At 46.2% G+C, this 57,671-nt stretch carries 55 protein-coding genes, 2 tRNA genes and 1 pseudogene (2 of these 58 cut by a window edge); 16 read left to right on the top strand and 42 right to left on the bottom strand.

All coding sequences use genetic code 11. The annotated features are described in order from the left end of the window. The 3 genes and pseudogenes from pfkB to ACM1ND_RS08795 all read right to left on the bottom strand — a co-directional run. Nucleotides 1-319, bottom strand: partial view of a 1-phosphofructokinase gene (gene pfkB, locus ACM1ND_RS08805; protein WP_023987942.1) — the beginning only. It extends 593 nt beyond the left edge of the window; 319 of the gene's 912 nt are visible here — the first part of the coding sequence; it begins with the start codon at nt 317-319; the stop codon falls past the left edge of the window. Nucleotides 320-321: 2 nt separating this feature from the next. After that, nucleotides 322-1,068 (bottom strand): DeoR/GlpR family DNA-binding transcription regulator, encoded by a 747-nt coding sequence (locus tag ACM1ND_RS08800; protein ID WP_023987941.1) that lies wholly within the window; start codon nt 1,066-1,068, stop codon nt 322-324. Nucleotides 1,069-1,418: 350 nt separating this feature from the next. Beyond that, nucleotides 1,419-1,950 (bottom strand): annotated as a pseudogene (locus ACM1ND_RS08795) (O-methyltransferase). 32 nt (nt 1,951-1,982) lie between these two features. On the opposite strand from ACM1ND_RS08795, the gene ACM1ND_RS08790 reads away from it, so the two are divergent. Continuing rightward, nucleotides 1,983-2,453 carry a LysR family transcriptional regulator gene (locus tag ACM1ND_RS08790; protein WP_071558953.1) on the top strand — a complete coding sequence of 157 codons (471 nt, stop codon included), beginning with the start codon at nt 1,983-1,985 and terminating at the stop codon, nt 2,451-2,453. An 89-nt stretch (nt 2,454-2,542) separates the two neighbouring features. Here ACM1ND_RS08790 and ACM1ND_RS08785 read toward each other — a convergent pair whose 3' ends face one another. Then, nucleotides 2,543-3,625 carry an ankyrin repeat domain-containing protein gene (locus ACM1ND_RS08785; RefSeq protein WP_418027596.1) on the bottom strand — a complete coding sequence of 361 codons (1,083 nt, stop codon included), beginning with the start codon at nt 3,623-3,625 and terminating at the stop codon, nt 2,543-2,545. Between the two features lie 205 nt (nt 3,626-3,830). On the opposite strand from ACM1ND_RS08785, the gene ACM1ND_RS08780 reads away from it, so the two are divergent. The 3 genes from ACM1ND_RS08780 (at nt 3,831) to ACM1ND_RS08770 (ending at nt 5,895) form a co-directional block, all read left to right on the top strand. After that, complete coding sequence (locus ACM1ND_RS08780; protein ID WP_023987939.1) at nt 3,831-4,505, top strand: Crp/Fnr family transcriptional regulator; 675 nt, start codon at nt 3,831-3,833, stop codon at nt 4,503-4,505. Nucleotides 4,506-4,581: 76 nt separating this feature from the next. Then, nucleotides 4,582-5,394, top strand: a complete 813-nt coding sequence (locus tag ACM1ND_RS08775) for a DNA alkylation repair protein (protein WP_254347943.1) — start codon at nt 4,582-4,584, stop codon at nt 5,392-5,394. A 90-nt stretch (nt 5,395-5,484) separates the two neighbouring features. Beyond that, nucleotides 5,485-5,895: a DUF4183 domain-containing protein gene (locus tag ACM1ND_RS08770; protein WP_254347942.1), complete on the top strand. Its 411-nt coding sequence runs from the start codon at nt 5,485-5,487 to the stop codon at nt 5,893-5,895. A 92-nt stretch (nt 5,896-5,987) separates the two neighbouring features. Here ACM1ND_RS08770 and ACM1ND_RS08765 read toward each other — a convergent pair whose 3' ends face one another. The 3 genes from ACM1ND_RS08765 to lpdA all read right to left on the bottom strand — a co-directional run bounded on the left by ACM1ND_RS08765 (nt 5,988) and on the right by lpdA (nt 11,518). Further along, nucleotides 5,988-7,682: a methyl-accepting chemotaxis protein gene (locus ACM1ND_RS08765; RefSeq protein ID WP_418027595.1), complete on the bottom strand. Its 1,695-nt coding sequence runs from the start codon at nt 7,680-7,682 to the stop codon at nt 5,988-5,990. 346 nt (nt 7,683-8,028) lie between these two features. After that, the gene (locus tag ACM1ND_RS08760; RefSeq protein ID WP_418027594.1) at nt 8,029-10,011 is read right to left on the bottom strand and encodes an ABC transporter substrate-binding protein; all 1,983 of its coding nucleotides are present in this window, start codon (nt 10,009-10,011) and stop codon (nt 8,029-8,031) included. A gap of 121 nt (nt 10,012-10,132) precedes the next feature. Then, the gene (gene lpdA, locus ACM1ND_RS08755) at nt 10,133-11,518 is read right to left on the bottom strand and encodes a dihydrolipoyl dehydrogenase (RefSeq protein ID WP_418027593.1); all 1,386 of its coding nucleotides are present in this window, start codon (nt 11,516-11,518) and stop codon (nt 10,133-10,135) included. A 196-nt stretch (nt 11,519-11,714) separates the two neighbouring features. Here lpdA and ACM1ND_RS08750 point away from each other — a divergent pair, with 196 nt between their 5' ends. After that, nucleotides 11,715-12,281 carry a TetR/AcrR family transcriptional regulator gene (locus ACM1ND_RS08750; RefSeq protein WP_023987933.1) on the top strand — a complete coding sequence of 189 codons (567 nt, stop codon included), beginning with the start codon at nt 11,715-11,717 and terminating at the stop codon, nt 12,279-12,281. A gap of 143 nt (nt 12,282-12,424) precedes the next feature. Here the strand turns inward: ACM1ND_RS08750 and ACM1ND_RS08745 are convergent, their stop codons facing one another. Beyond that, on the bottom strand, nt 12,425-13,303 hold the full coding sequence (locus ACM1ND_RS08745; protein ID WP_025719701.1) for a radical SAM/SPASM domain-containing protein: 879 nt from the start codon (nt 13,301-13,303) through the stop codon (nt 12,425-12,427). Between the two features lie 229 nt (nt 13,304-13,532). On the opposite strand from ACM1ND_RS08745, the gene ACM1ND_RS08740 reads away from it, so the two are divergent. Genes ACM1ND_RS08740 through ACM1ND_RS08730 form a run of 3 tightly spaced genes read left to right on the top strand, consistent with a single transcriptional unit; the run spans nt 13,533 to nt 15,957 of the window. Beyond that, nucleotides 13,533-14,288: a MerR family transcriptional regulator gene (locus tag ACM1ND_RS08740; protein WP_023987931.1), complete on the top strand. Its 756-nt coding sequence runs from the start codon at nt 13,533-13,535 to the stop codon at nt 14,286-14,288. Nucleotides 14,289-14,305: 17 nt separating this feature from the next. Continuing rightward, nucleotides 14,306-14,956: a GNAT family N-acetyltransferase gene (locus ACM1ND_RS08735; protein WP_104411499.1), complete on the top strand. Its 651-nt coding sequence runs from the start codon at nt 14,306-14,308 to the stop codon at nt 14,954-14,956. Beyond that, entirely contained in the window at nt 14,953-15,957 is a 1,005-nt protein-coding gene (locus tag ACM1ND_RS08730; RefSeq protein WP_076264321.1) for an alpha/beta hydrolase family protein, read from the top strand. The genes ACM1ND_RS08735 and ACM1ND_RS08730 overlap by 4 nt, the downstream gene beginning before the upstream one ends. A gap of 144 nt (nt 15,958-16,101) precedes the next feature. Here ACM1ND_RS08730 and ACM1ND_RS08725 read toward each other — a convergent pair. From ACM1ND_RS08725 to nrdR, 3 genes are all read right to left on the bottom strand, one after another. Next, nucleotides 16,102-16,174, bottom strand: a tRNA-Lys gene (locus ACM1ND_RS08725). Nucleotides 16,175-16,186: 12 nt separating this feature from the next. Further along, nucleotides 16,187-16,262: transfer RNA gene (locus ACM1ND_RS08720), tRNA-Ala, on the bottom strand. A 130-nt stretch (nt 16,263-16,392) separates the two neighbouring features. Further along, nucleotides 16,393-16,860 carry a transcriptional regulator NrdR gene (nrdR, locus tag ACM1ND_RS08715; protein ID WP_013309614.1) on the bottom strand — a complete coding sequence of 156 codons (468 nt, stop codon included), beginning with the start codon at nt 16,858-16,860 and terminating at the stop codon, nt 16,393-16,395. A gap of 105 nt (nt 16,861-16,965) precedes the next feature. On the opposite strand from nrdR, the gene ACM1ND_RS08710 reads away from it, so the two are divergent. Beyond that, nucleotides 16,966-17,190: an alpha/beta-type small acid-soluble spore protein gene (locus tag ACM1ND_RS08710; protein ID WP_013309613.1), complete on the top strand. Its 225-nt coding sequence runs from the start codon at nt 16,966-16,968 to the stop codon at nt 17,188-17,190. A gap of 119 nt (nt 17,191-17,309) precedes the next feature. On the opposite strand, the gene ACM1ND_RS08705 is transcribed toward ACM1ND_RS08710, so the two are convergent. From ACM1ND_RS08705 to citZ, 15 genes are all read right to left on the bottom strand, one after another. After that, entirely contained in the window at nt 17,310-17,873 is a 564-nt protein-coding gene (locus ACM1ND_RS08705; protein ID WP_023987928.1) for a lytic transglycosylase domain-containing protein, read from the bottom strand. Next, nucleotides 17,870-18,466, bottom strand: a complete 597-nt coding sequence (gene coaE / locus ACM1ND_RS08700) for a dephospho-CoA kinase (protein WP_023987927.1) — start codon at nt 18,464-18,466, stop codon at nt 17,870-17,872. The genes ACM1ND_RS08705 and coaE overlap by 4 nt, the downstream gene beginning before the upstream one ends. Nucleotides 18,467-18,477: 11 nt before the next feature. Continuing rightward, nucleotides 18,478-19,269 carry an MntP/YtaF family protein gene (locus ACM1ND_RS08695; protein ID WP_075154009.1) on the bottom strand — a complete coding sequence of 264 codons (792 nt, stop codon included), beginning with the start codon at nt 19,267-19,269 and terminating at the stop codon, nt 18,478-18,480. 111 nt (nt 19,270-19,380) lie between these two features. Next, the gene (gene mutM, locus ACM1ND_RS08690) at nt 19,381-20,211 is read right to left on the bottom strand and encodes a DNA-formamidopyrimidine glycosylase (RefSeq protein ID WP_023987925.1); all 831 of its coding nucleotides are present in this window, start codon (nt 20,209-20,211) and stop codon (nt 19,381-19,383) included. A gap of 71 nt (nt 20,212-20,282) precedes the next feature. Further along, nucleotides 20,283-22,937 (bottom strand): DNA polymerase I, encoded by a 2,655-nt coding sequence (gene polA, locus ACM1ND_RS08685; protein WP_053325101.1) that lies wholly within the window; start codon nt 22,935-22,937, stop codon nt 20,283-20,285. Nucleotides 22,938-23,114: 177 nt separating this feature from the next. Then, nucleotides 23,115-23,774 (bottom strand): phosphate signaling complex protein PhoU, encoded by a 660-nt coding sequence (phoU, locus tag ACM1ND_RS08680; protein ID WP_023987923.1) that lies wholly within the window; start codon nt 23,772-23,774, stop codon nt 23,115-23,117. A 39-nt stretch (nt 23,775-23,813) separates the two neighbouring features. Beyond that, nucleotides 23,814-24,572 carry a phosphate ABC transporter ATP-binding protein PstB gene (gene pstB, locus ACM1ND_RS08675; RefSeq protein ID WP_023987922.1) on the bottom strand — a complete coding sequence of 253 codons (759 nt, stop codon included), beginning with the start codon at nt 24,570-24,572 and terminating at the stop codon, nt 23,814-23,816. A gap of 127 nt (nt 24,573-24,699) precedes the next feature. Then, a complete protein-coding gene (locus ACM1ND_RS08670) occupies nt 24,700-25,824 on the bottom strand; it encodes a methyl-accepting chemotaxis protein (RefSeq protein ID WP_023987921.1) in 1,125 nt (374 codons plus the stop codon). Nucleotides 25,825-25,982: 158 nt separating this feature from the next. Next, on the bottom strand, nt 25,983-26,714 hold the full coding sequence (locus ACM1ND_RS08665) for a response regulator transcription factor (RefSeq protein WP_013309604.1): 732 nt from the start codon (nt 26,712-26,714) through the stop codon (nt 25,983-25,985). A 128-nt stretch (nt 26,715-26,842) separates the two neighbouring features. Continuing rightward, nucleotides 26,843-28,645, bottom strand: a complete 1,803-nt coding sequence (pnpS, locus tag ACM1ND_RS08660; RefSeq protein WP_279831360.1) for a two-component system histidine kinase PnpS — start codon at nt 28,643-28,645, stop codon at nt 26,843-26,845. A 120-nt stretch (nt 28,646-28,765) separates the two neighbouring features. Then, entirely contained in the window at nt 28,766-29,635 is an 870-nt protein-coding gene (locus ACM1ND_RS08655) for an SDR family oxidoreductase (protein WP_023987919.1), read from the bottom strand. 208 nt (nt 29,636-29,843) lie between these two features. Next, nucleotides 29,844-30,260, bottom strand: coding sequence for a hypothetical protein (locus ACM1ND_RS08650; protein WP_023987918.1), 417 nt, complete (start codon nt 30,258-30,260; stop codon nt 29,844-29,846). A 306-nt stretch (nt 30,261-30,566) separates the two neighbouring features. Beyond that, nucleotides 30,567-31,508 (bottom strand): malate dehydrogenase, encoded by a 942-nt coding sequence (gene mdh, locus ACM1ND_RS08645; protein WP_028542892.1) that lies wholly within the window; start codon nt 31,506-31,508, stop codon nt 30,567-30,569. 16 nt (nt 31,509-31,524) lie between these two features. Beyond that, the gene (gene icd / locus ACM1ND_RS08640) at nt 31,525-32,820 is read right to left on the bottom strand and encodes an NADP-dependent isocitrate dehydrogenase (protein ID WP_023987916.1); all 1,296 of its coding nucleotides are present in this window, start codon (nt 32,818-32,820) and stop codon (nt 31,525-31,527) included. A gap of 151 nt (nt 32,821-32,971) precedes the next feature. Further along, entirely contained in the window at nt 32,972-34,084 is a 1,113-nt protein-coding gene (citZ, locus tag ACM1ND_RS08635) for a citrate synthase (protein WP_028542893.1), read from the bottom strand. A 345-nt stretch (nt 34,085-34,429) separates the two neighbouring features. Between citZ and ytvI the strand changes: the two genes are divergently transcribed. Then, the gene (gene ytvI / locus ACM1ND_RS08630; RefSeq protein WP_023987915.1) at nt 34,430-35,548 is read left to right on the top strand and encodes a sporulation integral membrane protein YtvI; all 1,119 of its coding nucleotides are present in this window, start codon (nt 34,430-34,432) and stop codon (nt 35,546-35,548) included. A gap of 29 nt (nt 35,549-35,577) precedes the next feature. Here ytvI and ACM1ND_RS08625 read toward each other — a convergent pair whose 3' ends face one another. The 7 genes from ACM1ND_RS08625 to ACM1ND_RS08595 all read right to left on the bottom strand — a co-directional run bounded on the left by ACM1ND_RS08625 (nt 35,578) and on the right by ACM1ND_RS08595 (nt 41,922). Beyond that, nucleotides 35,578-35,976, bottom strand: a complete 399-nt coding sequence (locus ACM1ND_RS08625; RefSeq protein WP_013309596.1) for an FxsA family protein — start codon at nt 35,974-35,976, stop codon at nt 35,578-35,580. Then, nucleotides 35,973-36,491 (bottom strand): acyl-CoA thioesterase, encoded by a 519-nt coding sequence (locus tag ACM1ND_RS08620; RefSeq protein ID WP_023987913.1) that lies wholly within the window; start codon nt 36,489-36,491, stop codon nt 35,973-35,975. Before ACM1ND_RS08620 ends, ACM1ND_RS08625 begins: the two co-directional genes overlap by 4 nt. A 134-nt stretch (nt 36,492-36,625) precedes the next feature. Next, nucleotides 36,626-37,915 (bottom strand): pectate lyase, encoded by a 1,290-nt coding sequence (gene pelA / locus ACM1ND_RS08615; protein ID WP_254347926.1) that lies wholly within the window; start codon nt 37,913-37,915, stop codon nt 36,626-36,628. Between the two features lie 288 nt (nt 37,916-38,203). Next, nucleotides 38,204-39,046 carry a phosphate ABC transporter ATP-binding protein PstB gene (gene pstB, locus ACM1ND_RS08610; RefSeq protein WP_023987911.1) on the bottom strand — a complete coding sequence of 281 codons (843 nt, stop codon included), beginning with the start codon at nt 39,044-39,046 and terminating at the stop codon, nt 38,204-38,206. A 17-nt stretch (nt 39,047-39,063) separates the two neighbouring features. Beyond that, nucleotides 39,064-39,960, bottom strand: a complete 897-nt coding sequence (gene pstA, locus ACM1ND_RS08605; RefSeq protein ID WP_023987910.1) for a phosphate ABC transporter permease PstA — start codon at nt 39,958-39,960, stop codon at nt 39,064-39,066. Next, a complete protein-coding gene (pstC, locus tag ACM1ND_RS08600) occupies nt 39,960-40,892 on the bottom strand; it encodes a phosphate ABC transporter permease subunit PstC (protein WP_254347924.1) in 933 nt (310 codons plus the stop codon). Before pstC ends, pstA begins: the two co-directional genes overlap by 1 nt. A gap of 106 nt (nt 40,893-40,998) precedes the next feature. Further along, nucleotides 40,999-41,922, bottom strand: a complete 924-nt coding sequence (locus tag ACM1ND_RS08595) for a phosphate ABC transporter substrate-binding protein PstS family protein (RefSeq protein ID WP_025722004.1) — start codon at nt 41,920-41,922, stop codon at nt 40,999-41,001. Nucleotides 41,923-42,129: 207 nt separating this feature from the next. On the opposite strand from ACM1ND_RS08595, the gene ACM1ND_RS08590 reads away from it, so the two are divergent. Next, nucleotides 42,130-43,026 carry a LysR family transcriptional regulator gene (locus tag ACM1ND_RS08590; RefSeq protein ID WP_068940189.1) on the top strand — a complete coding sequence of 299 codons (897 nt, stop codon included), beginning with the start codon at nt 42,130-42,132 and terminating at the stop codon, nt 43,024-43,026. 98 nt (nt 43,027-43,124) lie between these two features. Here ACM1ND_RS08590 and pyk read toward each other — a convergent pair whose 3' ends face one another. From pyk to ACM1ND_RS08560, 6 genes are all read right to left on the bottom strand, one after another. Then, nucleotides 43,125-44,555, bottom strand: a complete 1,431-nt coding sequence (gene pyk / locus ACM1ND_RS08585) for a pyruvate kinase (protein ID WP_023987907.1) — start codon at nt 44,553-44,555, stop codon at nt 43,125-43,127. 125 nt (nt 44,556-44,680) lie between these two features. Next, nucleotides 44,681-45,664, bottom strand: a complete 984-nt coding sequence (locus ACM1ND_RS08580) for an acetyl-CoA carboxylase carboxyltransferase subunit alpha (protein ID WP_023987906.1) — start codon at nt 45,662-45,664, stop codon at nt 44,681-44,683. After that, on the bottom strand, nt 45,665-46,558 hold the full coding sequence (gene accD, locus ACM1ND_RS08575) for an acetyl-CoA carboxylase, carboxyltransferase subunit beta (protein WP_013309586.1): 894 nt from the start codon (nt 46,556-46,558) through the stop codon (nt 45,665-45,667). A gap of 180 nt (nt 46,559-46,738) precedes the next feature. Beyond that, nucleotides 46,739-46,927, bottom strand: coding sequence for a hypothetical protein (locus tag ACM1ND_RS08570; RefSeq protein WP_013309585.1), 189 nt, complete (start codon nt 46,925-46,927; stop codon nt 46,739-46,741). Between the two features lie 153 nt (nt 46,928-47,080). Then, entirely contained in the window at nt 47,081-47,578 is a 498-nt protein-coding gene (locus ACM1ND_RS08565) for a phosphatidylglycerophosphatase A (protein WP_023987905.1), read from the bottom strand. Nucleotides 47,579-47,745: 167 nt separating this feature from the next. After that, complete coding sequence (locus ACM1ND_RS08560; protein WP_418027592.1) at nt 47,746-51,423, bottom strand: DNA polymerase III subunit alpha; 3,678 nt, start codon at nt 51,421-51,423, stop codon at nt 47,746-47,748. A gap of 137 nt (nt 51,424-51,560) precedes the next feature. Here ACM1ND_RS08560 and ACM1ND_RS08555 point away from each other — a divergent pair, with 137 nt between their 5' ends. Both ACM1ND_RS08555 and ACM1ND_RS08550 read left to right on the top strand, forming a co-directional pair. Further along, nucleotides 51,561-51,890 (top strand): YtrH family sporulation protein, encoded by a 330-nt coding sequence (locus ACM1ND_RS08555; RefSeq protein WP_013309582.1) that lies wholly within the window; start codon nt 51,561-51,563, stop codon nt 51,888-51,890. Between the two features lie 12 nt (nt 51,891-51,902). Further along, nucleotides 51,903-52,400: a hypothetical protein gene (locus tag ACM1ND_RS08550; protein WP_023987904.1), complete on the top strand. Its 498-nt coding sequence runs from the start codon at nt 51,903-51,905 to the stop codon at nt 52,398-52,400. A 44-nt stretch (nt 52,401-52,444) separates the two neighbouring features. On the opposite strand, the gene ACM1ND_RS08545 is transcribed toward ACM1ND_RS08550, so the two are convergent. The 3 genes from ACM1ND_RS08545 to ACM1ND_RS08535 form a co-directional block, all read right to left on the bottom strand. After that, entirely contained in the window at nt 52,445-53,779 is a 1,335-nt protein-coding gene (locus ACM1ND_RS08545; RefSeq protein ID WP_013309580.1) for a DRTGG domain-containing protein, read from the bottom strand. A gap of 197 nt (nt 53,780-53,976) precedes the next feature. Further along, nucleotides 53,977-54,261 carry a hypothetical protein gene (locus ACM1ND_RS08540; protein ID WP_013309579.1) on the bottom strand — a complete coding sequence of 95 codons (285 nt, stop codon included), beginning with the start codon at nt 54,259-54,261 and terminating at the stop codon, nt 53,977-53,979. Between the two features lie 72 nt (nt 54,262-54,333). Beyond that, entirely contained in the window at nt 54,334-54,678 is a 345-nt protein-coding gene (locus ACM1ND_RS08535; protein ID WP_013309578.1) for a YlbF family regulator, read from the bottom strand. A gap of 162 nt (nt 54,679-54,840) precedes the next feature. Between ACM1ND_RS08535 and ACM1ND_RS08530 the strand changes: the two genes are divergently transcribed. The 3 genes in view from ACM1ND_RS08530 to ACM1ND_RS08520 are tightly spaced (at most 43 nt apart) and all read left to right on the top strand, a layout consistent with a single transcriptional unit that may run on beyond the window. Beyond that, nucleotides 54,841-56,211: a YheC/YheD family protein gene (locus ACM1ND_RS08530; protein WP_023987902.1), complete on the top strand. Its 1,371-nt coding sequence runs from the start codon at nt 54,841-54,843 to the stop codon at nt 56,209-56,211. Nucleotides 56,212-56,254: 43 nt separating this feature from the next. Next, nucleotides 56,255-57,409 carry a YheC/YheD family protein gene (locus ACM1ND_RS08525; protein ID WP_068940184.1) on the top strand — a complete coding sequence of 385 codons (1,155 nt, stop codon included), beginning with the start codon at nt 56,255-56,257 and terminating at the stop codon, nt 57,407-57,409. Nucleotides 57,410-57,421: 12 nt separating this feature from the next. Beyond that, nucleotides 57,422-57,671, top strand: the 5' end (the start) of a protein-coding gene (locus ACM1ND_RS08520) for a YheC/YheD family protein (protein WP_013309575.1). Its footprint extends 1,121 nt past the window's final position; 250 of the gene's 1,371 nt are visible here — the first part of the coding sequence; the start codon lies at nt 57,422-57,424; the stop codon falls past the right edge of the window.

Here is a 57,671-nt window from a genome sequence, read left to right as displayed (position 1 = left end):
CAGGTCCCAAACCGTTAATTTCCGTTTCATCGCCATGCTTGAGCTTAATGTTAATCCGTGTGTCATCTTCGATAATTACAAAATCAGTTTTAATGGATTCTTCCCGCAATGTATCGTCGATAAACCTGCCTGTGAATCCTCCGAGAAAACCAATCGCTGTGCTATCTGCTCCCAACTGGTTCAGTACACGTGATACATTAATTCCCTTACCACCTGGCAGTTTTAAATCACGTTTCATCCGGTTCAAATCACCAAGCTTCAAATCATCAACTTCCACGATATAATCAATGGAAGGGTTCAGCGTTACTGTATATATCATTGTTATCCCTCGATTATCTTAGTTTTCTGAGCGATGGATCGGCGTGACCGTTCTGGCATCGATTCGGTAATAAGTATAGCTTCCTTGAGCTCGAACAGTTTGGCGAAGGTTACTTCTCCAATTTTGCTGGAATCGGCTAACACATACGTTTTGCCAGACAACTGGTGGGCACGCCGCTTGATCAGCGCCTCTTCGGGATCAGGAGTTGTATACCCCATTTCCATATCCACCCCGTTCGTTCCTAGAAAGCACTTGTCGAATCGAAAATTGTCCAAATTTTGTAGGGCAATACTCCCGATTACGGCTTTGGTATGAATTTTCATCATCCCTCCCAGTAGATAGCTTCTGATTCTTTTGCTTACCAGTGCTTCTACGTGGGATAGTCCATTCGTCACGACCGTCACGTCTTTAGCTTCAATGTAAGGAATCATCGCCATCGTTGTTGTTCCCGCATCCAGATAAATACATTCGCCATCCAAAATTTCTTTGGCTGCTATACGGGCCACTGCATTTTTTTCTTGAACGTTTTTGAATGTTTTTTCTTCCATGCCAGGTTCCTGACTTTTCTGATTCAGCAAGGTTGCCCCGCCATGAATCCGCTTGAGCAACTGACGGCCCTCAAGATCTATCAAATCACGCCGAATCGTTGACTCAGAAGCTCCCAACAGATCAGCCAATTCTTGCAACTTTACAACACCACATTCTTGTAAGCGCTGTATTATTAACTTGTATCTTTCTTCCGTCAGCATCATCATTCCCCCAACTGTTCATATCGTACCACAAACTTGACAAAAAACAATCATTTTTCTTCAAAAAGATTCAAAAAAATTCATTTCTAATTCATTTTTTTACAAAATGGTGAATTCCTGATCCAATCATTATGATTGCGTTTACATTTTAAAGAAAATCCATCCACTTTTATGTAAATTCATTCTTCTTACATAGGAATTCAGCAGTAAACGTTCAAAAACGTTCTAAGGCTTCCATCAGTACTATTTTACCATTATGCGCACAATTCGTCCCCATCTTCTCTACTCAGAAAAAAGCTAAACACGAGGACTGATCCCCTTTGTGTTTAGCCAATCGAGACGCTTAGCGTTCAGCCCTTAACGATTCCAATGACGAAACCGTCATACCCCTTGCTCCCCACGGTTTGGATAGCTGTAGCTGTAATTCTTGATTCTTCAGCCAGCATATCATAAAACTTTCTTACTCCCTGCACCTGAGGGTCTGTGCTCAACTTCCTCCTCTTTCATCTGTGCTAACTGCTCCAAAGCTTCTCCCTCCCGAAGTTCCACCATTCCATCCAACTGAGCCAGCGATATATTCGACCGGGCAATTTTAGCATGGATCGGGTTGGCTTCCAGCGTAACTATTTTTCCATCCTTCAGCAACGCCCTTCCCAACCAGATTGTACTGTAGCCTCCCAAAGTACCGATCTCCAGCACGCGTCGCGCTCCCTGCATTTGAGCAAGGATATTTAATAGCTTTCCCTGATTGGGCGATACATCATGCGGAGGTAGTCCCGCCTTTTGGTTAGTAGCCAATACTTGTTCCAAGACAGCATCATGCGGAACGAGACTCTCCGAGATATACTGGTCTACTTGATCCCACGTGTTCGTTTGATTCATTCGCTCCACTCTCCTTTGGATTAACTTACAATTTGATTGTAAATGAATTATTAGGGAGTGTGACACGTGCCTCTGAACTTTTAAATATTAGCCAACCTGCGATTACCGCCCAGATTAAAAAATTTGAAAAAGAAATATCTCTCACACTGCTCATGCCGCTAGGAAGAGGGATTGCCTTAACGGATGCTGGTAAAAAGCTTGCTGTACTCGCCAAACGGCTCTTTGCCGTCGAACAGCAAATCGAACAATTATCTCAAGATTATCGTGATGGAGTCCATGGTCATATCCGGCTAGCAGCTACTTATTTACCGGCTCATTTTCTCATTCCAGCCTGGATTGCAAAATTCAAACAAGAATATGAATATGTAGAACGCGGCGAGCTGTGCCGGGTATATGTAGAAGACATCCAGCTTCTCAATTCAATCGCCATCTGTACCCGCAAGAACGAACCCCTATCTACCGCTACCCTAAATCTCATTCAGCTCATACGTAACCATTCCTGATGAGCATTAGGCATCTGTGTACACTAGCGCTGTATTTTAAAATAACAAGAGCCATGACTGCGTGCATACCGCATTCATGGCTCACCTCGTTATGATAAATATTCCCCCTCAATAATCTTCTCCAGATAATCTTCCGGCTGTGCAAGAAACTCGGCAAAGCTGCACACATCCGCATATTCCTGATGCTCCTCGTCATAATAACCCAGGCACTTCTGCCTCGGATTCCACACCAATATAATATCCGAGTAATTATCTACTTTTAGAGACAGACGCAACAGCTTTTGCCGACCTACCTTCATCTCAACCGTATCTATGAATGAGAAGAACTCAACAAATTGAATATCAAGATCATTTTCTGGCAGGTCCACACGGAGCTGATCCCCCATCAGAAAGGCAACAATCTCCTTTGGAAGCTTGTAGCTTTTCAAAGCATGTCGTTTATTTTCCAGATTATGAAATGCTGGAGGCTCTACAGACTTTAAATACTCAGCCATTTCTACGTTTTTATTACTTAGTGCAATTGTATATGCCCGTTCTCCATCTTTTTCTGCCAGCGTCACATCAGCGCCTTGCTGAACCAAATACTTCACCATCGCAAAATCATTGTTGCGTGCCGCCACTGTCAAAGGCGTGGCTTTATAAGGATATACCATATTAGGGGCATTGAAATTAATATCTACGCCATGTTCCAATAGTAATGCTACTGTTTTCAGGTCATGCTTACTAACTGCGTTGCGGAGTGTTGCTCCAGCATGCTGCTTCATATCGAGGCCCAACTCATGGATAAGCAGCATATTGCTTTTGTTACCGTAGTAAGCTTGCTCATAGGCACCGGATTTGACATGATTTTTCCCGTCCAGCTTGGCGCCATGGGCGACCACATAACTGACAATCTCTTCGGTACCATAGCGAACAGCCGTCAGGAATGCGGGATTATCCTTCACATTAAGTTGAACCCCCTCATCGACCAGTAGCTTCAAGACTTCCATTTGCTCAGTGATGAGTGTAATATCCAATGGACTTAATGTCGTATATTTACTGAGTACGATCCCTTGTTCTATATCCCAGCCTTCGGTCAGCGCTTGGCGTAAAGCGGATATATTGCCTTGAACGATATGCATCGCTCTCTCAGGAAGGACCTCGAAATTGCCTACATCTTTTAATTTAATCATCGTTATTCCCTCGCTCTTTATGTATCTACTATCAAACATGCATATCTATTTTATACCAACCTCCCCTTTACATAAATCCGACAGATTCCCCAAAATTCATTATTCACTCTAGCGCAAACAAGTGAGTAATAGAGGTCAAAATACCTCAGAGAAGCTATAATTGTATTATGATTCTGTATACCCTGTGCAACGAAAAGGAGAACATATGAATAGCATTCAATACCTGTCCCAATTTAATTTGCTTCATAGTCTCTCATTAGAAGATTTAATTGAAATGGACCAAATGACCTCCATTACGACTATAGCGAAAAAAACCTTTATACAAACCCCAGAAACCTTTTCCGAGGGACTTTATTTTGTGAAAAAGGGAAAAGTACGTCTGTATAAGCTAAACGCTGACGGAAAGCAATTTACTTTGGATATCCTCAGCGAAGGAAATGTATTTGGTGAAATGGATATGATTTCACTAGGAACAAGGGATATGTATATAGAAACGATAGAAGAATGCGATATCTGCCGGATGGACAAAGACCGATTCGAGCATTTTTTAATAGAACATCCCCGGTTCATGATGAACATGATCAAGGTGTTAAGTGACCGAATCTCAGGAATGAGCAGTCTGGCCCAGCATTTAGCTTTGGGAAATTTACAGGATAAAATTTTGTATGTTCTTCTGAAATTGTCCGATCAGTTCGCCCTCCAAAGCCGTGAAGAGTATTGCAAAATCAATTTTCCTCTCTCCCATCAGGAAATTGCGAATCTGGTCGGGGCCACCCGTGAGGCTGTAACAACTGCTCTTCAGGAGCTTGTCAAAGAAAAGGTCATTAAAACCGGCTTTAAGACGATTTACATCCATCGCGAAAAGCTAATGAAGTTGTAAACTACATTACATCTATACTCCTACCCAAAAAAGTATCGTATACCTATCAGACAATTTACGATATGGAGTGAATGAAATGTTACACCGAAAAGGGGCCCGCAAAGGGTCAGATATTCCTAATGATGTGCTTCAGCTGCTACAGCAGGGGCGGCTTGAGACGGTGAATCTCACCGAATGGCTGGCTGTCGATCATGTTGTACTATTGCAAAATACTCTTGATGAATTTGGCTTGCAGCGATCATCCGATGTCTTCATGACCGAATTGAATCAGCTGAAGGAAAAGAAGATCATGAAAATGATACCTGCAATCGCGCGAGCGTGGCTTCATGTGTTTGAGCAACAAGCGATAGAAGAACGTATTCGCATCTTTGATGCGATGGCCTCCCATCTTTCAGACAGTATTCGCTGCTGGGCTGCCTACATCATCGGGATTGATCCCCGTTTAAGTGTAAAGGAAAAATTGGCTGGCATTCGCCCCTTTACAGCCGATTCCCATTTCGGAGTACGTGAAATAGCCTGGATGGCCGTGAGAGAATCCATATCCTTGCAACTGCTTGAAGGGCTTGCCCTGTTAGACAGTTGGGTGCGAGATGAGGATGCTAACATACGTCGTTTTGCCATTGAATTAACCCGACCGCAAGGCGTTTGGGCCAAGCACATCCCTGAACTAAAAGAACATCCCGAGCTGGCTCTTCCTCTCTTGGAGGCTGTTCAGTCCGATCCGGCCAAATATGTCCAGGACTCCGTTGGTAATTGGTTGAATGACGCCAGCAAAACCAACCCAGAATGGGTTCTTCAAGTTTGTAATGCATGGCTGATGATTTCGGATACCAAAGAAACGAAGCGAATAGTAACCCGGGCCCAAAGAAGCTTGAACAAAGAGAAATAATTGGAAGACTCCTCCCCCATCCAATCCATATCTAGAATATTCACATAAACTATAATATTTATCTGGAATATTAGGAATGGAGGAATTCCTATGTCTATTATTCGAATCTATCTGGAAGCAGACAGTATCGTATCTGGAAACATTGCTATTACAACAAGTATCAATGTCACTCCAGTGGTTAATCGTTACACAGCTATTGTCGTGCTTGGTAATATATTAGGTGGAGTGACCACTATCCCGGCACAAAATTTCACAAATGATAGTGGTACTTCAGTCGCGGCAAACAGTCTTGTTGTTCCGACCAGTAGCGGATACTACAATGTATTTGTAAATGGGACGTTGCAGCGAGGCGGCTTAACAACGCTTTCTGCTACAAATCTAATTATAAATACAGGCCTGATTGTTGGTGCAACAGTAGTCGTTGAGGTTATTAATTTCAACTCTAGTGCTTCCTCAACCTCTGTCAACAATGTCACAGTAACGACTACCATAAGCGACTGAGAGAAAGCCTTCGTAAAATTACTATAAAAAACCGCCAAACACAGGGTTTACCCTCGTCTTTAGCGGTTTATTTCTCTTTGAACCTCGAATATTTAAATCTTGAAGTTCTCCACAAGCACCTGAAGCTTCTCGGCCAGTGATGAGAGGAGCGCTGCGGAGGATTCCACTTCTTGCATGGCAGCAAGCTGTTGCTCCGAAGAGGCGGACAGGGACTCTGCCCCTTTAACCGTATGGTTAGAGACCATTACGGTATTCTGAATGGCTTCAACGAGCCCTTCAGAGATCAGCGCCAGATCCCGAACTGTGGCTGATATTTGCTCGCTTTGGGAAGACATGTCGGAGATGGAGACTTCAATCTCGGAGAAGGAGCGCCCGGCTGATATGATCAACTCCTTGCCCTGCATCATTTCGTTCGTGGAACGCTTCATAGTTTCTCCTGCCTTGTCCATTTGGGCGATAATCAGACTGATCAGCTCGCTGATTTGTGTGGCAGAATTGGCCGAACGTTCGGCCAATTTGCGGACAGAGCCAGCGACAACGGCAAAGCCCTGACCTTCTTCTCCGGCGCGCGCAGCTTCTATCGCTGCATTCAAAGACAGCAAGTTGGTCTCCTCGGCGATGCTGGCAATGGTGCCGACAATGTTCTCAATCTCCTTGGAGTGGCTGCCAAGCGTATGAATAATGCTTGAGAGATCGCCGATGCTTTCGCTGACAACTCCCATTTGGGAGGTGGTGGAATCCATTGATTCCCGGCCAAGGCGTGCTTTCTGGACATTATCCGCGGCCTTGTTCATTGCGATGTCCGCATTGCCAGCAATATCGCTGATGAAGCGGGACATATCCTGAATAGCTTTATAGCTTCCTTCCAGGTTTTGCAATTGGGTATGCGCCCCATCAGCCAACTCAATCGTAACATTCACGCTATGCTCTCCAGCACGGTTCGTTGCCTGTGCGCTGGCAGACAGCTCTTGAGAGGAAGAAGCGACCAGCATAGAGGTGTCGTTGACCTGAGTAATCAGGTTGCGCAGGTTCATTGTCATATCGTTGAAGTCGCGGGCCAGCGTCCCGATTTCATCCTTGTTTTTGAAGAGAAGCGGTTCATGGGTAAGGTCGCCCTTGGTAATGGTGTTCACAGAGGCTGACAGCTTGGTAAGCGGACTTACCATATGGCGAATCAACAGGTAAACAACAAGGATAGCCACGATGAAAATGGAGCCGCCAATAATAAAGGGCTGAACAATAATATCCAACGTCCGTTCCTGAATTAACGAGCCGTCAAAATTGATGGCCATCAGTGCAACAATGGGCTTGGTGGGATCATGGTCCTGATAAATGGGGCCGTATCCAGTTTTGAGCGAGGTTCCTTCATATGTATAAACCTTGGAATATGCTGAATGTTTCATGGTAGTTATCATTTCTTTGTCTTCGTCTGTAAAGTAGAAAGAATCGCCAGCTTGATAGCCTCTTTGCTTAAAGTTGGCATCGGCGGCCAAAATTTTTCCATCCAAAGAGATAATAAAAGCCTCCTTAAAAATAGGCTTATGGGCTACAATCCAGCCGATCCGGTCTTCAATGGCAGCAAGTTTGCTGTTATCTCCACTGACCAGAGCCGATATATCCGCAGGATCTATAAGGCCAGTCGTAATATTGGCGCAACCCACCAGCTCGATTCCAGCAGCTTCATCCACTTGATGGTAAGCGGTACGATATCCGAAGTATCCAATGGAGGAGCCTACGAGAAGCAATATGATGAGCATCATCCAAGTTAATTTTGTTGCCAGCTTCATTATTTGAACCACCAATCCTGACTCTAATAAATTTTTGTGACAATCCGTTTTCACTGCTACGATTATAGCCTATCAACACTTACTATAATATGGCATTCCAGTGTCGGAAGATGTCGTTTTTTGTGAGAATAGTCACTGTTTTTTGTAAACGAGGATGTTGCAGCGAACGGCAGTCATTAATGGCGTGGTGACGACTACAATAAGCGACTGAGGTGAGTGCCTCTGTTGAATTACGACAAAAAAACTGCTAAACACAGAGGTTTACCCTCGTTTTAGCAGTTTTTTTGTCTATGAATCAAGTGTTTCATCGGTAACGTATTTTCGATTTTTATAGCTGTATTCAGCTTTATTTCTTGTGGGCTAATAAGAGATTAACTATGGTATCCAATTGAAGCTCCAATGAATAAGGATCTTCCATCACAAACTCATCCCCTTTATCGCTAAATGAACCGTACATATAAACCTGTCCTTTTTTTACAGCCGGAAGGCCTTTCCATAGCTCACTATGCAGAATCTGATTAGCCCCTTCATCTTCTGAACCGTATACAAAGATGTGATCTCCCATATACTCGGGTAAAACTTCAAGCGAAATATTTTCAAATCCTTCTTTCATGTTCAATGCCTTTTTGGTAGGTGGCAGCTTTAGCATCTGATAAATGGTCGGACTTCCGTAATTGCCGCCTTTTGCTGCCAAAACATATATCGATTTATTGGCGACTTGTACAATTGAAACCGTCTCTCCGTCTTTAACGATACCTTGAATTTTCGTTCTGGCCTCTGCAGCTTTCTTCTCATATTCAGTAATCCACTGCTCGGCTTCTTTCTGCTTGCCAAAGATTTCGCTAATTCTGCGGAATTTATCCAGCGGTCCCGCTGTAGATTCGCCTTCCCAATACGGCAGGAACACAGTCGTTCCTACCTTTTGGTAGCTGTCGATGTTCTTTTCGATTGAACCGATAATTAAATCCGGTTGCAGAACGGTCAGTTCCTCCAAATCCATAGGAAATTCACCGAGATCCTTGATTCCGGCCAATTTCTCTTTGGGATATCCCGATTGATCAATCCAAGCCTCATTCAGCATAAAGCTTCTGACCCCCACCGGAATAATCCCCAGCTTCAAAAGATGACCCATATACTGATCCGATGCCACTCGTTTCGGGTTTGCAGGTACTTCCACATCGCCTTTTAATGTCTTAACCGTTCTTGTCTGTGCTTGCACTGCCGCTTGTCCATCGCTGTTGGATGATGTCGCTGTATGATTAGCCTTCGTTTGCGAGCTTCCATTTGTATTCGTCGGAGCCGAGCAAGCTCCCAGCATCAATGATAAACACAGCATAATCATCATGGCCGTTATTTTGACTCTTCCGTGCATAAACAAATCTCCTTCCGCGTTATACCGATATTGATAATCAATATCAGTATAACGTGCGAAAGATGTCCGCTGAAGGGCATATTTAAGCATCGTTTGGGGCATATCCTGATCTTGCTTCTGAGCATGATGCTCCCGTTCCTTTTTGAATCGTACGGGAGATAGTCCCTTATATTTCTTGAAGCTGCGACTTAAAGAATGGGCATCTGGATATCCCACACGCTCTGCGATCTCCTGCAAAGTGGCGTCTGTCTGCATTAGCAGTTCTGCCGCTCGATCTGCTCTTACTTGGCCCAAGTAATGAATCGGACTGGTATGCATTTTATTTTTGAACAACCTGGATAAATGTCCAATACTGCATTCTAGCTCCTCTGCAATGGACTCAAGTGCCATAGGCCGACTAAAATGCTCACGAATATAGGCTACAGCCTGCGATACCAGGTCGGGCTTAAGAGGCTCAATGCCCTGCCGATACAACTGCTGCAACAACTCATATACAAATTGTTGAAATAAGGCTTTGACATGCAGTTTGCCAAGTCCGGAAGCTTCACGCCATTCTTGCTCCAACAGCTTCACTTTATCGTACAGAGGCAGTGGGTAATGAGGTGCGAAAGCATACTGGTTCTGAAAAGGATTTTCCTTTTCCAGCAATTGTGCAATCTCTTTGCGGCTAGGCAGGGCCAACGTTGCCTTGTACAAAATGATGTAATATTCAAGCACCTCTTCCGCGAGGATACTCAGGCACATTCCTTTTCCGCCATGCAGTACATGGAAACGCTCTACCCTGTGAATACTGTTATCCAACCGTACCCGTGCGTTTCCACGAACGGCATACAAGAACGCACTGGCAGGAAGTCGATAGGTTCGTAGCTCCTCCCCTTCTTCGATCTTCTTATGACGAACATCCATCACCTGTATAAAAACATGATTCCACAGCAAAATGTGATCATTCAACTTCATTGCTTTTGTTCAGCCCCCGATCTAAACCATCCACGTACCTGCTCACACTCATATTCAAACTATAATATATTATAGTTGATAATTATTCTCACAGGCAATGAAGTGATTTCATACGGAGCCTCTACTTTGGACGATCCATTTTTCTGATCGCATTCTCCGCAGCCTCCATGATTACTTCTCCCAATGTAGGATGGGGATGAATGGTTAGAGCTAAGTCTTCTACGGTTGCTCCCATCTCGATAGCCAGAGCAAGCTCGGAAATGAGTGTTGAAGCTTCGACGCCGACGATTTGCGCCCCCAGTACGATCCCCGACCCCTGCTTTGCTACGATTTTGATGTACCCCTCTGCTGCCCTTAGCGCCAATGCTCTGCCGTTAATTGCAAAGGAAGCTCTGCCAATGACAATCGGTAAGGCTTTTTCCTTTGCTTCTGTTTCACTTAGGCCAACACTAGCCAGCTCTGGTTCAGAAAAGACAACCAACGGCATGGCTTTATAATCCACTTTAGCAGCTTGACCTGCAATCGCTTCTGCCGCAATCTTCGCTTCATAGGAAGCCTTATGGGCAAGGGCTGGACCCTCCGTAATATCTCCAATGGCAAAAATATGCGGAATAGCCGTTCTACACTGCTCGTCTGTCTCGATCAACCCCCTGCTCGTCAGTGGCAAGCCAATGTGCTCCAATCCTAATCTGCCATCCGTATTCGGTTTTCTGCCTACAGTAACTAATACAAACTCAGCGGTGACATGATGCTGCTCTTGATCTTTTGAATAATGCAGCGTAATAGTATCCGTATTATGCACGACTTTTTCGGCTATCGCCCCAGTTACGATGCTTGCACCATCTGTTTTCAATTGCTTAACAACAGGGGCCACAAGGTCCGTCTCAAATCCCGGCAGCACCCGTTCCCCTCCCTCCAGAATCATTACCTTTGTTCCAAATTTGGCATACATTTGTCCAAGCTCAACGCCAATATATCCACCACCTATCACGATCAGGCTGGACGGAACCGCTGGAAGCGAAAGCGCCTCTGTAGAGGACAAAATACGTCCGCCAAACGGAAATGCTTTCAGCTCGATTGGACGGGAGCCGGTTGCCAATATGGCATACTTAAAGGATATCGTTTGTTCCGCTCCATTTTGATTGATGATGGCTGTATGCCCATCAACCAAACTCGCCTCCCCTTCCAGAATGCTCACACCTGCCGTTTTCATTAAAAAGCCAACTCCGCCTGCCTGCTTATTCACAATCCCCTGTTTGAAAGCCTGAGCATTCACGAATGACATCGCTGCATCTGCCTGATTTACCTGCCTGAGTATCTCATAGCGATGTGCTTCGGCAATCAAAGCTTTGGATGGAATGCAGCCCACATTCGTGCACACTCCACCTAGCTGACTGCGTTCAACAATCGCCGTTTTCATTCCAAGCTGAGAAGAACGCAATGCTGCCACATAACCTCCTGGCCCTGATCCAATGACCAGTGTTTCTACAGATTCATGCTTGCTCATAACTAATACCTCCTGTTAAAATGGCATGATTTAAAATATGATGATTATAATATATTATAGTCATCATATTTTAAAAGCGTCAATAGTCTTGATCAGCCTTTCTGAAGTTGTCGTTATAGGAGGACAAATTGACACGTTTTATTATGATGATTATAATATTTTGAAGTTAGCATTATAAACCCGTGGAGTGATTACAATGCCTTATCCAAAAGGCCATAAGATGAAAGTGCGGAGTAAGATCGTTGAAAGTGCTGCCCAAGCTTTCCGTGCCAACGGTATTCAAGATGTAAGTGTGCCCTTTATTATGAAAGGGGCAGGATTAACTCACGGCGGGTTTTATTCACACTTTGATAACAAAGAACAGCTAGTCGCCGAAGCCTGTCGCTATGCCGTCAGTGATACCCTCGCACTGCTTCAGGAGGCCGTTGACCAAGAAAAGCAAGATCCTAAAATTAATGTTGTCATCGATTACTATTTAAGCACCCATCACCGTGATCGAACAGAAATAGGCTGTATTATTCCTGCCCTTTCCGTAGAAATAGCCCGTTCTTCCGAAGAAATCCGGCAGATATTCACGCAGGAGCTGGAAAGAATGATTACGTTTATCTCCAATTTGGGGGGAATGGATCAGTCCAAGGGCAGTGCATTGTTCAGTAGTATGGTTGGTTCTCTTGTGCTTGCACGTTCTGTTAATGATCCTAAACTGAGTGACAGCCTTCTCTCGGCAGGCAAACAGTATGCCAAAGCGCTGGTTAATAGTTGAATGTAAGTATGTTTTACGTATGCAAAAAATCCGCTAAACACCAAGAAATCCTTGATGTTTAGCGGATTTTTCCTAAGAATCTAAACTCAAAACGAAGGTAACGATTTGTCAGAGATTCGAAGTCTCCACCTGCCAAATCTCCGTTATGTTCCAAATCGTTTGCGGTACCCGCATTTTCGGCATAACTCTTCTACCGCTTCTCTCTTAGAGAACCCGAAGTACAGACGGTTTGCACGCTCCCCTTCCACAATGTCGGAAAAAGATTGTTCATGCACGTTACCTAAATTTATGACACCTTCTCCATCCAGACAGCAAGGGACCACCGTTCCATCCACCAATACCGCCGCTTGGCTACGGAGTGCATGGCAAAAGCCTTTTCCGTCATCTTCGGGGGCACTGAGGCTCGGCCATTCAAATTCATGGTCTTGATTCAAATAAACGTTTGGTGCGATTTTGACCCCACTGCCTGGTATCACCTTTTCCTCAATCCGATAGTCCAGTCCAAATTCTTGCTCCAGTCGTTCAAGTGTTTCCCGGTTGCGCTGACGCTGCACATTAGTCAAATTATCTTCAGTCAAGTTCCAGAGACGGAACGAAATAATGACATTGTGTTTCACCGCTTCTCTTACAAACGTGAAAATATTACCCAAATATCCTTCTCGATCCACGGAGCCTTCATGCCCGTCAAAACTGTGGAGAGAGAAGTTCATCTGACGCAGCGCTGGTTGCCCAAGCAGCTTATGTCCGGTCTTCGGCAGCAAGGTACCATTGGTGGTTATATTGACCTTCAAGCCTTTCTCATGAGCACTTTCCAGCAAAAGATCAATTTTCGGATGGAGCAACGGCTCTCCTTTTACATGCAAATAGATGTAATCCGTATGTGGTTTGACCTGATCAAGCACATTTCGAAAGACTTCCGGATCAATAAATTTTTTGACACGCTGTGTTTGAGGACAAAAACTGCATGCGAGATTGCAAATGCTCGTTATCTCAATGTATACCTTTTTAAAAGTTTTCAACATGATTTCCCCATTCTAACCTTCATCCGGAGCATCTTGTTTATGCTCACTAATCTTATGATTATAACGGGTTATCACCGACAGGTAAACTCTCCAGTCTCCCCCTTGGTGTGGGCATCAAATGCTCGACACATACGCCTATCCAAGATTTGATTTGATATTTTCTATTGACCCTAGGTCTGACCTAAGGTTTATAGTGGAGTTATTCAACTATCAGTAAGGAGTCCTGTCATTGAAAGAACACATTACGATCAGCCAGCTTGCTCAGCTCATGAATGTATCTGTACATCAACTGCGATATTTTGAAGAAAAGGGAGTCCTGTATCCATCACATACAGAAGAAAATCAATATCGAATGTACGGGCTTCATGAGATTTATCAGCTTTCGCATATTTTATTATTACGCAAATTAAATGTCCCTGTCGGTCAGATTCAAGAATGTATGACTTCCTATGCTGCCGATGACTATAACCAGCTTTTAGAGCATTCGTTGCAGAAGGTACAGGCCGAAATAGCTAACTTGAAGATGCATGAACAGTTTATTCACAAAGTGTTAGAAGAACATAATAATCGGACCCAGCAGGACGATGAGTATCAGGTCAAACGATTAGCTCCCCGTCATTTAAAGCTATGGTTTGCATTGGAGAATGGTCAAGAGCTCACTGCCGGTAACCTATTTGAACACCGCCCTGCCCCACCTCGATTATTTGAAAATGACCTGCATTACTTGTCTGATGCTGGACAGGCGAAGCTATGTTATGAAACGGCGGATGTGGCTGACTATATTCTGGAAGAGGGCAACTATCTTTATAAGCATCTTTCCGTCATTGAAGAACCAGAGATTGATTATGAAATTAAACAAATGGAACGATATGTAGCTCATCACCAATATAACTGCCAAAGCAAGATTGTTCTAGTAGAAAAATCTTATCTTTCGATGTTCGACAACAACAAGCTGCAATACGAAATTCAGGTTAAAGTAGAATAAATCTTGGAGGGCGTTAAATGAGTGCAAAATCCTTTGACATTGTCGCATACCAGAAACAAGACCATGAAGCTGTTTGCAGTCTTTTAGTCGAATCGTTTAAAGCAAAATTCCAATCTCTTGTTACACTGGAGGAGCAAGATATACAGAAGTTGTTAATGCAGGTTTGGGTTCAAAATCCTTATTCTTCATCTATGAAACAATTTGTAGCCAAAGAGAACGAAGATGTTGTCGGTGTTCTTTCCCTCAAATGGAAGGCACCCTCCTCTTCACTTCCTGAAACAAATCCCATTTCTTTAGCTCCGCTCCTAAAACAGTTTGGTTGCTTCAATGTATTTAAATTTTTGACAGGTATGCATGCGCTGGAGTATACCCCCGCTGCAAATGAGTGTTACATTGATCATTTGGCAATTCGTTCAAGTCATCGTAACCAGGGAATAGGGCGCCGTCTTCTAGCTTTCGCACAGCAATTTACGGTTGAATCTGGGTTTCATGCATTGACGCTTCATGTAGCGCATAAGAACCAAGGGGCTATCCGTTTGTATCACAAACTGGCGTTTGAAGTAGAACAATCCAAGTATAATGGGTTACGGCATTTTTGGTTCAAGGAGCCTGTATGGTATCTGATGAGTTGGAAAGAGAACCTGCATTCGAGGAGAGAGCATCGTTGAAAAAAACATTCAAGCTTACTTTTGGTATTGCGGCAACTCTGGCTGTTGCCTTGATACTAATTGTTCTATATCAAAATTCCTACAAGATGACAGAAGAAAAAATACAAATTAAGACACCTAAAGGGCTGTTAACAGGTACATTAGCTTTGCCTAAGAACTACTCGGGAAAGGTTGGATTGGTTGTTTTTGTCCATGGGGATGGTCCTATTAATGACACATATGATGATGGATACAAACCACTGTGGGAAAAGTTCGCTTCCAAGGGTTATGCCTCCCTGTCACTGAATAAGCCCGGTATTAACAGCGCTCCTGGCAATTGGCTCGACCAAAGCATGGAGGACCGCGCACAGGAGATCCGATATGCAATAGACTGGGCAAGAAGCTTACCGATGATTGATAAGCAAAAAATCGGCCTATGGGGAGCCAGTCAAGCAGGATGGGTCATTCCGAAGATCGTTAAAGAGGAGCATGGTATTGCATTCAGCATCCTTGTATCGCCTGCCGTGAACTGGATTTCCCAAGGACAATTTAATACCAGAAAAGAAATGGAACAAGAAGGAGCTACTCCGCAAGAAATTCAAAAGACATTGAACTACGATCAAGAAGTTCTACAGTTACTGAAAAAGCATGCTTCTTATGAAGAATATCTAGGCATAGCCGATCCTGACGATATGATTTCCAAAGAAAGATGGAGCTTTATAGGCAAAAATTTTCTGTCTGATTCCACCGAAGAATTAAGTCACTTCCATTCTCCTGTACTCTTGGTTCTGGCTGGCAAAGATATTAATGTTGATGTAAAGGATACCGAGCGAGTCTATCGCCAGAAAATACCTCCAGAACTGCTGTCCGTGATTCATTTACCTGAAGCCGACCATTCCATGATGGATGAAAAAATCGCGCGTTCAAAATCTCTAACTTTCTTAACAGCCGTATTCGCCCCAAGAAAATTGGTGAATGGTGAGTATCTCAAATCCCTTTCCGATTATGTCAGTCAGCGTTAAACAATGATGTTCTTTTTTGCCATACTTCTTTTGATATGCTAATGAAAAAATGCTAATGAAAACCCCATAACTGTTCTCGGTTAGACTGGGAATAGATCTATAAACAACAAAAAAACGGCATCTCTGCCGTTTTTTCTAAAAGGATGGACTCTCAGGGACTCGAACCCTGGACCAATTGATTAAGAGTCAACTGCTCTACCAACTGAGCTAAGAGTCCATAATAAAAGTTTGGTGGAGCCTAGGGGGATCGAACCCCTGACCTCATCGCTGCCAGCGATGCGCTCTCCCAGCTGAGCTAAGGCCCCATCATAAGTAAGTTAATCAACGTTTCAAGCGACTTCTATATCATATAAAATTTTTATTCCTGTGTCAATACTTTTATAAAAAAAATATAATCATCTTCCCACCTTGACCCAAGAAAGATACAGTCAGCGATCAGTCGCTGGCTGTATCTTTAGATAACAATGTTTTCAGTTCCTTCATAAACATATTGATGTCTTTAAACTGACGATAGACGGACGCAAAACGTACGTAGGCGACTTCATCCACTGGGTAAAGCTGTTCCATGACCAGCTCCCCGATCTGCTGACTATCGACTTCTGTGGCTGCTGTGTTGCGGATAGCGTTCTCCACCTGGGATACGATCATATCCAATTGCTCGACGGATACTGGGCGCTTCTCACAGGCTCGAATGAGACCGCGCAGCATTTTATCACGACTAAACTCTTCACGGCTGCCGTCTTTTTTGATGACCATGAGTGGGGTTTCCTCCACCATTTCAAAGGTGGTAAAACGCCTGGCACACTGCTCACATTCACGGCGGCGACGGATGGACTTGTTATCATTCGCAGGTCGCGAATCCAACACTTTTGTGCCATTGTAGGCACAATACGGACATTTCATAATCTCACCACTTTCTTTTTCCAATAAATTCCCGAAGATTTTTAGTAATAATTTTGTCAAAACGGATCATAATATGTTTACCACATCGCGAGGAGGTGAACAACAATGGCACAAGGAAACAATGGCAACTCCAACAATCTGGTAGTCAGCAGATCCTCCGGCGCTCTGGAGCAAATGAAATATGAGATCGCTCAAGAGCTGGGTATCAGCATTCCTCAAGATGGATACCAAGGTAACATGACTTCCTATGAGAACGGTTCGATCGGGGGCTACATCACAAAACGCCTCGTAACGATCGCCGAACAACAATTGGCAGGTCAATACCAATAATCGCGGTAATAATGCAGAAATAACAAGAAAAAGTGTATGGACGGGCTGCTAAAAACAGCCTGTCCTGCGCTTTTTTTCATTTTAAAGCGAAAAGGCTCATCATGTCATTAACTTGTCTTTTAAAAATCATTATAAATTTTCGTGTATTGCCTGTAGTAATAAATGACCCGCTGTACATAATGTCGTGTCTCACCAAAAGGGATTTGCTTAATGGACTCTTCTTTTCCATCCCACACTCCCTTATCGAGCCACTCTTGAACTTTACCCGGCCCTGCATTGTAAGCAGCTACGATTGCTACAGGATTATCCTGAAACTTCATGGATAGGTTATGCAAATACCAGGTTCCCAGCTCTATATTGGTACCAGGCTCGTGCTTGACACTGTCTAGCGGAACCTTTTGAATCTGGGCGCTGTCCATAATCCAATTTGCTGTATTCGGCATAATCTGCATCAACCCCAGTGCACCCTTATGCGATTGCTTACTGGTTTTAAAATTGGTTTCTACGCGGATAATAGACGCCACCAAAAATGGGTCCACTTCATACGTTTGTGAATACTGCCGAATCTCATCCTTATATTGAATCGGATAGAACCAGGACATCCAATTTGAATTGAGGAACAGAATCAGGACAAACCCGACAAACAAAGTGAGCAGGACTCTTTTCTTTCGCAAAATATTCATGCAAGTCCCTTCCGCTGCCAAAATTGATCAATTTGTCGTTTCGTCTCAGACTGTGTTCCGCTATTATCGATAACGATATCGGCCAAGTTTTTCTTTTGTTCAATATCCATTTGTGCGGACAGCCGAAGTCCAGCTTGTTCCTCCGTCAGACCGTCTCTGAGCATCAGACGCTGAAGCTGAATATCACGTGGTACGTACACAACCATAATTTCCTCGTACAAGCTCTCCAGCCCGGACTCGTACATTAACGGGATATCTGCCAAAACAAGCTTGTCCGGCTGTTCCCGTTCATATGCTTCCATACGCAGTCGCATTTCCTCACGAATAGCAGGATGTGTAATATCGTTAAGTGCCTGCCGCTGGGCAGGGTCTCCGAATACAATCTCACCCAGTTTTTTGCGGTGCAGGGTTCCGTCACTGTTCACTATAGCTTGTCCAAAATGCTGTATGACCGCCGCCAGCACCGGATGCCCCGGAAGCATCACTTCCCGGGCAATGGCATCTGCGTCGATCAGCAGCGCACCTTTGGCGACCAAAAGAGCCGACACGGTGCTTTTTCCGGTAGCAATACCTCCGGTTAATCCGATATTCATGCTCTTTCACCTCATAACAGCTTCAATATGCCCATCATAATCAGTAATAATGCCGGCAATACACCCAGCGCCTTCATAAATCGAAATGCTGATAGAAAGAAGCCTGCCTTCATCCCTGCAATCAAAAATGTTCCACTGAATAACGTAATAGCCAGCGCAGTAGACAGTGGCTGAAAACCAAGCATAGCTGCCCCTAATCCCGCTCCGAACGCATCGACCGATAATGCAATACCCAGCCAAACCGCTTCGGTAGCAGATATACTGCCAGAACGGTCCATATCCGCAGCAGACGGGCTTCGAAGAATCCGAATAACAAGTCCCCATTTGCGGAACTCCAGAGAAAATAGCGTTCGCTCCTGCTGCTCTACAGAAGCTTCTGCCGACAGATCTTTTCTTGAGCTAAGGAAAGCCTCTGTATCAGCATCCTCTATACTCTTCTTCTCTCCAAGAACAGATCTGCTCACTGGATCAGTCTGTTCTGTAAGAAGCAGCCCCCGAGAGGCCTCCGCTGAATCCTCTAGCGAATCCTCTTTGCGGTGCAGAGCTTGAAACAAAGAGTAACAGCCGATACAGATCAGGATGACAGCGCCGAAAACGGTCGTATATACAGGAGACAGGACACGAGATAGTAATGCGCCCAATTGCATGGATATGCCAATCACCAAACCTGAACATACGGAGATGATAGCAATCGACAACAGTGGAATTTTCATTTTGCGCAGACCATATGTAACACCGACTCCGAAACTGTCCAAACTTAGCGCAAATGCCAGTAACAGCAGGGCTCCCCAATGATTAGCCACTCCAATTCCCTCCCATTGCGAAGGCAGGGCCTTATAACAACCGAAACCCTCCGCAGTATTGGTACTTGGAACAATATATGAGAGGGATGGGCTTGGGGTGACTGTGCCTGTTTAGCGCAGAGGCTGGCAGACCGGACAATGATGTGTGCCACGTCCGGCTACGACAGATTTTTCGATCAATGTGCCACAGTTAATGCAAGGCTTCGCGTTACGTCCATAGATTTGCAATTGATGCTGGAAGTCGCCCGTTTTGCCCTGTCCATTAACGAACGATTTAATGGACGAGCCTCCAACCTGAATCGACGCACCCAGCGTGGAGACAATAGCTTCATGCAAGACATGAAATTGGCTATCCGTTAGGCTTTTGGCTGGCTGTGCTGGATGAATCCCCGCCTTAAACAACGATTCATCTACATAAATATTCCCAATGCCCACCACATATGACTGGTTTAACAGCGCTGCCTTGATCGAAGTCGAACGAGTTCCAACAGCGACACGCAGCATTTCGGGTGTAAAGGCCTCGTCCATCGGTTCCAAACCAAGCTTGTTCAGCGGCTTTTCCAGCAAATCCTGTCCTGCCGGAAATAAGTGCATCGTGCCAAACTGGCGCACATCCTGATAACGCAGCTCCGTACCATCTTTAAAATGAAAGATGACATGGGTATGCTTTTCCACAGGATCATGTTGCGAATACAATCCATATCGCCCTTCCATTCGAAGATGGGAGACCAACACCAGCCCGTCCAGCAAAATCCGCAGAAACTTTCCGCGTCTCTCCACCCCTGTAATCCGGTGATCGGCCAATTCCATCGCAAAAGCATGGATATCATCGGGCCGTTGAATGATCCGCGGTAAATTCACGGTGACATGATCTATATGTTTATCAACGATAAGCTCGTTTAGCGTTCGTTTAATTGTTTCTACTTCCGGTAATTCCGGCATGATGTCTTCACCTCACCCTATATTATAACGGAAGCAGCGTCAAATTGGGACTATCTACTCATTGAAATATCTTACTTGGCCTCATACCAATTGCTTCCATAGCTTACTTCGGCTTTGAGCGGCACAGCCAGCTTTAATGCAGCTTCCATGGTAGCCGGGACAAGCTCTTTCATCGTCTCCATTTCCTCAGGCGGAACCTCGAACACAAGCTCATCATGTACTTGGAGCAGCATTCTGCTGCGAAGATTACGTTCACGTAGCGCCTTATCCATCTGTACCATCGCCAACTTGATAATATCGGCAGCGGTACCTTGAATCGGCGTATTCATCGCTGTACGCTCAGCGAATGAACGCAGGTTGAAATTGCTGGCGTTAATCTCCGGCAAATAGCGTCTGCGTTCCAACAGCGTTTTTACGTAGCCGTCCCGCTTCGCATCCTTCACAATATCATCCATGTAACGGCGAACGCCTTGGAACACATCAAAATACTGGTCGATAAAGCGAGCCGCTTCCTTCCGCGTAATATTCAAATTTTGTGACAGACCATAATCACTGATTCCATAGACAATCCCAAAGTTGACTGCCTTCGCAGAACGCCGCATGTTGGAGTCCACATCTTCCGCTGCTACACCAAACACATCGGATGCGGTCTTGGTATGGATGTCCATATCGTGGACAAAGGCTTCCTTCAAACGTTCATCATCCGAAATATCAGCTAGCACCCGCAGCTCAATCTGTGAGTAGTCTGCCGCCAAAATAGACCAGCCCGGTTCGGACGGAACAAACACTTTGCGGATTTTACGACCCTCTTCAAGACGAATCGGAATGTTTTGCAAATTCGGAAATTGACTGCTCAAGCGTCCAGTTGCTGCAACCGTCTGCCGGAAATACGTATGCACCTTACCCGTTTTCTCCGAAATTTCTTTCAGCAATCCTTCGACATACGTCGATTGGAGTTTGGCAATAGTGCGGTACTGCAAAATATTTTGCACAATATCATGATAGGGGGCCAGCTTTTCCAATACCTCCGCATCGGTCGAGTACCCCGTTTTCGTCTTTTTAATGACAGGCAAACCCAGTTTATCAAACAAAATCTCACCCAGCTGTTTAGGTGAATTCAGATTGAACTCTACTCCGGCAATGCTGTAGATTTCACCCACCAACGTTGCAATCTGGGCTTCAAATTCTTTCCCCAAAGCGCGCAGTTCTTCTACGTTCACCAAGATGCCCTGCTTCTCCATATCCGCCAAAATGCGGGACAACGGCATCTCCAGCTCATGAAACAGCTTGTGCATTTCCGTTTTTTCCAGCTCCGCCTGCTGCACAGGCACCAAAGCTTCAATCACCGCTGCCTTACGCGCCACATGATCGGACAGTACATCCACGTCAGGGACTTTATATTTAGCTCCTTTGCCGAACACTTCTTCGTCTGGACGGATCGAAGACAAGCCATATTTGGCTGCCAATCCGCTCAATGTCTGGTTTGCATCGGTTGGGTCCAGCAAGTACCCTGCCAGTTGCACATCAAACTCGGCACCTGCAAACTCAATTCCATGCCAGTGTAAAGCCAAATCCGTTCGATGCAGATCATGACCGCGTTTTTTGCGTTCAGGGTCAGCAAGCCATGCGCGAATAGGTGTAGCTGCATCGCTTTGCAGTGCATCCAGTGTCATAAAAAATTGCTGTCCCGTTGCGGCAAATATCAGACCTACAATGTCAGCATGATGCGGATTATCACCATGCGTCTCAACATGCAGCACATCCACACGATCCAACACTTCTACCAATTCGCTAATCCGCTGCTCATCCAGCACTGTTACGTCAGCCTCGGCTTCCTCTACGTCTACCCCAGTACTTCCAACCTCACCTGAAAAGGATAAACGCTCCAGCAAGGACTTGAACTCCAGCTTCGCCAGAGCTGGCCCGGCCGTTTCTGCTTGCAGCCCGCCGAAGGCCACATCTTCCAGCTGCTTGTCCAACGTTACATCCCGATAAATGGTCGCCAAATCTTTGCTCATTCGCGCATCATCAGCATGTGTCTCTACACGTTCTTTCATTTTGCCCTTCAGCTCATTCGTGTGCGCCAGCACTTCTTCGACTGAACCGTATTGATGCAGCAGCTTGAGCGCTGTTTTTTCTCCCACGCCAGGAATACCAGGAATATTGTCCGACGTATCGCCCATCAGACCCTTAAGATCAATAATTTGCAGCGGCTTCAGGCCATATCGTTCCTGAATTTGCTCAGGTCCATACGTCTCCACCTCAGTAACCCCTTTGCGGGTCAAGCCGACTGTGACATGGTCTGAGGCCAATTGGAGCATATCCTTGTCCCCAGTCACGACCAGCACATTAAAACCGGCTTCGTCCGCTGTCTTGGACAGGGTGCCTATAATATCGTCCGCCTCATAGCCATCCAGTTCAAACTGGGCAATGCCGAAAGCGGTCAATAGCTCTTTCAGCAACGGAAATTGCTGAGACAGCTCTGGCGGTGTTTTCTCCCGTCCACCTTTGTAATCCTCGTATCCTTTATGGCGAAACGTTATTTTGCCGGCATCGAATGCAACCAGAATATGTGTTGGTTTGTGCTCCTCCAAGAGCCGCAATAACATCGTCGTAAATCCGTACACCGCGTTCGTCTGCTGCCCGCTCGAATTCGTTAACGGTGGCATAGCAAAAAACGCCCGGTAAATGATACTGTTACCATCTATAAGCATGAGTTTATCCATTTAGCACCTCGCAAGTTCATCAATGCATTCGTAACGTTCTTACGTTTTACGCATTCCTCTTCCTATCTTAACATACAAGACTCCTTTTTCAGAAAAAAACGGCTGCTTCCTAACCAAATTTGCCTTTTGCTCAAAGACAAGTCTGGGTCAGAAACAACCGCTATATACCTGAAAGCTCTACTGGTTCAAATCTGGTCTCTCCCCTGTCACGAGATATACAGTACTTTCACCGATATTCGTAGCATGGTCACCAATTCGTTCAATGTATCGTCCTACAAGCAGTTGCAGCATGGCTTGTGAAGCCTCTGCCGGCTTTTCTACCATAAAGGCGTACAGATCGCTGATCATGTGGCTATACATGGAATCCACACGATCATCCTCTTTGGCCATTTTGTAGGCCAGATCTGTATTTTCATCCAAATAGGATTTGATCGCATCATCTATCATTTCTTTAACAATGGAAGCCATGTGCGGAATATCCACCAGAGGCTTAATGATCTGCTGCCCTTCCAAACGAAGTGTCACCTTGGCAATATCAAGTGCCAAATCGCCCATTCGTTCCAGATCACTGGAAATTTTAAATGCAACAATGATCCGGCGCAAATCCTTCGCTACCGGTTGCTGGGTAATAATGAGCTTGGAACCCATATCGAGAATATTCTCTTCCAGCGTATTGAGGGATGCATCATTTTTGACCACCTGCTGAGCCAATTCTATATTTTTGGTCTGCAAACATTCAATGGCCTGATCGAGCGCCTTCGAAACGTGTGCACCCATTTCGCGCAGTACGGCTCTCAGCTCATCTAACCCTTCATCAAAACCTTTTCTACGTATCATTTCGAAGTCACCCCTTCTGGCATATTCATCTGGTAGGCTTTAGCCAAATCGCCCTGAAATATAATCTTCTGTACGTGAATCTTGCGGCGTGGAAAACATCGTCTCTGTATCCGCCGCTTCCACCACAACACCATTTAAAAAGAACGCAGTTCGACCGGACACACGCGCTGCCTGATGCATGTTATGCGTCACCATGACGATGGTATATGTGTCTCGCAATTCCTGAACCAGTTCTTCAATTTTCATCGTGGAGATCGGATCTAGCGCAGATGTCGCCTCGTCCATAAGCAAAATATCTGGCTGTACAGCAAGCGCCCGGGCAATGCACAACCGCTGCTGTTGTCCACCGGACAAGCTCAGAGCTGAACGCTTCAGAAAGTCCTTGACCTCTTCCCAGAGTGCCGCCTGCCGCAGGCTTTGCTCGACCAATTCGTCCAACTTGTCCTTTTGCCGAACTCCATGCAGACGTGGGCCGTAGGCCACGTTATCATAAATCGATTTGGGAAATGGGTTAGGCTGTTGAAAAACCATTCCTACCTGCTTACGCAGAGTTTCTACTTCCATAGTATCGCCGTATATATCCTGACCTGCGATACTCACGGTGCCTTCAATACGCGTTCCCGGTATCATGTCATTCATCCGGTTCAGCGTACGCAGCAGGGTCGATTTGCCGCAGCCGGACGGCCCGATAAAGGCAGTTACCGTTTTTTCAGGAATATCGAGGTTTATATGTTTCAGCGCGTGAAATTTCTCATAATATAAATTCAGCTTATCAATCCGGATTACGGAATCATTCATGGATTTATGATCTCCTTCGTGTTGCAGTTATGATCCTCAAGCATTGCACCTGATTTGCACAATATGAAGATTATATAAGCTGTGTGTAAATTTAGTGTGGTGGATTTGTTAACGGTATGTAAAATGATCAAGAACTTAGCATGAGTTCAAGCTCCTGTGCAATTTCGGCTGCATTCAAAGCCGCTTCCTCTGCGGAATGGGACATTTCGCTGTTTTTGGCTTCAATTTCATCGACAGCCTGCAATAGTTTGGCAAAAGTTTGTGTTCCAGCAGAAATATATTGAGAGCCTGTATGAATCTGCTGCATACTCGTATCCGTCAGTTCAGCAGTGTCACGCAGCATCTGCTCGATATGGGTGAGTAAGCCTGTAATCTGCGTGGAAAAAGCTTTCGTCTGGAGTGACATATTCCTCACCTCCTGAGACACAATCTGGAAGCCTCGTCCGTGTTCGCCAGCATGCGCCGCTTCAATGGACGCATTGATCGCCAGCAGTCCGCTTTGATCTGCCAGTGCACGAATGGATGAGGCCATGCCCGCAATGTCATTCAGCGATTGGGTCAACGCCGTCATCTGCTCATGCTGGCGCTTCATTTGCTCCGTGACCGCACGATAGGAGAGCAAAACATCCTCCAATTCTACTTTGCCACGGCGGGATAATTCACTCATTGAGCGGGTTAGCCGCACACTGTCATCGGCCTCTTTAGCTGCATCCAGCACAGTCAGCTGAATACGCTGGACTCCGTCATAGCTATGCCGAATCACATCGCCCCGCTCTTCGTCCGCTTCTCTTTGCATTCGCTGCACGACGGACAGGATATCACGAATCGTGAGTACGCCGAGTAATCGTGTGCCTTCCTTAATCAACACACAATCGTAAAAACGCTGTTCTTCACGCAACATCGCCAATTCCACAATGTCCGATGCCCGGCTTTTTAAATCCACAATTAATGTATCGGGGTCGGCAAATATGGCCGCAGGCTTGTCATAGAACAACGCCGCAGCAAATCTGCCCGTAAAATGGCGATTGTACGCATCTCTCATAATAATGCCCAGTGGAAGATCATTTTTATCCACAACAATAACACAAGGTATATCTTCCTGTGTTTTCATAAGTGCTAACAGTTCTTTACAAGACATGTCCGTACCAATGATCGGAACCTCCCGGCATGGCACATAGGTAGTAATCGGCTTGTATGCTTCACGTTCAATCACGGCAGTGGAACTCGGCTGGGTCTTTGGTTCCGTTATCATCGTTCTGAAGTCCCCTTTTTTTAACTACTTGGAGTGACGGGAACATCATATCGGTCATTTGTTGATTCTAGCGACTAGTTTTGTTAATGAAATGTAAAATCACGAAATGGACACAAAAGCGCCGGAAACTGCTTTGGACAAAGAAAAACGCTCCTCATTTATAATAAATGAGAAGCGCTTCTTTTTTTATTTACAACCAGCTTGTACCCCACTCCACGGATCGAATCAATATGAACCGAGTCGGGATCTAGCTCCAGCTTTTTACGTAAGGAACTGACGTGCACATCCACGGTCCGTTGACCGCCAATGTAGTCAAAACCCCAAACAGCATTCATCAGATCATCTCGGGTCAATACCACACCCGGCTTGCGGGACAAATAAAGAAGCACCTCAAATTCCTTTGGTCTGAGGCTGATGGACTGACCTCCAAGAATGACTTCATATTTTTCGGGGTAAATCTCCAGCTCGCCCAATTGAATTTTGGAGCTATCTTTCTGATCAGACAACACTCCTTCATCCCCGCCGGAAGTTCTTCGCAGCACAGCCGTCACGCGGGCCAACAGCTCAGAAACGCCAAAAGGCTTCGTGATGTAATCATCCGCACCCGACTTCAGCCCTTGAACAACCTCTGCTTCACCGTTTTTGGCCGTTAAAATAATGATAGGCGTCGTCAGCCCCTGATGGCGAAGTCTGCTCAGAATGTCCAGTCCGTTCATTCCCGGCAACATCAAATCCAGCAGGATCAAATCGTAGGACTCTCTGGAGGCTTTCTCAAACCCGGCACTGCCATGATCCTCCGTGTCCACTTCGAAGCCTTCTTGTATCAAATTGTAGGATAGCAATCTGGCAAGCGTTGGTTCATCCTCAATAACCAGCAAGCGTTGTCCCATAAATAACTTCATCTCCTGTTTACCTGTTAAAGGCGCATTGGTCAAAATCCTGAAACCTTTTCCATACTCATGCGACACCCGTTTATTTTATCACGGCATTGTTAACAGAATGTAAAAAATGTTCTAGTTCATTCTTCCTGTTGCAATAGTGGTAATTCAACTGTAAACGTGGTACCCAATCCAAGCTCACTTTCCACCGAAAGGGTGCCATGATGCAAATCGACCAAGTGTTTGACGATCGACAATCCCAGCCCCGTTCCGCCAGAGTTGCGCGAGCGTCCTTTGTCCACCCGGTAAAAGCGCTCAAAGATACGTGGCAGGTCCTTCTTCGGAATTCCAATACCTGTATCACTGACTGTAAATACGACCTTTTCCGTGTCATTCTCCCGCTGTATCGTTAGAACCTTAATCTTTACCTTGCCACCATCAAGTGTATAGTTGATGCCATTAGACAAAAGGTTCAAGAAAATCTGCTGAAGCTTATCTTCATCTGCCTCCATAAACAACTCATCCGGGATATCCATGTGTAGCGTAATTCTTTTTTTGGCCGCAACATTGTTCAGTTTTTCCAGCAATGAATCTATGAACGACGAAACGTGCACCGGCGAGCAATCCAGCGGAGAACGCTTGGATTCAATTTTGGATAGCTCCAGAATGTCACCGATCAGCCGATTCAATCGTTCGCTTTCATCATATATAATTTGCAAAAATGAGCGGGCCGTTTCTTCATCTTTAACCCCGCCACCGAGTAACGTCTCGGCAAAGCCCTTGACCGCGGCAATCGGTGTTTTTAGCTCATGAGAAACGTTAGCCACAAATTCACTCCGCATATTTTCCAACCGTCGAATGGCCGTAATATCCTGTAAAAGGAACAGCATCCCGCGGTATCCGCCTTCATCCTCATACATCGGGACACCGTCCAGCAACACGAGTCTCTCCTCGGGATTGTACAAATGAACCTCACCATGCAACCTCTCTCTGCTTTGTATGCTGCCCTCAATTAGCTTTGTGAGCTCATAGTGCTTTTTCAACTCATGATACGGCTTGTCCGTCACCCGTTTACCCACGACACCAAGCATTCGCTCAGACTCACGGTTTACAAGCGCAATACACTCACTTGCATCAATCATTAGAATTCCGCCTGTCATATTACTCATGACGCTCTGGAGTAGATCCTCATTGTCGCGTATCGTTTTCATTTGGTCTTGGAGACTGTCAGCCATACGATTAATGGCTTCACCCAGTTGCCCTACCTCATCCCGGCGCTGTACACCGACTCTTGCGTCATAATCCAGCCCTGATATGCGGTTGGCTACCCCTGTAATATGTTCAATGGGCGAGGTGAGGCTGCGAGCAATACGATAGCTCACCAATCCAGCAGCAATAAACAGCAACACAAGACCAATCCCGATGGCCGTCCAGCCGCGCCGTACTCCCTCCTCCACCGCTTTCAGGCTCATAGACAAACGGATATACCCATCAAAGCCCTTGTCCGATACAACAGGTTCAGCGACGTATAGCATGTTTCGTTGCAGAGTTTCGCTGTAGCGTATTGTCCGACCGATTCCTTCCACCGTGGCTTGCCGTATTTCATCACGAGATGCGTGGTTTTCCATCTTACGAGGATCACTTAACGAATCGCCAACCACCGTCCCGTCCTTGCGAATGAAGGTCACCCGCGATTCCGTCAGACGAGCAATTTCTTTCGCCTTTTGAGAATAATAAGAGACATAATCCGTACTGGACAGGGCATCTGCATTAACAAAAGGGAATGTAGCCCGAAGAAGGTCAATCTCCCGTCCCATGTTCTCCTCTAGCACCTTCATATTCGAATTTTTAAAAATTTGTCCCATCGTGATTCCAGCAGCAAGGACAGATACGCCAATCAAAATCAGCATGATCAGGGTAAGCCTGAAACGAAACGATTTCATAAAATATGCCCATCCTTTATGTAAGTTAAGTCTCATTCTACAGGCTACCTTCATTATGTTCCACTGTGAAAAGAAAAAAAGGCTAGGGCATAACACGCCCCCAGCCTTTCCTTTATCCTCTTATCCGTTTATAACTTCACCGCCGTTGATATGAATAACCTGCCCGCTTACATATGAAGAATCGTCTGAAGCAAGGTACACATAGGCTGGCGCCAATTCTTCCGGCTGACCCGGACGCTTCATTGGCTGTGCTCCTCCAAACTCGCTGACCGTCTTGGCATCAAATGTAGACGGGATTAACGGCGTCCAGATTGGCCCTGGTGCTACAGCGTTCACCCGAATACCTTGATCCGCCAAATTGAGTGAAAGGGAACGAGTAAAGGATGTGATTGCCCCTTTCGTCGATGAATAATCAATGAGTGTCTTGTTCCCAGCGTACGCGGTAATCGATGTTGTGTTGACGATAGTGCTTCCTTTCTTCAAATGCGGCAATGCTGCTTGCGTCAGGAAGAACATACCAAAAATATTCGTACGGAAAGTACGCTCCAACTGTTCTTTGGTAATATCCTCCAGCTTTTGCTGTGGATGCTGCTCTGCCGCATTGTTCACAACGATGTCGAGCTTGCCCAGCTCGTGAACCGTCTGTTGAACCGCTTTTTTGGCAAATTGGTCATCTCCGATATCGCCAGGAATCAACACACATTTGCGTCCCTCCTGCTCTACCTGACGTTTTGTTTCTTCCGCGTCCTTGTGTTCATTCAAGTAAATGATAGCTACGTCCGCACCTTCTTTGGCATACGTGACAGCTACAGCCCGTCCAATTCCACTGTCTCCACCAGTAATAAGTGCAACTTTACCTGTTAGCTTGCCAGCAGCTTTGTAAGTTGGTTTTTCAAACTGGGGTGCAGGCGACATTTTGGACTCAATCCCCGGTTGCTGGTCCTGATGCTGTGGGGGCAAGGTTTGCTGAGGTTGGTTACTTTTAGGCATTGTACATTCTCCCTTCAAAATCAGATATTTTTTAGGATGCAACATTTGCATCCACTCTACTCCTGATTTACCACACAAAGTTATTCGTTAAACGAAAAATGTAGTTATTTGAGCGCACAAAAAAACGACCTATGCTTATTCAGCACAGACCGTTTTTTCAATTTAGCATTTGTCATCATTCGATTACAGGCTCTCACCAAATGCATAATTAAATAATATGGCTGTATACCATTAAAAACGTAATTAAAATCAGGAAGACGGCAAGCAGCGTACTGAACATTCGCATTTTGCCAGCGTATTGCGTAATAGGCTGTTGGCTACGAATCGCTTCCAGCGACAGCCGTAACGGCTTACCCATGGCTCCCGCGATACCAGAAATGGCGAGAAACAACAGCAAAACGACAACGATCCATGCTACCGAATAAGAACCCCAGGGAAAAATCATATAGATACCGCTAACAAGCACAAGGATCAGTGCAAATTGAGCCAAACGGTTCAATAGCTGAACAGCCGATATCGTTCCCTCCTGCACGCTAGGAGCCAATTTGTCGATTTTGCCCACAACGAAGGGGAGCAATAAATAAAAACCCATTGCCAGTGATCCAATAATGTGAATAAAAAACATTCTTTACAACCTCCATTTCTTTGTTTTCTTACAAACTTTTTTTCCATAGAACGATCATATTCCAACGAATGACTACCATCTTTTCAGTGTTTTGGGACATGCTTTTCTATGTCAGGATTTTGCAAAATCCTCATGTAACTATCAATACATATGAACTCTATTATACCGGGGAAGTGGGTCAAAGCAAAGGAATACAGAAGAAAACGAATAGATTACTTAAAAGTAAAAGAGGTGTCCAGCGGCCATGACTATGGCTTGGGGACACCTCTTCAAGTAAAAGTATACCGTCTTAGTAGAAAATTGAATCTATACGGTAACTATTTTAATCACACTGCGGACCGATTCGGCGGATTGATCGAGCGCTGCTTTTTCTTCGGCTGTCAATTCCAACTCGAACACTTTTTCGATGCCATTGCCGCCAAGAAGTGTCGGTACGCCAAGGAATAAATCCTGATAGCCGTACTCTCCCTCCAGGTATGCAATGACCGGAATAATCCGTTTTTTATCTTTTACAATCGCTTCTGTCATTTGTGCAAGCGAAGCTGCCGGAGCATAATATGCGCTACCATTACCCAACAGATTAACGATCTCTCCGCCACCGCCGCGTGTACGTTGTACGATTGCTTCGATACGTTCCTGCGAAATCAGGGTTTCGATAGGTATACCTCCAACGCTGGAATAGCGTACCAGGGGCACCATATCATCACCGTGACCACCCATAACGAAGCCGCGCACGTCTTCGACAGAAACGTTCAGTTCTTGTGCAATAAAGGTACAATATCGCGCTGTATCCAGCACACCTGATTGGCCAATAACCCGATTTTTCGGGAACCCAAGCGTTTGATAGGCAGTATAGGTCATAGCATCTACCGGATTACTCAGAATAATGACGATAGAATCCGGCGCATACTTCTTCACGTTCTCACAAACGGATTTTACAATTCCTGCGTTCGTATTTACCAAATCATCACGGCTCATACCCGGCTTGCGTGCAATCCCGGCTGTAATAATGACGATATCCGAGTTAGCTGCATCCTCGTAATTGGAAGTGCCCGTGATCTGGCTGTCAAATCCCTGTACCGGACCGGCCTCCAAAATATCAAGCGCCTTGCCTTTGGTCGGATTCTCTAGTTGCGGAATATCGATGAGTACGATATCACCTAGCTCCTTTTGAGCCAGCAGCAATGCGGTAGTGGCACCGGTAAAACCGGCGCCAACAATGGATATTTTTTTACGTTGAATGGACAAGTGGTATTCCCCTTCCTTACAGGTTACTAATAATGGTATCTGCGAACTCGGAGCATTTCACTTGTGTAGCACCATCCATCAGACGAGCAAAGTCATAAGTTACAATCTTCTTATTAATGGACGTCTCCAGCCCTTTGTAAATCAGGTCAGCCGCTTCTTGCCAACCCAAGTGTTCAAGCAACATTACGCCCGACAGAATTACGGAACCAGGGTTCACTACGTCTTTGTCGGCGTATTTTGGAGCTGTACCATGTGTAGCTTCAAAGATAGCATGCCCTGTTACATAGTTAATGTTCGCACCTGGCGCAATACCAATTCCACCAACTTGGGCAGCAAGAGCATCGGACAGATAGTCCCCGTTCAGGTTGAGCGTAGCAATCACATCAAATTCAGAAGGACGAGTCAGTACTTGCTGAAGTGCAATATCAGCAATCGCATCCTTGATAATGATTTTGCCTGCATCTTCAGCTGCTTTTTGAGCTGCATTCGCCGCATCCTCACCGTCTTTTTCCTTGATTACATCATATTGGGCCCAAGTAAATACTTTATCTGCAAATTCTTCCTCAGCCACTTCATAACCCCAGTTTTTGAAGGCACCCTCGGTAAATTTCATAATGTTACCTTTGTGTACGAGCGTTACACTCTTGCGTCCGTGGTCAACAGCATACTGAATGGCAGCCCGCACCAGACGCTTTGAACCCTCGGAAGAAACTGGCTTAATGCCAATACCAGAGGTTTCAGGGAAACGGATTTTGTTCACACCCAGCTCTTGTTGGAGGAACTGAATAACCTTTTTCACGTCTTCAGACCCTTCAGCATACTCGATCCCCGCGTAAATATCTTCTGTGTTCTCACGGAAAATAACCATGTCTACCAATTCAGGACGTTTCACTGGAGAAGGAACACCGTTAAAATAACGAACAGGACGCAGACATACGTATAAATCCAGTTCTTGACGCAATGCCACATTCAACGAACGGATACCACCGCCAATAGGTGTCGTAAGTGGTCCTTTGATGGCTACAATATACTCACGGATGGCTTCCAAAGTATCGTTAGGGAGCCATTCGCCGTATGTATTGAAAGCTTTCTCACCAGCGAATACTTCATACCAGGCAATCTTTTTGCTGCCGTTATATGCTTTTTCTACAGCTGCGTCCAGTACGCGTTTGGAAGCTTTCCAGATGTCGCGACCCGTGCCGTCACCTTCGATAAACGGAATTACCGGATGGTTCGGAACCTGTAGTTGACCGTTATCAATCGTAATTTTTTCGCCTTCAGTTGGGAGCTCAAACTTTTCAAATTTCGCCATAAGTTCCTTTTCCTCCTCAGATATGAATGGGTACAGGACGAAAGACATGATCTTTATCACTGACAAAAACGTACATCTCTCGTCGTCCCCTCTATTGTACCTTATTTTTTAAATTCAGGGTATACAACCTCAATCTTCCTTCGACAAGGGGCTAGCGCAACTCTGGTGATACATATTTTTGATCCATTGGACCTGTATATTCGGCGCGAGGACGAATCAGGCGGTTATTTTCATACTGCTCTAAAATGTGTGCGGTCCATCCAGATACACGACTCACAGCAAAAATAGGTGTAAACAGGTCTCTCTTGATACCCAGTTGGGTATACACAGAGGCAGAATAAAAATCCACATTGGGCTTCAAGCCTTTTTGCCCTGTTACAATTCCTTCAATTCGAACTGACATATCAAACAACGTTGTGTCACCGTTCATTTCCCCCAGCTCGCGGGACATTTTGTGCAAGTGCTTGGCACGCGGATCACCGTTTTTATAGACTCGGTGTCCAAAGCCCATAATTTTTTCGCGGTTATCCAGTTTCGCCTGAATATAGGAGTCCACCTGATCCAAACCACCAATCTCCTCCAGCGTTTTGGCCACAGCCTCATTGGCCCCACCATGCAGTGGTCCTTTTAAAGCTCCAATAGCAGATGTGATTCCGGAATAAATATCCGACAATGTGGCTACCGTTACACGCGCAGCAAAGGTAGAAGCATTTAATTCATGATCGGCGTGCAGCACAAGAGCCTGATTGAACGCTTTAATAGCCGTCTCCTCTGGATCCTTGCCAGTCAGCTGATATAAAAAGTTTTCAGCGATGGAAATACCTTTTTTAGGCGCAATCGGCTCCAAGCCCTCGCGTATACGTGCTATCGCTGCCACAATGGTGGGCAATTGCGCCTGAAGCTTGACGGTTTTAGTCACATTAGACTCTCTCGACATATCATCCGCCTCTGGGTCATACAAAGCGAGAGACGATACGGCTGACCTCAAGGCAGCCATCGTGCTCAAATTTTTCGGGTATAACTTTAATTGAGTAACAATTTCATCCGGAATAGCAGCGTATTCGCTTAACTGGTTGCGAAGCTCCTGCAATTGCTCTTTATCAGGTAATTTTCCAAACCACAACAAATAAGCTACCTCTTCAAAATCGGCGTTAACAGCCAAATCATCAATGTTATAACCCCGGTACGTGAGAACGCCATCTACGATAGAGCTTATGGAGGAAGTGGTCGCTACGATCCCTTCCAGACCTTTAGTCGCTGTCATCGTTACATCTCTCCTTTGTAAAAACATTGTGAACGGACTTGCAATGTAAACATTTTCAAAAGTAAGATATGTCTTTTAAATAGCTGAGTAATGTTAACGCCATATGTCAATATTTAAACCTTCTTTCACTATACTGGATTTTGTCGTTTATGTGAACATTGAGGGCTATTCCAACACATTCAAATGTTTTATCGCTTCCATAAAGAATTTTTTGAAACCCCTTACAAAAATTATTGATTTATTTGCACTTTTTTACACAGGTCTTGTCTCCCCCCTTTCCCGCATATGTATAGTAGAGCATTTACTTTATGAAAAACTATCGCAAAAGAAAGGAGCCGTGAGAGCTTGAGCCGATTAATCCTGAATCGCATATTTCGTGCTCTATGGGTGGCAATCGTGATTGTAGCTCTGTTACTGGGCATATATGCGCTTTTCCCTCTCATCTATCCTTTCCTATTCGCCTGGCTTGTGGCTTATGCCATGAATCCACTGGTTAGTTTTCTGCGTAACAAAGCCCGTATGCCACGTTGGACGGCTGTCACGGTCTCATTATTTGTATATTTAGGTGGAATTGCAATTATCCTTTCTGCGGCAATCACCCGCATGGTCCGAGAAGTTATTAAGTTGGCCATGACTTTCGACGGACATATTGAGCGTTTTAAAAGTCTGTTTATCGATTGGACACAAAGCGATTTGATTCAAAATGTAATTATTGAAATTAACCATTTTATCCGGGATAATCCGGATTACCAACATACCATTAACAGTAATATTGATAAGACAACTCAAACCGTGAGTTCGGCTGTCACTACGCTAGTCGCTCAATTTTTTAATGGAGTTTTGAACTTGCTAACCTCTCTGCCTAATATGGGAGCAGTTCTAATGGTTATTGTATTAGCAGCCTTTTTTATTAGTAAGGACTGGGACCGACATAGTCGGATGCTCTCAAATACGGTTCCTGATACGATTCGCAAACCATTGTCGGATATATGGCACGATCTGCGTAAAGCACTGTACGGCTATTTGCGTGCACAGTTTATTATCATCTCCATTACGGCATTAACAGTCATTGTTGGGCTGTTCATATTGCGTGTGGAATCCGCCTTTACCATCGGTTTGATGATCGGGCTAGTGGACTTGCTACCTTATTTGGGGGTTGGCATTGTGATGATTCCGTGGATACTGTATGCGTATATGTCCGGTAATTTGGCACTAGGGGTAGGATTGTCGATCCTTTATATCATCCTGTTGATTGGACGACAGATCGTGGAGCCTAAGGTGCTGGCCAGCAGCGTGGGCTTGAACCCGCTTCCCACCCTCATCGGTATGTTCATCGGGCTCAAGCTGTTTGGCGTTTTAGGATTAATTATCGGACCTGTATCACTAATTGTCGTTGATGCACTGAATCGTGCGAATGTCATTCAGGACTTGCGCAACTATATTCTCGCTGGAAGAGTCCGATAGATCATGGATAGGAAAAACGGCAGCTCACGTCAAAACCGCCGAAACGTAATACTGCCGTTTTTCATTTTTTTCTCCAGCCACTTCAATAAAAAGCGTCGGTACAACGCTCGTGTTAAAGGGAATACCAACGTAAAACCAATAATATCTGTTAAAAATCCGGGGATAAGCAGCAAGCTCCCACCGAAAAAGACACATAATCCATCCAGCATTTTACGGCCGGGCATTTGCCCCCGGTTCATTTCATTTTTCGCATCGGCAATCACCTTACGACCTTCAAATTGCATCATGGCAGCCCCGATTAGGGTCGTCAGAATGATGAGTAAAATCGTTTTGCCCGCTCCAATCCAATGACTTACCCATATAAACCCGTACAGCTCCGCCAAAGGAATGAGCAGCAGCAACAGCCATAGACGTTTACGCATCATCATGACTTCTGCCCCTCCCCGCCTGTAAAAGCAAACCTTAATGCAGTGTACAGCTCAGGTAGCGCCTGATCTAGTCGAACAGGCTTCCATTCGGTGTTCAACCATACATGACGTGTCATCCCTGTGACAAGCAGTTCTCCCGGTAGCGTGTCTGCCTGGGTCCATACCTTTCCCAGATACCTTTGATGCTCATCGTCCGTTACCCGTCGAACCTCATAGGTATAGTTTAGACGTAGTCTAGAGAAGTCCGTAATTGCCGTATAAATGGTAATTAAATCATCATATCGAGCAGGACTCGCATATTTCGCATTGATTTCAATAACTGGCAGCAAGACTCCTCGTTCCTCCATGCTCCGATAGTTAAAGCCCGCCTGCCGGATCATTTCGGTACGCCCGATCTCAAACCAGTTCAAATAATTTGCATGATATACGACCCCCATCTGGTCGCTTTCCTGATAACGGACACGTAGCGGTGCGCCATACCAGCGTAATTCCGTTTGTTTCTCCTCTTGAGTCATACAAGCTCTCCTATCTTTGTGCATCTTTATCTCTATTTTGCCCTCTCTCCATTAAACCATATTTACAGCCCAGGAACAAAAAGAGGGCAGACCGACCGGTCCACCCTCGCAAATCATATATAATAATGCCTTTATTATTGTGGCAACGGCTTGGACAGTTTATAATATCCGCTATCCGAAGCCAGCTTAAGCAAACTCTTAGCCTGGCTTCCCGCCCAGGCGTAACCAAGTCGTCTTTCCTCACTAATTTTCATGATGTCGGTATACTTTTTGCCATCCCGGTCTGAAAAGAAATACTTATTGTCTTCCACATTATAGAAACGATACCACATTACGCTCGATGCATCCTTTTGAAAAAACTCCGGACCTTGACGATTGTATTTGATACCGTCGATTCGGTTCGCGTCGAACCATTTCAAAGCGCTCTGAGCCGCTTTTTTCACTTCAGCGGTTTGCGGCTGGGACATGAGAAAAGCAGTAATGCCTACTGATTCCGTAGTTGTTTTGGAAGGTAGCTCAAATGCCCGGGCTTCAACAGATGCATAAGTAGCCGGATCGTGCTGTGCACCCCAGATTGTCGGTGTACCATTATTTACAATTTGAGACTTAATTGTGTACTGGATACCTTTGTTTAGCGCTTGCTGAAGTCTGGAGCGAGATGCATCGTCCAAAATATCGCTATCAAACGGCTGCTTCTTGTTCACAATATCGTCAGCCAAAACCATAACTCTAACCATCGCATCATCATTATAAGTTACAGCATCGGAATAATTACCACGTTTAGGGTATACTTGCGGCCAGCCACCGGAGGAATACTGAGAGGTTAAAACGAAGTCAATTGCTTTTTGTACACTGTTCTTAATGTCTTTATTTTTTGTTTTTTTGTATACATCCGCCAAAAAGCGAATCTCGGTTGTCGTGGCCTCGTTATCGAACGTTCCGAGCTCAACACCATCCTTGCTCTTCCATGTGGAGCGTGCAGTTTTGCCATCCCATTTGGATTTATAATTCTTTTCCATAGCTTTGAAGAATCCGCCATGTGGTAATTGCCAGGATACAATATTTAAGGCAAGTGTAGTATCCTTGGATGTATTCCCCGTAGAGAACTTGCTAAAGTCGCGCATTTTGTTCAGGAGGCTGTCTGTATTCACAACAGCGGTTGGCTTCGTCACAGCCGACAGCCCAAATAATTGCTCACGATCCAAAACACCTGAATTTACACCGTCACCATAAACGTCCCGTCCCACAGCTGAATCTGTGGTAAGCTCATAAGAAGCAGTCGCCGATTCACGTCCTGAATCATATGTAGCCGGCACCATCTCCTGTGCCGCAGCCCATGAGGGACTTAGGAGTCCTGACGTTACTGTAATCGCCAAACTTGAAAGCGCTAACATCTTTACGGTTGGACACATCTTCTTCTTCATTTGAACCTCTCCCTTATTTTGAGTTGGGTAATTGCGTTCAGTTTAACCCTATATATTCTTGCTGAAGATTCTTTTTGATAGCGAAGGGAACTAAACCACTATTTATGCATGATAAATAGTTAGTTGTATTATATGAAAATATACCCAAACGATCAATATATTTTAATTTACTAATAGATTAAAAAAGTTACAAAACGTTGAAAACAATAAAAATCCTCTTACTAATGCTGGATTAGTAAGAGGATTTTACGTGCAGCTAATATATAGTAGGTCGATGAGCAACATCGCTTAACCAAATCGACCCATGATGTACTCCTGAGTCAGCTCATTTTCAGGATTCGTGAAAATATCGTTCGTTTTCCCATGTTCAACCAGACTTCCGATATAAAAATAAGCAGTATAATCGGAAATTCGTGCAGCCTGCTGCATATTGTGCGTCACAATAACGATGCGCAGTTCTTTTTTTAATTCGGTAATGAGCTCTTCTACCTTGCCTGTAGACACAGGGTCCAGCGCGGAGGCTGGCTCGTCAAGCAATAGAATTTTCGGTTGAACGGATAGTGCACGTGCAATGCAAAGCCGCTGCTGTTGCCCGCCAGACAGCGCCAGAGCGGAGTCGTGAAGGCGATCCTTGACCTCATCCCATAATGCTGCTTTACGCAGGCTGCTTTCGACGATTTCATCAAGCTGTTTCTTCTTGCGCACCCCACGGTATTTGGGACCGAAGGCGATATTATTGTAAATAGATTTGTAAAAAGGGTTGGGACGCTGCCACACCATGCCAATTTGCTGACGCAGCTTGATCACGTCCGTTTCCGGTGCTGTCAAATCCTGTCCATCCATCCAGATGTGACCCGTTGTAGAGGAAGATGCAATCTCATCATTCATCCGATTAAGGGAGCGCAAAAAGGTCGATTTACCGCAGCCGGAAGGCCCGATCAGGGCAGTCACTGTCTGCTCGGGAAAGGCCAGATTCACTTTTTTCACAGCCTCAAAGCTGCCATAATAAATACTCAAATCCTCAGTACTGAACGGATGAGGCGGTTGCCCCGCAAGCTGTTCCGAACGCGTAGACTGAACGGATGTTGCTGGTGCGGCGGTTTTTGCCGTTCGCGTAATCACATGTTCCATTGTTCTTCATCCCCTTTCTAATCCATACGTTTGGCAGCTGTCAGACGGCGGTATACAACTCTTCCGAACCATCTTGCACTCAAGTTGAATGCAAGCACAAGCAGCACCAGTACGGCAGAAGCGCCTGCAGCAATATCTTTGGAGTCAGGAGCAATCCCCTCACTGTTGACCTTCCAAATATGAACAGCCAATGTTTCAGCAGGTCGCATCGGGTTAATAGGCGATCTGGCATGCAATGGATTCCAATCGGTAAAATCAAGCGGCGGCGTACTCATCCCTGCTGTAAACAGCAATGCGGCGGCTTCCCCGAAAATACGGCCTGCGGCCAAAATCGTACCCGTAATCAAGCTTGGCAGCGCAGCTGGCAACAAAATGGAGGTGATGATTTTCCACTTGGATAATCCAAGCGCGAGTCCAGCTTCCTTTTGCTCCTTCGGCACAGCTCGGAAAGCCTGCTCAGTTGTGCGAACCATCAGCGGCAGGTTGAATACGGCCAAAGCCAAGGCACCTGATAAGAGGGAAAAGCCAAAATCAAACGTATTTACGATAAGTAGTAGTCCAAACAATCCGATGACGATAGACGGGAAGGAGGACAATACTTCGACGACAAGTCGTATAAAGTCCGTAATTTTCCCCGGCTTTGCATATTGCGCCATGTAAATACCTGCGCCCCAGCCAATCGGAATGGTGATAATCAAAGTTAAGATTAACAAAAATACGGAATTAAATAGTTGTGGGCCAATGCCACCGCCTGCACGTAATGTTTGGGGAGCACTGGTTAAAAAGTCAAAAGAAATATGACTGACTCCGCGGGCCAAAATGAAGCCCAGTAATCCCACCAAAAGCGCAACAATGAACAAGGCGAAGAAACAGATTACAAATGTAGCGATCTTGTCGGTCGTTTTAGCTTTCATCAAACCCGGTTTCTCCTTTCAAGCAGCCTTACCAGCAGCACGAAAATGAATGTCATGAGCAGAAGAACAAGCGCCATGCTCCAGAGAGCATTGTTATGAACGGAGCCCATCGCTGTATTCCCCATGCTAAGCGTAATGACGCTGGTCAAGGTCGAAGCGGATTCCAGCAAGGAATGCGGTATGTGCGGAGCATTCCCGATTACCATCTGTACAGCCAACGCTTCTCCGAAGGCACGAGCCATACCGAGAATAATTCCTGTTAAAAGAGCAGGCAGCAGCGTCGGAATAATAACACGGGCAATTGTCTGCCAGCGGGTAGCACCCAAAGCATAAGAGGATTCACGCAGCCCCCCCGGTAAGGAAGACAATGCATCCGCCATAATACTCGTAATCGTCGGCAAAATCATGACTGACAACACTAGGCAGCCTGCCATTATGCCAATGCCTTGTCCTCCAAACACGTTCCGCAGCAGCGGGACGATGACGGTCAAGCCGACAAAGCCATATACAACCGACGGAATACCGGATAATAATTCAATCGCGGGTTGAAGGATACGTTTACCCGATTTCGGCACGATTTCCGTCATAAATAAAGCTGCACATAAGCTGAGCGGACTGGCAATTAAAGCCGCCAGTATGGTTACTGCAAAAGAACCCGTAATAAACGGAAGCGCGCCGAAGGACTTAGGCTCGCCATCCGGGCTCCATTTGGTTCCAAAGAAAAACTCTCGCAGACTGACTCCATTCACCGCAAATGTAGCTACACCTTTGGAGGCAACAAAATATACGATGGAGACAATGACTGCAACTAAAAAAACGACACAAACCGACGTATATATGCGGCCGGTCCATTCTTCCCAGTAATGTCTTTCTTTCAAAACTCGGGATCGTTTATTCTGTTCCATGTATGCCTTCCCTTCAATTGGTTCCATACTGTAACTCCTTTAACCGAAGAATAGAGGCAGGACGCTAGTCCGCCTCTTCTTCGTGAATATACTCGCGTTAGCTGCGTTCATCGAACAGGAGGTGTGACTCTCCTTATTTCGTGATATTACCGTCAGCATCACGTTTCACTTGCATACCTGCTACTGGAATGTATCCCAAGTCTACGACATCCGTTTTTTGGATTTCATCTGACAGAATGTAGTCAAGGAATGCTTTCACATGCTCTTTTGGCTCACCTTTAGTGTACATATGCTCGTAAGCCCATACTGGATATTTACCTTGTTCTACATTTTCAACGTTAGCTTCAACGCCATCATATTTCAAAGTAGTTACTGTGTTGTCGATGTAGGACAGAGCCAGATAACCAATCGCACCCGGTGTTTCAGCAATCAGCTTTTTCACAGTACCGGAGGAATCTTCTTGAATGGAGCCCGGCAGATCTTCCGTTTTTTGTCCCAATGCGTATTTTTCAAATGTTGCACGAGTACCGGAGCTGCTTGGACGGTTTACGATAACGATTTTTTGATCTGCACCGCCAACTTCTTTCCAGTTCGTGATTTTACCTGTAAAGATTTGTACCAATTGATCTTTTTTCAGATCTGTAACGCCTACTTTAGGATTCGCTACCGCTGACATGGCTACAACAGCTACTTGGTGATCGACCAGTTCATCTGCGCCGCTCTCCAGTTTTTCTTTTGCAAACACGTCGGAGTTACCGATGTCCGCTTGTCCGCCGGAAACTTGAGTCAAGCCAGTACCGCTACCGCCGCCCTGTACTTGAACTGCAATGCCTTTATATTTATCGACAGCCATAAATTTTTGTCCCGCTTGCTCTACCAATGGTTGAAGTGCAGTGGAGCCAACAGCCAGAATATTTCCTGTCAGTTCAGCAGCTGCTTTATTGTCTGTTCCTGTAGCAGCTTCTCCTTGTGGTGCAGCATTGTTACCTGATCCGCAAGCTGCAAGTGCAAATACCATGGTGAGAGTCATCAGAATGAACGGCCATTTTTTCAACATTTTTTATTGTCCTCCCCTTAGTTAAGTGACGGTTTTTTATTTATGACCATCAACACTTTTACATTGTAGGCCTGGAATGTTAGACGAACGACGTGGTTTTGTAAAACAAATATAAAATATTGATAGATAAATTATTTTTCGGTATATAATTAATCTATAGTTTGAAATTCACATATGAATGACATATAAGGAGAGCTGCTGGATTCCATGAATATTCTAAAATTGCGTATCTTGATGCTGATCGACAAATTCCATAAGGCGACGGATGTGGCCGAAGCTTTGCAAGTCAAACAACCTACCGTCAGCTTTCATATGAAAAGCTTGGAAAAGGAAATGGGTGTTTCCCTATTCTCTCTTCAACAAGGCAGGATTATGCTAACGGAAGCTGGAAAAAAATTATTACCTTACGCAAAGCAGATCATCTCTCTGGAGCAAGAAGCTAGACAAGCTGTAGATGAACTGACAGAAGAGTCACAGGGTCAATTACATCTGAGTGCAGAGTCGATATCAGGTACGTATCTCCTCCCCACTTTGATGGCTAAGTTTGCTCAACGATATCCAGATTGTCGTATTCAGTTGGAGATTCAATCCCCGGATGCCATTAAGCAGCTACTGAAACAGGGAGAAATTGATTTTGCTTTTCTCGACGATAGAGATTCTCTTCCAGAGTATACGGTGGCAGAGCCAGTGGCTTCAGATCAAGTAGGAGTTATCCGTTCTGCATCTGCACTTGCACCTGCATCCATATCAGAGGAGTTCGATGGACCCGATATGCTGGACAAGCACACATGGGTAAAATATAGCGGTTCATCAGTTGTAGATCAGTATTCCTCGCTAGTTAAGCCTCATCTGGAAATCAACTCTTGGGAAGCGGTAAAGCAAGTCGTAAGCGGCGGAGAAGCGCTTGCCTTCTTTCCTGCAAGTGGAGTCGATAATAATGAAAATGCTGTTCCCTCGGTGGAATGGCTTCCTTATCCCGAGGCTGATAACAAAAGGAGTCATTATCAAATAAACATCGTGTACCAACAAGATACACACATGAACTTGACGCAACAGGCATTCCTTGATTTCATACGACGAGAAGGACTGGAAATAAAAAGCTAGAGAACATAAAAAAAGAGCATCCAAGTCTTATTGACTTGAATGCTCTTTTGCTTGTTGTAACGAATACATACAGCCTCGGTATTATTTCGAGACTTTAATTACGCTTGTGCTGGAACGCAGCTAATTTTGATCAGGTTCGTAGAACCGGAATCACCAAGAGGTACGCCCGCAGTAATCACAACCAAATCGCCCTCTTTAACGAGGCCAGATTTGCGACCGCCTTCCAGCGCATTGTCAAACAGACTATCTGTTGTGTCAACGACTGGTCTGCCTTGTACTGCATGTACACCCCAGATCAGAGCCAAACGGCGAACTGTTCTTTCCTGTGTTGTAACAGCAACAATCGGAGCTTCAGGACGGTATTTAGAAATCATACGCGCCGTTGTTCCGCTTTGTGTGGACGTCAGGATCGCTTTGGCATGCAGGTCAAGCGCAGAAATAGAAACGGATTGGCTGATTGCTTCTGTAATACTAATTTCTTGAGCCGTTCTTTGTTTTTTGAACAAATCACGGTAGTTCAGAGAAGACTCAGCTTTTTCTGCAATACGTGACATCGTCAATACGGATTCTACCGGATATTTACCCGCAGCTGTTTCGCCGGACAGCATAATTGCGTCTGTTCCGTCAAAAATAGCATTCGCCACGTCACTTGCTTCCGCACGAGTCGGACGCGGGTTACGTTGCATGGAATCCAGCATTTGTGTTGCCGTAATAACAGGCTTGCCAGCAACATTACATTTGTTAATCATCAATTTTTGCGCCAGAGGCACTTCTTCAGCAGGAATTTCCACACCGAGGTCACCACGAGCAACCATCAGGCCATCCGAAGCTTCCAAAATTTCATCCAGGTTGTCAACACCTTGCTGATTTTCTATTTTGGAGATGATTTGAATATGACTTGCGTTGTGTTTCGCCAGCAATTCGCGGATTTCCAGCACATCACTTGCTTTACGAACAAAAGAAGCCGCGATGAAATCAATGTCCTGCTCAATACCGAAAATGATATCATTAGCATCTTTTTCCGTAATACCAGGCAAAGAAATAGCGACGCCTGGAACGTTAACGCCCTTCTTGCTCTTGATCGTTCCGCCATTAACAATGCGGCATTTGATTTCAGTGCCTGATACTTCAATAACGGTGAGTCCGATCAGACCATCGTCGATCAGAATGGTGGAGCCGGGCTCCACGTCCGAGGGAAGATCTTTGTACGTAATAGAAATACGATCTTGCGTACCGAGAATTTCTTCCGTTGTCAGCGTAATGAACTCGTCCTGAACAAGCTCAATAGGTTCAACTTCGAGCTTTCCTGTCCGGATTTCCGGCCCCTTCGTATCGAGCAAAATAGCAACGTTCTTGTTAAGCTCCTTACAAGCTTGACGGATGTTTTTAATCCGGTTGCCATGCTCCTCGAAATCACCGTGAGAGAAATTCAGGCGGGCTACGTTCATACCAGCCAAAATCAGTTTCTTCACATTTTCCAATGACTCACTGGAAGGACCGATGGTACATACAATCTTAGTTTTGCGCATTTGGGTTTTTCCTCCGTTTTCAAAGGTGCTACTCTTTATATCTTTTTCCAACAATTAAATCTACTACACTTTTTCCTATTTGTATAGGAAGTTCGTCATATTTATTGTTACCCGTTTACAGCGTATTACAACATAGGCTCAGATTCCGAAGACTTCAAGAAGGTGTATTGACCTATTTTTCGGAATTTTTGATACCGATCTTCCCTCAATTCATCGCAGCTCATATTCGTAAGGTCTGCCAAATGACGTTCCAATAGCTCCTTGATTGCGGCAGCGGTCACTTCATAGTTACGATGCGCGCCCCCTTTCGGCTCCGGCACAATATCCTCGATAATTTCCATGCGCAGGAGGTCATTAGCCGTAATCTTCATGGCTTCAGCTGCCTGATCGGCCTTGGAAGCATCTTTCCATAGAATCGAGGCAGCACCATTTGGAGAAATGGCCGAATAAATGGCATGTTCCAGCATCAGCACACGGTTACCAACTGCAAACGCAAGCGCACCGCCGCTTCCACCCTCGCCGATGACCACACAAATAACAGGCACCGAAAGCTTTGCCATCTCCCGCAAGTTGCGGGCAATCGCTTCCGATTGACCTCTCTCCTCTGCTGTATTACCCGGATAAGCGCCCTTCGTATCAATGAATGTAATAATTGGGCGTTTGAATTTATCAGCCTGCTGCATCAGACGCAAGCCTTTACGAAATCCTTCCGGATGAGCACTACCAAAGAAACGTGCAATGTTATCTTTCGTATCCTTACCACGCTGTTGACCAATGACGGTCACCGGAATACCATTTAGCTTGGCAATTCCGCCCACAACCGCCAGATCGTCTCCAAACAAGCGGTCGCCGTGTAATTCAATAAAGTCCGTAAACACCTGCTCAATCAGATCAAGAGACGTTGGTCTTTGATGATGACGGGCCAAATGCATTTTTTGTGGTGCTGTAATGTTCGAATATATTTCTTCTTCCATCTCGAGATAACGGTCCTCGAGACGGTTGATTTCATCTGTAAAATCAATTTGCTTATCCTGTCCGAATTGCTTGAGTTCTTCGATCTTCTGTCGCATCTCGACCAGGGGCTTTTCATAAGGCAATTCACCAGCCATCTATTCCACCCCTTTCACACTGTGCAGATCAAGCAGTTGCCCGAGGGTATCACGCAGTTCCTTGCGGTGTACAACCATATCCAATTGTCCGTGCTGCAAATTAAATTCGGATGTTTGAAAATCATCCGGCAACTTCTGTCTGATTGTCTGTTCAATTACAATACGCCCTGCAAAGCCGAATACAGCTCCTGGCTCCGCAATATTAATATCTCCAAGCGTAGCAAAGCTGGCGGATACTCCGCCTGTAGTCGGGTCGGTGATAACAGAAATATAGAGCAAGCCCTGCTCATCCAGACGAGCAAGAGCTGCACTTGTTTTGGCCATCTGCATCAAGCTTAAAATACTTTCCTGCATACGTGCCCCGCCAGAAGTTGAGAAAATAATTAGCGGCAGACGCTTGTCTATTGCTTGCTCAATGGCGCGGGTAATTTTCTCTCCTACGACCGAACCCATACTGCCGGTAAAAAAGTCAAAGCTCATCACAGCAACGACAACAGGATGTCCATAAATAAGGCCGTCGCCTGTAACGACAGCCTCTCGCAAGCCAGATTTCAGGGTCTGTTGCTCCAGCTTGCTCGCATATCCCGGAAAGTCCAGCGGGTCAACCGAAATCATATCTGCATCATATTCCGTAAATGTGTCTTCGTCGAGCACCATGCGAATGCGATCCATTGCATTCAAACGCATATGGTATCCGCACACCGGACACACTTTCAAATTTTTCTCTAGTTCTTTGCTGTATTGAATACTTCCGCACTTGCCACATTTGGTCATAAGACCTTCGGGAATTTCCCGTTTGGGACGATCCGGCATGTCCGCTTGATCGCCGCTCAGCGCCCGTTCCGAAGGGATGGTCGCGTATTTACGCTTCTTTTGGAATAAATCTTTAAACACAACTACACCTCTCCAGCCGTTTATTTGTCAGCCGTAACCGATACAAGGTCCTCTGCCGTCTATGCGGCACCTCTAAGCATTATGTTCATACACACGTCAACGCCTGTTACTAAAACATTACCGCCGATCGTGCATCCTTTGTTCCACTCATGCTGCTGTATCACTTCCGCCGTTCCGGACTCAAGGGCGCAAAATCGAATTAAGCACTTCCTGTATTTCTTCGACTTCACCCGAAGGCACAAGTATCTCAAACTGTTGCTTGGATGCGCTGATGGCCCGGGCCTGCACCATAAAACCTTCTTCAGACAGTTTGAGCTTAATCATGTCAGCCAGTCTGGCCGTCGGTGCAATATAAATCACCGTCCACATGCCTTGTTTCTACCCCCTAAGCCTCAAGTTTTGAGCCCATATAATAGACTCATGATAACATACCTTACTTTTTTCCCGCAACAAAAGCCCTCCTGATCATTCAAGTTCCGTCGGAGGGCCTAGAAAATCATCAACTCTGTCCACACAGGTCAATTAAGCATCCAATGATGCAGGATAATGCTTAGCATGGAGGCTCCGATGTGCAATGCGCGAAGAAGCAGCGGCAGCCAGTCCGGCGACAAGATCGTCTAAAAACACATGAATACCACTGCCTTTTTGGTTCAGCTGTTCAATAATCCCCGTCTTTTCCTTATCCAGATAACCAAAACTGGTTAAGCCGATCATACCGTACACACTCGTAATTCCAAGAGCCAGTGTCTCGTCCACTCCGTACAGCGGTTCGTCAGCCTCCATAATGGCTTGCAATGGCTGGGGGAGAAGTTTTTTTTCGGCCAGTTCATCAAGCGCAATACCTGTGAGCAACGTATATTGAACCTCGCGCTTTTGCAAAACCGCTTTGACACTGTCTATACATTCTTCCATCGTCAAATGAGGATAATATTTTAGCTGAAGCTGAAAAACAATGTCCGCAATGGACTCGATCCGAATGCCTCTGCGATTTAACAAAGTTTCTGCATATTCATAGGACATAATTTCCCTCCCGCTTTCACCGTGCAGTTCTATTCTTTCACCGTACGGGACCTTATGGTGCAGGGTACGTGTTGAATCTCCTGTTCCGCCAGTTTTCCAAGTGTATGCGGGAGGGAAGGAAAATGTTCATTAAACCGTTACAATAAGGGCGCTTTGCTGTGTGCCTATCATTTGACTTTCACCGTGCCTTCACCCAACATCGACTCCATTTGATCAAAAAGCTGAGGAGAAGGCTTAATGTTGTAAGCATCGCTCAACGCAAGCAGACGCTGGTTGCTCTCATAAAAAAGCACGGTAGGCATAGCACCGGGATGCTCCTGTAGCAGTGCCTTGAGACTGACCAGCAAGCTGGCGTCCTCCTCGGCCTGGCGGGTGATTTTGACAAACACCCGCTGACGAGTGGTCGGCTCCACGCTGCGCGGGACCGGCACCTGTTCACCGCGATCCGCTTCGGCTCCGCGCGGTGAAGCAGCCGTCACGGGACGGGCCACCTTCGGCTGAGGCGAAGCAGATGCAGTGGCTGCCGAAGGCGAGGGTGACACACGCGGCGCTCTCCCGCCTGAGCCGCCAGCAGCAGAACCAGCAGCTGGTACGGATGCTCCAGCTGTGGCGGACGAGCGTGTACTGGCACGTCGGCGCTGGAGGAGCCGTGCCAGCGAGTCTTCCGCCAGCGGGGCGGTCTCATCCGCAAGGAGCTTGAAGTGCTCGTCCTGCTGCTGCATCTTGGCTCGAAGCGTAAGCAAAGCTCCCTTTTCAATCCACTGCTGGCTTCGCTTCCATACCTCAGGAAACAGCACAACCTCACAGCGCTCAATCTGATCCTCCAGCTCAATAAAGGCCATAGCCTTACCCTGCTTGGTCGTAATCGTTTTGAGTGACACTACCATGCCTGCAGTCACAACAACCGTTTCATCAGGGACATCGCCCAGCTCCATCAAACGATCCGCCTCGCTGCTTTCCAACAGCGACTCAAAATCATCCAACGGATGCCCCGATAAATACAGTCCCAGCAGTTCACGTTCCAGCTCTAATTGCTGGCTGGCACTAAATTGGGGTACATTGGGATATTCGATATCCCAATTGGGCATTTCCACAAAACCAAACATATCAATTTGCAAGTCATCCCGTTCCTTGCGCCATTTGACGGCTGCATCCACCGTTTCATCCAGCATGGCAAGCAACTGTGCCCGATGACCCGTCAACGAATCAAAGGCCCCTGCCTGAATAAGCGATTCAATTACTCTCTTATTACATACCCGCAAATCGACACGTCGACAAAAATCGAGCAGGCTGTCGAAAGGCCGTTCCTTGCGAACAGCGAGAATGCTCTCCATCGCCTGTGTGCCGACATTTTTAATTGCAGCCAGGCCGAAGCGGATGCCTCCCTGCTGTAACGGAGTAAACAGCACCCCGCTCTCATTCACATCAGGTGGCAACACTGCGATATCCATACGACGGCATTCGACAACATATTCAGCCACTTTTCGATGACTTCCCATCACCGCTGTCAGCATTGAAGCCATAAATTGTACCGGATAATGGGCCTTTAAATAAGCCGTCTGAAATGCTAGCACACCATAAGCAGCTGCATGGGCACGCGGGAAGCCGTAGTCAGCAAAACGGACAATCATATCGTAAACCCTTCCGGCCTCCTCCTCCGTATATCCCTGCTTGATACTGCCTTCGACAAAATGCCCGCGCTCCAGATCCAGCACTTCGCGCTTTTTCTTGGACACAGCCCGGCGCAACAGATCGGCTTCTCCCAGGGAAAAACCCGCCATGCGCGAAGCAATCTGCATGATTTGCTCCTGATACACAATAATACCGTACGTGTCCTTTAAGATCGGTTCCAGGTCAGGATGCGGATAAGAAATCTCAATCTGACCATGCTTGGCCTGTATAAAGTTAGGAATAAAGCCCATCGGGCCCGGACGATACAAAGCCAGGACAGAAATGATATCCTCGAATACACTCGGCTTCAAATCCTTGAGTACCCGGCGTACACCGGCCGACTCCAGCTGGAATACGCCTCCTGTATCTCCTTTGCCCAGCAAGTCATAGGTATGTGGATCATTATCGGGAATACGGCTAAAATCAGGCGTTTCTCCATGGTCTTCCGCAATCCAGTGTATGCACCGTTCAATAATGGAGAGTGTACGCAGCCCAAGGAAATCCATTTTAAGCAAACCAATGCGCTCTAGATTTTCCATCGAGTACTGCGTCAAAGGTACCCCTTCACTCCCCTCTTGAAGCGGAACCGCATCGGTCAATGGAGTCCGCGAAATGACAACACCTGCTGCATGTGTCGAAGCATGACGAGGCATTCCTTCAACCTTGATCGCCATATCCAGCAGTTCACGTGTCTTGGGCTTCGTTTCATATAGCGTTTTCAGCTCCGGGGTAATTTCCAACGCATGACGGATATTAATGCCTAGCTGCGCCGGAATCAGCTTGGCTGCCTTGTCCACCTCGCCATATGGCACGTTCAATACACGACCGACGTCACGGACAGCGGCTCTTGCCGCCAGCGTTCCAAAGGTAATAATTTGCGCTACATGCTCATTTCCGTACTTTTGTACTACATAGTCGATAACCTCGTCACGCCGTTCATCACTAAAATCAATATCTATATCCGGCATACTAATTCGTTCGGGATTCAGAAACCGTTCAAAGAGCAGGTTGTATTTCATCGGATCGACATTCGTGATGTTAAGCACATAGGCAACCAAACTGCCTGCTGAGGAACCCCGCCCCGGTCCCGTTGCTATCTTATGCTTATGAGCGAAGGCAATAAAATCCCATACAATCAGGAAATAATCGCTGAAACCCATACTGTCAATGGTATTTAACTCATAGTTTAGCCGTTGGTTCAGCCTTTCCCGTTCCTCCAGCTGCTCCCATCCGGGATCGCTTCCATAGCGACGCTCTAGCCCTTGCACACACAGATTGCGTAAATAGGAAGAAGAGGTCATTCCTTCCGGCAGCGGACGATATTCAGGCAAAATGGATTGACCGAATTCCAGCTCCAGTTCGCATTTTTCAGCAATACGCACCGTGTTGGCGATGGCTTCTGCCACATGCGGGAATAAACGAGCCATATCCTCCTGACTTTTCAGATACAACTGACGTGTTGGTATACGCAAGCGCTCCTCATCGTCAACTGTCTTCCCTGTCCCGATACAGATCAGAACGTCCTGCACGTCTGCATCTGGCTCAGTCAAGTAATGCACGTCATTCGTCGCCACCAGTGGAATATCCAGTTCCTTCGCCAGTGCGATCAAGAGAGGATTTACGCGTTTTTGCTCCGATAGACCATGATCCTGGAGTTCCAGATAAAAATCATCGCCAAAAATGTTACGATATCGCTCCGCTGCTCGTCGTGCTTCAGCTTCCCGACCATGCAGTAAATGCTGCGGCACTTCACCGCCCAAACAAGCGCTCAGGCATATGATGCCTTCATGATGGGCAGCCAAAGCCTCCATGTCGATGCGCGGCTTGTAGTGAAAGCCCTCCAAATGGCCGATGGAGCACAGCTTCATCAGATTTTGATAGCCTGTTTTATTTTTGGCGAGCAAAATTAAATGATATATGGGCTGATCCTTCCGGCTGCCACGCTCCTTGCGCGATCCTGCCGTCATATAGGCCTCACACCCGATAATCGGCTTAATGCCGTTTTCTACACACGCTCTATAAAAAGGAATGGCACCGTACATGACCCCGTGATCTGTAAGGGCCAGCGCCTTCATTCCGTAAGCTGATGCCTGTTTGACCAACTCCGCGGTACGAGCCGCGCCGTCCAGCAGGCTGTACTCGCTATGAACATGCAAATGCACAAATGAACTCATGCGCTTCTCTTCCTTTCACCGCTTGATTTTCTTCAAACTATTTTATCATATCCGCGTTAGTAGCGCCCATAGAATAAAAGTACAGACCTCGGCGGACAAGCGCGGTCCTGATTCGTATACCTAAGGAGGAAAAGAGCATGAGCACTTTTATATCCAAAGCGATTCTCGACTTCTTCATTGCCTTCGGCATCGTGCTCGGGGGAGCCATGCTCGGCGGAATGGGAGCTGTGGTATCGCTTCAGCCGCCTACCCAGACGATGCTGGAGGTTGCTGGAAGAATTAAAATATGGGCGCTTGCCGCTGCTGTGGGGGGGACGATGGACCCGATCCGGGTCATTGAAAGCAATATGTTAGATGGTAATTTGTCACCTGCCATTAAGCAGATATTGTATTTGATTTTCGCCTTTTTAGGCGCTCATATGGGTGCAGAGCTGGTCAAGTGGGTATGCGGCAACGGACGACCGTGAGGTGAAACGACTATGAGAGTCCCCCCTTTTGAGCGCCTGCGCCCTTTTATGCAATTATCCTCCGTCTTTGTACTCGGTATGATTACGGGAGGAATGATCTACAATGCCATCTGGCATGCCAGCTTCAATCAGCTATGGACGAACAACCAGGATCTTCAATTCCAGCTCCAGCAAGCCGAGGAGGACAACAAAACATTGCGCAAATACAGCAAGCGCCAAACCGTTGTCAAAGAGATCAAGCTGATTCCGGAGGAAGCTTCGGCCGAAAAAATTGATTCTATTAACCTAAAGGAACTTCTGCGCCGTGTCAGTCGTGATCTGGAGGTGCTGCGTGGCAGAGATATGTTTGAGATTGACTCTGACAGCAAGCTGGTACGTATGTTGCTGCACCAAAAAAAATACACCGTTCGTGACAAGGAGTATACGATCCAGGTCAAAACGATGCTTGTAATGGAAGGTGTGCTGCAAATTTGGCTGGAAGCAAAAGAAAGATTGCCTGAAAGCCACTAAGTCGATCTATTCGCCTTCACACCTTGTTCCAATCCATTGGTAGACTAACCATGTTCAATGGATTGAAGCGTCATCACTGCTTTGCATACCAAATGATTTTCCCGTGAAATTGCAATTTCTAGCTTGCAGGTACGGCGACTCATCTCAAGCAACAACGGACGAAGAACGACAGCATCCTCTATCTGTACGGGTCTAATAAAATAAGTCGTTAAATTGTCCAGCACATAATCCTTGCCGGTCATGTCTCTAGCTGCCCGGTAGCCCGCTTGTGTCATCACGTTGACCAGTACGCCTTCCGAGATCGTACCTAAATTGGTCGCCATTTGCGGAATGATAAAACCGCGGAAAAATAACGATCCATCCTCATTACGCTCTTCAGCAAACCCGTTCCAGATCAACTGGTCGAACGTCTCGCCAAGTTGTGGCTGCTTTTGGGCGTTACGTAGCGCCTCCAGCACCTCACGCCGTGTAACGGACCCGAGCAGCTTGCGGTTGCGGTCCACGACCGGCAAGTAATCCACACCTTCCCACGCCATCATTTGCGCGGCTGAAGCCAGCGAGGTCTGGTAAGTGACCGTTATCGGATTGCGGATCAGACATTTATCCATCGTATGCTCAGGTTGAAGCCCCTCCACATCTTTGCGGCTGACGATACCAATTAAACGATTCCATTCATCCACTATTGCAAAATGATGATGTCCAGTCGTCACCGAAAGTTCTTCAAACTCGGTAAGCGTGCTGTTGATTTTCAAGGTCAACGTTTTCGGTTTGCCTGCCGCAATGTCTTCAATCAGCATAATTTTCTTTTTGATCAAGCGGTCAAATATGGCTCTATTAATCATAGATGCCACTGTAAAAGTATCATGACGTGAGGAAATAATCGGCAGACTGATCTTGTCTGCGAGCTGCTTAACCTCTCGGCTCGTACCGAATCCCCCTGTAATCAGCACACCTGCCCCCTGCTCCAATGCAAGTGAATGCGCATCCTCACGGTTACCAACGATCAGCAAACTGCCAGCGTCAATATAACGGGCCATAGCTTCCTCGCGCATCGCCCCAATAACATACTTGTGCAAGGGCTTCTCCAGCCCCTCACTTCCGCCCAGCACATGTCCCTCTACAATATTCACGACATCTGCAAAGGTCAGCTGCTCGGACAAGCCGCGCGGACGCTTCTCTACTCGTACTGTTCCGATCCGTTCCTTGGTAATGACAATTCCCAGGTTCTCGGCTTCCTTCACGGCCCGATAGGCCGTTCCTTCGCTGACGCTCATTTCTTTAGCCAACCTGCGCACAGAAATTTTGGAGCCTATTTTCAACTGCTCGATATGTCGCAATAGCTGCTCATGCTTCGTAACTGTTTCATCTAGCCCGTCCAACTCTGTTACACCCCCAACGTTCAATCTGTATCATTCTGTATCTATTATAGCACAAAATACCTTTATTTTAGACCTTTGTTCATTTTGAGTTTTCTGCTTCGGAAATAGCAAAAAAGCGATCCCCTCTATTACAAGGACCGCTTCTTACTATGATTGATTTGTATCTGGGGGCAATCCCAGGACAAGCTAAAAAAAACTCACTGCATGCTACCTTTGTCAGCTTTTTTATCCCATTTCATCTGCCACTGCTGCATTTTGGCCCGCCGCACACGCTCCAGCGTTTTGCGCTTTTCCTCATCCACACCCAGCAAAAAATGCATGTTCGCCCCGATGACTAGCAGCGCAAAAAGTACCCATACTATCCCAAAGCCGTTGACCCAGTTCAAACCGCCTGCAAGCGAGATGCGTGGTAACGCAACCAAGACCATAGCCAGCGCAATCAGTGTGTACAAACCGTGTTTCCATTTTTTAAAAGAACCCAATCGTATCCCTTCCTCTCCCTGTGACTCTATGTATCTAGTCTATGAGAGGACAGGAAGGAATATGAGACAAACTTACAGAGATGAACCGTACAAATCTTGAAGACTGTCTGCAATAATTTTGTTAACATCCTCAATAATCACGCTCAAGCGGCGTTCAGCGTCGAACAGGCGTCGGATGTTGAGGTTCAAGCTAAGTACCTCAAACAGCTTCTCCATCTTTTCCATCTCTTCCTGCGCTGGCATATCGCCGCTCATCATCCGTTGCTGTACTTCCATTTGGCGTTCACGGAAATCGTCGAGCATTTTCTTGGCTTCTGGATCGGTTTCGATCAGCTTCATCGCTGACGTAATTTCCTCTACCTCTTTGCTTTCCTTCAATGCTTTCGCTAAATCATGGGCTTTGTCATAGATGTTCATGATTGTTTATTCCTCCAATACAAGTTTAGTGTCAACATTTCACATTGTCCGTCAATCACCAAGGGATATATGTCCTCATATGATGAATCAGTGCTATTACAGCCCATTCACGTTTCCCGTTACTTTCAAGACATCAAGTTGCTGCCCGGAAGGAGATCCACGATGTCCATCAAAAAAACAACGATTCAAATCATCGGATCGGGCATCTTGCAGGATGACGTACTCATGGTCGGCGAGTCCCTGCTTCGCAAATGGAAAATATCCGCTGGCCACCCCGTTCAGCTCGCCTTCGGTTCGTTCCGCCAAGAGGTTACCGTCATATCGGTGCCCCGCTACAGCGGCCTACGTGTGGGAAGCGTGCTAGCCCGAAAAATGGGGCTTCATGCCAATTGTGATCTGCGAGTAACCTACAGCCGAGGTCGCCGGACACTTCGAGTGGGCCCACTTATTAGCGTGCTGGTCAGTCGGGACTATCCCGAACAGCCCGACAAGCCTTTCGGGTCGATCACCCTGTTCTGCCGTGAACTAGTCGGGGAATGCCGCAGACAAGGAGCATATGTGTATTTTTTCACCCCGGAGCATATCGGAAGTCAGCCCGGGCGAGTTCAGGGATGGGTGTATGACGGAGGCTGGAAAAAGACGGTCATGCCCGCAGGCGATGTCGTCAATAATCGTCTTACCTCCCGTAAACTCGAGAACAGAACTAGCGTACAGCATTTCATGAAAGAAGTAAAATCGCAGTACGGCACGACCATTTTTAACGAAAAGTTTCTGGATAAGAATGAAGTATTTGATGCGCTTAAATCAAATTCTTCCCTGCGCAAGTATTTACCCGAGTCCCACTTGCTGCAAACCTTTGCTGTTTTCAAAAAAATGTGCAACCAGTATCCCGCTGTTTTTCTCAAGCCAGTGCGCGGAAGCTTGGGTAAAGGCATAATGCGCATTAACAAGCAAACCGATGGCACCTTTTCGGTGTTATCCACAACAGCGGGCACGCCCCGCAAGCAAACGTATGCCAACGTAGATAAGCTGTACAAAAGCTTAGCGGGAAAAATGAAAACAACACGCTTTCAACTCCAACAGGGACTTACCTTGATTGATCACGGTAAGCGTCCGGTCGACTTTCGTGCGCTTGTACAGAAAAATTCGTCCGGAACCTGGACCGTAACATCCATTGTCGCCCGGATCGCTGGAGGAAGCCACTTTGTGTCCAATCTGGCAAGAGGCGGCACGCTGAGCACAGTCAAGGAAGCACTTGCCAAAACCACGCTGCCCGCAACCGTTAAATCGAATGGGCATACCTCTCTGAAAACAGCAGCACTGGATATCGCAAGCGGAGTGGAAAAAGAAATTCCCGCCCATTTCGCGGAATTTGGTATTGATCTGGCAATAGATAGCACAGGGCGCATCTGGTTGCTGGAGGTCAATTCGAAGCCATCAAAGAATGACAACACGCCGTTAAATGATCAGAAAACTCGCCCGTCCGTTAAAAAAATGATTGAATACTGCTGTTATTCAGCCGGCTTCAAATGAATTCATCTCTTCCAGAGTCTGGCTGCCAAAGGAGCTGTTGTCGGTGTCTCTTGTTGTGCCAGGTACGCTGGGCGTGCTTGTTAGCCGGAAACAGGCCGTCACTCCCCCTATTACCGAAGCCGATTTTTGCCGCAGGCTAAGTCTGTTGGGCAGGCGCTCTGGTCTTAGCGTAATGGCGTTTACCGCCGAAGGAGTCTCACCTGAAGATCACTCCATACGAGGTTATGTTTATCGTAACGGAGTATGGACATCCGGCCGCTTTCCGTTGCCGGACATTGTGTATAACCGCTGTCTCCATGTCCACGAGAGCCAGAATGTCAGGCGCACACTGGAAGACATGGCGGAGCAAAAATCGCGCAAGCTCATCTACTGGTCGCGTAACTTACCTGGCAAATGGCAGGTGTATCGCGCTTTGCATGCGGTAGATAAAGTGCGTCCCTTTGTGCCGCCTACGGCGCCTTACCGGGACACGACTCAGCTTGTGGAATGGCTACGACGCCATTCGGAGCTGTTTATGAAGCCACAGACCGGAACACATGGCAAGAGCACACTGTATCTCCGGCTGGCAGAAGGAGGTCAGGGACTACTTGTACAGGGTAGAGACTCCCGTAACCGCCCGTTCCGGCGCTCGTTTTCCGAATTGGATGCAGGATTGTCATGGATCCACGGAATTGCACACAAACGCGCTTATATCGTGCAGCCTTATTTGAAATTAACAAGCCAAAGCAATCATCCCTTTGATGTTCGCGCACTCATGCAAAAGGATGGAAACGGCTATTGGTGCCTGACGGGCTTTGCCGTAAGAGAAGGCAGAAAAGGAACCCTGACTTCTAATCTGCACGGTGGAGGCGAAGCCCATCCTGCTGAGCCTTACCTTCGTGAACAATTTGGCGCGGACACCACGCGTCTCATCATCAGGCAGATGATGACGCTGTCCTTGACCATTACCAGGGCGCTGGAGGAACGTTATGGCCGCCTTGGCGAGTTGGGAATTGATTACGGTATTGACCGGATCGGGAACATCTGGCTATTGGAGGTTAATTCCCGACCTGGGCGGGCCTCCTTTTTTCAGACCCGTCAGCCAGAGTGCGCTTTCCAGTCGGTCAACCGCCCGCTCGAATATGCTCGATATTTAATGACCCATTCCAAAGCGACAGGGCCAAAGGGCGCGGACGCCTCCCTTGAACATACGGTATAGGAGGATAAACAGATGAGTTTAACGCATTGCAATGTGCATTTCTCACAGCAGCCCGACAAGGTGGCGTATATATCCACTGCCTTGTTGAAAAGCCTTAAATTATCCGGAGCCAAGTCCGTTCGTCTGCGGCTCGGTAAGGATCAGATCCCCGCTACAGTAAAACCAATTCAGAAGGCGGGACGCCATCTATACTTGACCTCCGGCTTACGTAACGCAATCCGTGTTCCCAAAAGCGGGTCCATCTATTTGCGAAATCTGGATG

Source organism: Paenibacillus sp. JJ1722 (assembly GCF_048282685.1).
In the GTDB taxonomy this organism is placed as follows: domain Bacteria; phylum Bacillota; class Bacilli; order Paenibacillales; family Paenibacillaceae; genus Paenibacillus; species Paenibacillus polymyxa_B.
Note: the sequence above shows the minus strand (reverse complement) of the source record. Positions and strands in the feature narration are given on the sequence as shown.

Coding starts and splice junctions, on each gene's coding strand:
- ACM1ND_RS08800 (WP_023987941.1), bottom strand. CDS start 1,068: ATGCTGACGGAAGAAAGATACAAGTTAATAATACAGCGCTTACAAGAA.
- ACM1ND_RS08785 (WP_418027596.1), bottom strand. CDS start 3,625: ATGATTAAATTAAAAGATGTAGGCAATTTCGAGGTCCTTCCTGAGAGA.
- ACM1ND_RS08780 (WP_023987939.1), top strand. CDS start 3,831: ATGAATAGCATTCAATACCTGTCCCAATTTAATTTGCTTCATAGTCTC.
- ACM1ND_RS08775 (WP_254347943.1), top strand. CDS start 4,582: ATGTTACACCGAAAAGGGGCCCGCAAAGGGTCAGATATTCCTAATGAT.
- ACM1ND_RS08770 (WP_254347942.1), top strand. CDS start 5,485: ATGTCTATTATTCGAATCTATCTGGAAGCAGACAGTATCGTATCTGGA.
- ACM1ND_RS08765 (WP_418027595.1), bottom strand. CDS start 7,682: ATGAAGCTGGCAACAAAATTAACTTGGATGATGCTCATCATATTGCTT.
- ACM1ND_RS08760 (WP_418027594.1), bottom strand. CDS start 10,011: ATGAAGTTGAATGATCACATTTTGCTGTGGAATCATGTTTTTATACAG.
- lpdA (WP_418027593.1), bottom strand. CDS start 11,518: ATGAGCAAGCATGAATCTGTAGAAACACTGGTCATTGGATCAGGGCCA.
- ACM1ND_RS08750 (WP_023987933.1), top strand. CDS start 11,715: ATGCCTTATCCAAAAGGCCATAAGATGAAAGTGCGGAGTAAGATCGTT.
- ACM1ND_RS08745 (WP_025719701.1), bottom strand. CDS start 13,303: ATGTTGAAAACTTTTAAAAAGGTATACATTGAGATAACGAGCATTTGC.
- ACM1ND_RS08735 (WP_104411499.1), top strand. CDS start 14,306: ATGAGTGCAAAATCCTTTGACATTGTCGCATACCAGAAACAAGACCAT.
- nrdR (WP_013309614.1), bottom strand. CDS start 16,860: ATGAAATGTCCGTATTGTGCCTACAATGGCACAAAAGTGTTGGATTCG.
- ACM1ND_RS08710 (WP_013309613.1), top strand. CDS start 16,966: ATGGCACAAGGAAACAATGGCAACTCCAACAATCTGGTAGTCAGCAGA.
- ACM1ND_RS08705 (WP_023987928.1), bottom strand. CDS start 17,873: ATGAATATTTTGCGAAAGAAAAGAGTCCTGCTCACTTTGTTTGTCGGG.
- coaE (WP_023987927.1), bottom strand. CDS start 18,466: ATGAATATCGGATTAACCGGAGGTATTGCTACCGGAAAAAGCACCGTG.
- mutM (WP_023987925.1), bottom strand. CDS start 20,211: ATGCCGGAATTACCGGAAGTAGAAACAATTAAACGAACGCTAAACGAG.
- polA (WP_053325101.1), bottom strand. CDS start 22,937: ATGGATAAACTCATGCTTATAGATGGTAACAGTATCATTTACCGGGCG.
- phoU (WP_023987923.1), bottom strand. CDS start 23,774: ATGATACGTAGAAAAGGTTTTGATGAAGGGTTAGATGAGCTGAGAGCC.
- pstB (WP_023987922.1), bottom strand. CDS start 24,572: ATGAATGATTCCGTAATCCGGATTGATAAGCTGAATTTATATTATGAG.
- ACM1ND_RS08670 (WP_023987921.1), bottom strand. CDS start 25,824: ATGATAACGGAACCAAAGACCCAGCCGAGTTCCACTGCCGTGATTGAA.
- ACM1ND_RS08665 (WP_013309604.1), bottom strand. CDS start 26,714: ATGGGACAACGCTTGCTGGTTATTGAGGATGAACCAACGCTTGCCAGA.
- pnpS (WP_279831360.1), bottom strand. CDS start 28,645: ATGAAATCGTTTCGTTTCAGGCTTACCCTGATCATGCTGATTTTGATT.
- ACM1ND_RS08655 (WP_023987919.1), bottom strand. CDS start 29,635: ATGCCTAAAAGTAACCAACCTCAGCAAACCTTGCCCCCACAGCATCAG.
- ACM1ND_RS08650 (WP_023987918.1), bottom strand. CDS start 30,260: ATGTTTTTTATTCACATTATTGGATCACTGGCAATGGGTTTTTATTTA.
- icd (WP_023987916.1), bottom strand. CDS start 32,820: ATGGCGAAATTTGAAAAGTTTGAGCTCCCAACTGAAGGCGAAAAAATT.
- citZ (WP_028542893.1), bottom strand. CDS start 34,084: ATGACAGCGACTAAAGGTCTGGAAGGGATCGTAGCGACCACTTCCTCC.
- ACM1ND_RS08625 (WP_013309596.1), bottom strand. CDS start 35,976: ATGATGATGCGTAAACGTCTATGGCTGTTGCTGCTGCTCATTCCTTTG.
- ACM1ND_RS08620 (WP_023987913.1), bottom strand. CDS start 36,491: ATGACTCAAGAGGAGAAACAAACGGAATTACGCTGGTATGGCGCACCG.
- pelA (WP_254347926.1), bottom strand. CDS start 37,915: ATGAAGAAGAAGATGTGTCCAACCGTAAAGATGTTAGCGCTTTCAAGT.
- pstB (WP_023987911.1), bottom strand. CDS start 39,046: ATGGAACATGTGATTACGCGAACGGCAAAAACCGCCGCACCAGCAACA.
- pstA (WP_023987910.1), bottom strand. CDS start 39,960: ATGAAAGCTAAAACGACCGACAAGATCGCTACATTTGTAATCTGTTTC.
- pstC (WP_254347924.1), bottom strand. CDS start 40,892: ATGGAACCAATTGAAGGGAAGGCATACATGGAACAGAATAAACGATCC.
- ACM1ND_RS08595 (WP_025722004.1), bottom strand. CDS start 41,922: ATGTTGAAAAAATGGCCGTTCATTCTGATGACTCTCACCATGGTATTT.
- ACM1ND_RS08590 (WP_068940189.1), top strand. CDS start 42,130: ATGAATATTCTAAAATTGCGTATCTTGATGCTGATCGACAAATTCCAT.
- pyk (WP_023987907.1), bottom strand. CDS start 44,555: ATGCGCAAAACTAAGATTGTATGTACCATCGGTCCTTCCAGTGAGTCA.
- ACM1ND_RS08580 (WP_023987906.1), bottom strand. CDS start 45,664: ATGGCTGGTGAATTGCCTTATGAAAAGCCCCTGGTCGAGATGCGACAG.
- ACM1ND_RS08570 (WP_013309585.1), bottom strand. CDS start 46,927: ATGTGGACGGTGATTTATATTGCACCGACGGCCAGACTGGCTGACATG.
- ACM1ND_RS08565 (WP_023987905.1), bottom strand. CDS start 47,578: ATGTCCTATGAATATGCAGAAACTTTGTTAAATCGCAGAGGCATTCGG.
- ACM1ND_RS08560 (WP_418027592.1), bottom strand. CDS start 51,423: ATGAGTTCATTTGTGCATTTGCATGTTCATAGCGAGTACAGCCTGCTG.
- ACM1ND_RS08555 (WP_013309582.1), top strand. CDS start 51,561: ATGAGCACTTTTATATCCAAAGCGATTCTCGACTTCTTCATTGCCTTC.
- ACM1ND_RS08550 (WP_023987904.1), top strand. CDS start 51,903: ATGAGAGTCCCCCCTTTTGAGCGCCTGCGCCCTTTTATGCAATTATCC.
- ACM1ND_RS08535 (WP_013309578.1), bottom strand. CDS start 54,678: ATGAACATCTATGACAAAGCCCATGATTTAGCGAAAGCATTGAAGGAA.
- ACM1ND_RS08530 (WP_023987902.1), top strand. CDS start 54,841: ATGTCCATCAAAAAAACAACGATTCAAATCATCGGATCGGGCATCTTG.